Annotated in this window: 55 protein-coding genes and 4 pseudogenes (1 of these 59 running past the window's edge); 50 read left to right on the forward strand and 9 right to left on the reverse strand. The window is 55.6% G+C overall.

Annotated features, from left to right (window positions below):
- From AC2TDA_RS16770 to AC2TDA_RS16795, 6 genes are all read left to right on the forward strand, one after another.
- A partial coding sequence (locus AC2TDA_RS16770; protein WP_480881120.1) for a hypothetical protein occupies positions 1-235 on the forward strand: 235 nt, incomplete at its 5' end.
- A complete protein-coding gene (locus AC2TDA_RS16775; protein ID WP_480881123.1) occupies positions 225-2006 on the forward strand; it encodes an adenylate/guanylate cyclase domain-containing protein in 1782 nt (593 codons plus the stop codon). The genes AC2TDA_RS16770 and AC2TDA_RS16775, both read left to right, overlap by 11 nt.
- Positions 2007-2508: 502 nt before the next feature.
- Entirely contained in the window at positions 2509-3105 is a 597-nt protein-coding gene (locus tag AC2TDA_RS16780; protein ID WP_480850979.1) for a TetR/AcrR family transcriptional regulator, read from the forward strand.
- Positions 3106-3227: 122 nt separating this feature from the next.
- The gene (locus AC2TDA_RS16785) at positions 3228-4334 is read left to right on the forward strand and encodes an alkene reductase (RefSeq protein WP_480881124.1); all 1107 of its coding nucleotides are present in this window, start codon (positions 3228-3230) and stop codon (positions 4332-4334) included.
- Between the two features lie 449 nt (positions 4335-4783).
- On the forward strand, positions 4784-5407 hold the full coding sequence (locus tag AC2TDA_RS16790) for a sulfotransferase family protein (protein ID WP_480881127.1): 624 nt from the start codon (positions 4784-4786) through the stop codon (positions 5405-5407).
- 67 nt (positions 5408-5474) lie between these two features.
- Entirely contained in the window at positions 5475-7247 is a 1773-nt protein-coding gene (locus AC2TDA_RS16795; RefSeq protein WP_480881129.1) for an adenylate/guanylate cyclase domain-containing protein, read from the forward strand.
- A gap of 374 nt (positions 7248-7621) precedes the next feature.
- On the opposite strand, the gene AC2TDA_RS16800 is transcribed toward AC2TDA_RS16795, so the two are convergent.
- Positions 7622-8077 (reverse strand): winged helix-turn-helix transcriptional regulator, encoded by a 456-nt coding sequence (locus AC2TDA_RS16800; protein ID WP_480881132.1) that lies wholly within the window; start codon positions 8075-8077, stop codon positions 7622-7624.
- A 92-nt stretch (positions 8078-8169) separates the two neighbouring features.
- Between AC2TDA_RS16800 and AC2TDA_RS16805 the strand changes: the two genes are divergently transcribed.
- The 4 genes from AC2TDA_RS16805 to AC2TDA_RS16820 all read left to right on the forward strand — a co-directional run bounded on the left by AC2TDA_RS16805 (position 8170) and on the right by AC2TDA_RS16820 (position 12729).
- Positions 8170-8520, forward strand: a complete 351-nt coding sequence (locus tag AC2TDA_RS16805; protein WP_480881134.1) for a VOC family protein — start codon at positions 8170-8172, stop codon at positions 8518-8520.
- Between the two features lie 10 nt (positions 8521-8530).
- The gene (locus AC2TDA_RS16810) at positions 8531-8929 is read left to right on the forward strand and encodes a hypothetical protein (RefSeq protein ID WP_480881137.1); all 399 of its coding nucleotides are present in this window, start codon (positions 8531-8533) and stop codon (positions 8927-8929) included.
- 1342 nt (positions 8930-10271) lie between these two features.
- Positions 10272-10922, forward strand: a complete 651-nt coding sequence (locus tag AC2TDA_RS16815) for an NAD(P)-binding protein (protein WP_480881140.1) — start codon at positions 10272-10274, stop codon at positions 10920-10922.
- Positions 10923-10992: 70 nt separating this feature from the next.
- Positions 10993-12729, forward strand: a complete 1737-nt coding sequence (locus AC2TDA_RS16820) for an adenylate/guanylate cyclase domain-containing protein (RefSeq protein WP_480881142.1) — start codon at positions 10993-10995, stop codon at positions 12727-12729.
- A gap of 261 nt (positions 12730-12990) precedes the next feature.
- On the opposite strand, the gene AC2TDA_RS16825 is transcribed toward AC2TDA_RS16820, so the two are convergent.
- Complete coding sequence (locus AC2TDA_RS16825; protein ID WP_480896869.1) at positions 12991-13650, reverse strand: IS6 family transposase; 660 nt, start codon at positions 13648-13650, stop codon at positions 12991-12993.
- 1043 nt (positions 13651-14693) lie between these two features.
- Between AC2TDA_RS16825 and comD the strand changes: the two genes are divergently transcribed.
- The 4 genes from comD (at position 14694) to AC2TDA_RS16845 (ending at position 17843) form a co-directional block, all read left to right on the forward strand.
- Positions 14694-15200 carry a sulfopyruvate decarboxylase subunit alpha gene (gene comD, locus AC2TDA_RS16830; RefSeq protein WP_480879874.1) on the forward strand — a complete coding sequence of 169 codons (507 nt, stop codon included), beginning with the start codon at positions 14694-14696 and terminating at the stop codon, positions 15198-15200.
- The gene (gene comE, locus AC2TDA_RS16835) at positions 15197-15751 is read left to right on the forward strand and encodes a sulfopyruvate decarboxylase subunit beta (RefSeq protein ID WP_480849921.1); all 555 of its coding nucleotides are present in this window, start codon (positions 15197-15199) and stop codon (positions 15749-15751) included. Before comD ends, comE begins: the two co-directional genes overlap by 4 nt.
- A gap of 63 nt (positions 15752-15814) precedes the next feature.
- Positions 15815-16747 carry a hydroxyacid dehydrogenase gene (locus AC2TDA_RS16840; protein WP_480879876.1) on the forward strand — a complete coding sequence of 311 codons (933 nt, stop codon included), beginning with the start codon at positions 15815-15817 and terminating at the stop codon, positions 16745-16747.
- Positions 16731-17843, forward strand: a complete 1113-nt coding sequence (locus tag AC2TDA_RS16845; protein ID WP_480849929.1) for an alpha-hydroxy acid oxidase — start codon at positions 16731-16733, stop codon at positions 17841-17843. The genes AC2TDA_RS16840 and AC2TDA_RS16845 overlap by 17 nt, the downstream gene beginning before the upstream one ends.
- Here AC2TDA_RS16845 and AC2TDA_RS16850 read toward each other — a convergent pair.
- Positions 17824-18705 carry a LysR substrate-binding domain-containing protein gene (locus tag AC2TDA_RS16850; RefSeq protein ID WP_480879878.1) on the reverse strand — a complete coding sequence of 294 codons (882 nt, stop codon included), beginning with the start codon at positions 18703-18705 and terminating at the stop codon, positions 17824-17826. The genes AC2TDA_RS16845 and AC2TDA_RS16850 overlap by 20 nt on opposite strands.
- Positions 18706-18903: 198 nt before the next feature.
- On the opposite strand from AC2TDA_RS16850, the pseudogene AC2TDA_RS16855 reads away from it, so the two are divergent.
- Both AC2TDA_RS16855 and AC2TDA_RS16860 read left to right on the forward strand, forming a co-directional pair.
- Positions 18904-19596, forward strand: a pseudogene (locus AC2TDA_RS16855) (DDE-type integrase/transposase/recombinase).
- A 319-nt stretch (positions 19597-19915) separates the two neighbouring features.
- Positions 19916-20209 (forward strand): annotated as a pseudogene (locus tag AC2TDA_RS16860) (DDE-type integrase/transposase/recombinase); the annotation flags it as partial.
- Between the two features lie 75 nt (positions 20210-20284).
- Here the strand turns inward: AC2TDA_RS16860 and AC2TDA_RS16865 are convergent.
- The gene (locus AC2TDA_RS16865) at positions 20285-21247 is read right to left on the reverse strand and encodes a LysR family transcriptional regulator (protein WP_480879879.1); all 963 of its coding nucleotides are present in this window, start codon (positions 21245-21247) and stop codon (positions 20285-20287) included.
- Between the two features lie 88 nt (positions 21248-21335).
- On the opposite strand from AC2TDA_RS16865, the gene AC2TDA_RS16870 reads away from it, so the two are divergent.
- From AC2TDA_RS16870 to AC2TDA_RS16895, 6 genes are all read left to right on the forward strand, one after another.
- Complete coding sequence (locus tag AC2TDA_RS16870; protein ID WP_480849913.1) at positions 21336-22709, forward strand: aminotransferase; 1374 nt, start codon at positions 21336-21338, stop codon at positions 22707-22709.
- A 25-nt stretch (positions 22710-22734) separates the two neighbouring features.
- A complete protein-coding gene (locus AC2TDA_RS16875; protein WP_480879880.1) occupies positions 22735-24165 on the forward strand; it encodes an NAD-dependent succinate-semialdehyde dehydrogenase in 1431 nt (476 codons plus the stop codon).
- A gap of 264 nt (positions 24166-24429) precedes the next feature.
- On the forward strand, positions 24430-25425 hold the full coding sequence (locus tag AC2TDA_RS16880) for a taurine ABC transporter substrate-binding protein (RefSeq protein ID WP_480879881.1): 996 nt from the start codon (positions 24430-24432) through the stop codon (positions 25423-25425).
- 77 nt (positions 25426-25502) lie between these two features.
- Positions 25503-26309: a taurine ABC transporter ATP-binding protein gene (locus AC2TDA_RS16885; protein WP_480879882.1), complete on the forward strand. Its 807-nt coding sequence runs from the start codon at positions 25503-25505 to the stop codon at positions 26307-26309.
- Positions 26306-27571 carry an ABC transporter permease gene (locus AC2TDA_RS16890; RefSeq protein WP_480879884.1) on the forward strand — a complete coding sequence of 422 codons (1266 nt, stop codon included), beginning with the start codon at positions 26306-26308 and terminating at the stop codon, positions 27569-27571. The genes AC2TDA_RS16885 and AC2TDA_RS16890 overlap by 4 nt, the downstream gene beginning before the upstream one ends.
- A 397-nt stretch (positions 27572-27968) precedes the next feature.
- The gene (locus AC2TDA_RS16895; RefSeq protein WP_480879886.1) at positions 27969-28355 is read left to right on the forward strand and encodes a hypothetical protein; all 387 of its coding nucleotides are present in this window, start codon (positions 27969-27971) and stop codon (positions 28353-28355) included.
- On the opposite strand, the gene AC2TDA_RS16900 is transcribed toward AC2TDA_RS16895, so the two are convergent.
- Positions 28334-28699, reverse strand: coding sequence for a hypothetical protein (locus AC2TDA_RS16900; protein ID WP_480880111.1), 366 nt, complete (start codon positions 28697-28699; stop codon positions 28334-28336). The two genes, AC2TDA_RS16895 and AC2TDA_RS16900, sit on opposite strands and share 22 nt — an antisense overlap.
- Positions 28700-29350: 651 nt before the next feature.
- Between AC2TDA_RS16900 and AC2TDA_RS16905 the strand changes: the two genes are divergently transcribed.
- Genes AC2TDA_RS16905 through AC2TDA_RS16940 form a run of 8 tightly spaced genes read left to right on the forward strand, consistent with a single transcriptional unit; the run spans position 29351 to position 35515 of the window.
- Positions 29351-30079 carry a succinate dehydrogenase/fumarate reductase iron-sulfur subunit gene (locus tag AC2TDA_RS16905; RefSeq protein ID WP_480879887.1) on the forward strand — a complete coding sequence of 243 codons (729 nt, stop codon included), beginning with the start codon at positions 29351-29353 and terminating at the stop codon, positions 30077-30079.
- 3 nt (positions 30080-30082) lie between these two features.
- Entirely contained in the window at positions 30083-30424 is a 342-nt protein-coding gene (locus AC2TDA_RS16910; protein ID WP_480879888.1) for a succinate dehydrogenase, read from the forward strand.
- The gene (gene sdhC, locus AC2TDA_RS16915; protein WP_480879889.1) at positions 30421-30762 is read left to right on the forward strand and encodes a succinate dehydrogenase, cytochrome b556 subunit; all 342 of its coding nucleotides are present in this window, start codon (positions 30421-30423) and stop codon (positions 30760-30762) included. The genes AC2TDA_RS16910 and sdhC overlap by 4 nt, the downstream gene beginning before the upstream one ends.
- A 3-nt stretch (positions 30763-30765) precedes the next feature.
- Complete coding sequence (locus AC2TDA_RS16920; protein WP_480849894.1) at positions 30766-32565, forward strand: L-aspartate oxidase; 1800 nt, start codon at positions 30766-30768, stop codon at positions 32563-32565.
- Positions 32562-33530 (forward strand): fumarate hydratase, encoded by a 969-nt coding sequence (locus tag AC2TDA_RS16925; protein WP_480879890.1) that lies wholly within the window; start codon positions 32562-32564, stop codon positions 33528-33530. The genes AC2TDA_RS16920 and AC2TDA_RS16925 overlap by 4 nt, the downstream gene beginning before the upstream one ends.
- A complete protein-coding gene (locus tag AC2TDA_RS16930; RefSeq protein WP_480849890.1) occupies positions 33494-34174 on the forward strand; it encodes a fumarate hydratase C-terminal domain-containing protein in 681 nt (226 codons plus the stop codon). The genes AC2TDA_RS16925 and AC2TDA_RS16930 overlap by 37 nt, the downstream gene beginning before the upstream one ends.
- Before the next feature lie 5 nt (positions 34175-34179).
- Positions 34180-35184, forward strand: coding sequence for a YeiH family protein (locus AC2TDA_RS16935; RefSeq protein ID WP_480880113.1), 1005 nt, complete (start codon positions 34180-34182; stop codon positions 35182-35184).
- A gap of 16 nt (positions 35185-35200) precedes the next feature.
- A complete protein-coding gene (locus AC2TDA_RS16940) occupies positions 35201-35515 on the forward strand; it encodes an NIPSNAP family protein (protein ID WP_480879892.1) in 315 nt (104 codons plus the stop codon).
- A 150-nt stretch (positions 35516-35665) separates the two neighbouring features.
- On the opposite strand, the pseudogene AC2TDA_RS16945 reads toward AC2TDA_RS16940, so the two are convergent.
- From AC2TDA_RS16945 to AC2TDA_RS16955, 3 genes and pseudogenes are all read right to left on the reverse strand, one after another.
- Positions 35666-36658 (reverse strand): annotated as a pseudogene (locus AC2TDA_RS16945) (NAD(P)/FAD-dependent oxidoreductase); the annotation flags it as partial.
- 44 nt (positions 36659-36702) lie between these two features.
- On the reverse strand, positions 36703-37440 hold the full coding sequence (locus tag AC2TDA_RS16950; protein ID WP_480879893.1) for a sulfite exporter TauE/SafE family protein: 738 nt from the start codon (positions 37438-37440) through the stop codon (positions 36703-36705).
- 22 nt (positions 37441-37462) lie between these two features.
- The gene (locus AC2TDA_RS16955) at positions 37463-38353 is read right to left on the reverse strand and encodes a LysR family transcriptional regulator (RefSeq protein WP_480849884.1); all 891 of its coding nucleotides are present in this window, start codon (positions 38351-38353) and stop codon (positions 37463-37465) included.
- A gap of 154 nt (positions 38354-38507) precedes the next feature.
- Here AC2TDA_RS16955 and AC2TDA_RS16960 point away from each other — a divergent pair, with 154 nt between their 5' ends.
- The 16 genes and pseudogenes from AC2TDA_RS16960 to AC2TDA_RS17035 all read left to right on the forward strand — a co-directional run.
- Positions 38508-39491 carry a Bug family tripartite tricarboxylate transporter substrate binding protein gene (locus tag AC2TDA_RS16960; protein ID WP_480879894.1) on the forward strand — a complete coding sequence of 328 codons (984 nt, stop codon included), beginning with the start codon at positions 38508-38510 and terminating at the stop codon, positions 39489-39491.
- Positions 39492-39587: 96 nt separating this feature from the next.
- Complete coding sequence (locus AC2TDA_RS16965; RefSeq protein ID WP_480879895.1) at positions 39588-40070, forward strand: tripartite tricarboxylate transporter TctB family protein; 483 nt, start codon at positions 39588-39590, stop codon at positions 40068-40070.
- Complete coding sequence (locus AC2TDA_RS16970; RefSeq protein ID WP_480849878.1) at positions 40067-41581, forward strand: tripartite tricarboxylate transporter permease; 1515 nt, start codon at positions 40067-40069, stop codon at positions 41579-41581. The genes AC2TDA_RS16965 and AC2TDA_RS16970 overlap by 4 nt, the downstream gene beginning before the upstream one ends.
- Before the next feature lie 331 nt (positions 41582-41912).
- Positions 41913-42197 (forward strand): DDE-type integrase/transposase/recombinase, encoded by a 285-nt coding sequence (locus tag AC2TDA_RS16975; protein WP_480879896.1) that lies wholly within the window; start codon positions 41913-41915, stop codon positions 42195-42197.
- Between the two features lie 387 nt (positions 42198-42584).
- Positions 42585-43163, forward strand: coding sequence for a sigma-70 family RNA polymerase sigma factor (locus AC2TDA_RS16980; protein WP_480879898.1), 579 nt, complete (start codon positions 42585-42587; stop codon positions 43161-43163).
- Positions 43160-43462, forward strand: a complete 303-nt coding sequence (locus AC2TDA_RS16985) for an anti-sigma factor family protein (RefSeq protein WP_480849872.1) — start codon at positions 43160-43162, stop codon at positions 43460-43462. The genes AC2TDA_RS16980 and AC2TDA_RS16985 overlap by 4 nt, the downstream gene beginning before the upstream one ends.
- A 162-nt stretch (positions 43463-43624) precedes the next feature.
- Entirely contained in the window at positions 43625-44830 is a 1206-nt protein-coding gene (locus AC2TDA_RS16990; protein WP_480879899.1) for an alpha/beta hydrolase, read from the forward strand.
- A 132-nt stretch (positions 44831-44962) separates the two neighbouring features.
- A complete protein-coding gene (locus AC2TDA_RS16995) occupies positions 44963-46210 on the forward strand; it encodes a cation:proton antiporter domain-containing protein (protein WP_480879901.1) in 1248 nt (415 codons plus the stop codon).
- Between the two features lie 48 nt (positions 46211-46258).
- Positions 46259-47869: a glutamate synthase-related protein gene (locus tag AC2TDA_RS17000; RefSeq protein WP_480879902.1), complete on the forward strand. Its 1611-nt coding sequence runs from the start codon at positions 46259-46261 to the stop codon at positions 47867-47869.
- Positions 47866-48240 carry a hypothetical protein gene (locus AC2TDA_RS17005; RefSeq protein ID WP_480879903.1) on the forward strand — a complete coding sequence of 125 codons (375 nt, stop codon included), beginning with the start codon at positions 47866-47868 and terminating at the stop codon, positions 48238-48240. The genes AC2TDA_RS17000 and AC2TDA_RS17005 overlap by 4 nt, the downstream gene beginning before the upstream one ends.
- Positions 48240-49286 carry a Rieske 2Fe-2S domain-containing protein gene (locus AC2TDA_RS17010; RefSeq protein ID WP_480879904.1) on the forward strand — a complete coding sequence of 349 codons (1047 nt, stop codon included), beginning with the start codon at positions 48240-48242 and terminating at the stop codon, positions 49284-49286. The genes AC2TDA_RS17005 and AC2TDA_RS17010 overlap by 1 nt, the downstream gene beginning before the upstream one ends.
- Positions 49286-50050, forward strand: coding sequence for a hypothetical protein (locus AC2TDA_RS17015; protein ID WP_480879905.1), 765 nt, complete (start codon positions 49286-49288; stop codon positions 50048-50050). The genes AC2TDA_RS17010 and AC2TDA_RS17015 overlap by 1 nt, the downstream gene beginning before the upstream one ends.
- Positions 50047-50313: a hypothetical protein gene (locus AC2TDA_RS17020; protein ID WP_480879907.1), complete on the forward strand. Its 267-nt coding sequence runs from the start codon at positions 50047-50049 to the stop codon at positions 50311-50313. The genes AC2TDA_RS17015 and AC2TDA_RS17020 overlap by 4 nt, the downstream gene beginning before the upstream one ends.
- A gap of 53 nt (positions 50314-50366) precedes the next feature.
- A complete protein-coding gene (locus AC2TDA_RS17025; protein ID WP_480879908.1) occupies positions 50367-52349 on the forward strand; it encodes a thiamine pyrophosphate-binding protein in 1983 nt (660 codons plus the stop codon).
- An 86-nt stretch (positions 52350-52435) separates the two neighbouring features.
- The gene (locus tag AC2TDA_RS17030) at positions 52436-53092 is read left to right on the forward strand and encodes a hypothetical protein (RefSeq protein ID WP_480879909.1); all 657 of its coding nucleotides are present in this window, start codon (positions 52436-52438) and stop codon (positions 53090-53092) included.
- A 169-nt stretch (positions 53093-53261) separates the two neighbouring features.
- Positions 53262-53462 (forward strand): annotated as a pseudogene (locus tag AC2TDA_RS17035) (IS6 family transposase); the annotation flags it as partial.
- A gap of 123 nt (positions 53463-53585) precedes the next feature.
- Here the strand turns inward: AC2TDA_RS17035 and pcaQ are convergent.
- The gene (gene pcaQ, locus AC2TDA_RS17040) at positions 53586-54515 is read right to left on the reverse strand and encodes a pca operon transcription factor PcaQ (protein WP_480849853.1); all 930 of its coding nucleotides are present in this window, start codon (positions 54513-54515) and stop codon (positions 53586-53588) included.
- Positions 54516-54615: 100 nt separating this feature from the next.
- Here pcaQ and pobA point away from each other — a divergent pair, with 100 nt between their 5' ends.
- The 4 genes in view from pobA to pcaH are tightly spaced (at most 45 nt apart) and all read left to right on the forward strand, a layout consistent with a single transcriptional unit that may run on beyond the window.
- Complete coding sequence (pobA, locus tag AC2TDA_RS17045) at positions 54616-55785, forward strand: 4-hydroxybenzoate 3-monooxygenase (RefSeq protein ID WP_480849851.1); 1170 nt, start codon at positions 54616-54618, stop codon at positions 55783-55785.
- Positions 55785-56570: a 3-oxoadipate enol-lactonase gene (gene pcaD / locus AC2TDA_RS17050; RefSeq protein WP_480879911.1), complete on the forward strand. Its 786-nt coding sequence runs from the start codon at positions 55785-55787 to the stop codon at positions 56568-56570. Before pobA ends, pcaD begins: the two co-directional genes overlap by 1 nt.
- Positions 56567-56944, forward strand: coding sequence for a 4-carboxymuconolactone decarboxylase (gene pcaC / locus AC2TDA_RS17055; protein WP_480879912.1), 378 nt, complete (start codon positions 56567-56569; stop codon positions 56942-56944). Before pcaD ends, pcaC begins: the two co-directional genes overlap by 4 nt.
- A 45-nt stretch (positions 56945-56989) precedes the next feature.
- Positions 56990-57035, forward strand: the beginning of a protein-coding gene (pcaH, locus tag AC2TDA_RS17060) for a protocatechuate 3,4-dioxygenase subunit beta (RefSeq protein ID WP_480879914.1). The gene runs 683 nt beyond the window's last position; the window shows 46 of its 729 coding nt (coding positions 1-46); it begins with the start codon at positions 56990-56992; the stop codon falls past the right edge of the window.

Genomic DNA, 57035 nt, shown 5'->3' on the forward strand with positions numbered 1-57035 from the left:
ATTCACCCTTGCGGAAGTACGTCGGCCAGCGCAGGCGCGCCCATTCCGGACATCCACAACTGGAATTTTCACCTTCGTAGATGCGCAAATAAACGGTCATCTTACTTCATTTCTAGAACTACCGGTTGATCAATATTATGGCGCGCTAGCGGAAGCCCTGATCGAAGTTACCCATAAGCGGCGAATTGGTATGCAAAACGCGACGGATTTTGCTAAAGTTCAGCATGGCTATTGAGCGCATGCAGCGCCGCCTTGCGGCGATCCTGACAGCCGACATTGTCGGTTACAGCCGCTTGATGGAGGCTGATGAGGTTGAAGCTCTGGCAACATTAAAGGACTACCGAAACTCAGTAATAGATCCTTTGTTAGGGGCGTATGACGGTCGGATCGTAAAGCACATGGGCGACGGGACGCTGGCCGAGTTCGCTAGCGTTGTGGATGCGGTTCAGTGTGCCGTCGAGATGCAGCGGCTCATGTCTGACAAGAATTTCGCGACCCCTTCTGGCCGGAGTTTAGAACTCCGAATTGGCATCAATCTCGGCGACGTTATCCCCGACGGGGACGACATCTACGGCGAGGGTATCAACGTGGCGGCCAGGCTGGAGGGTCTTGCCGAGCCGGGCGGGATCTGCATTTCGGGAACCGTGCATGACGCCATTGGACGCGATCTCGCGACCCGCTTCGAGTTTACCGGCGAACAGGCGGTCAAGAACATCGAGAAACCGGTGCGGACTTACCGCCATATCGAATGCGCAGAACCTTCCGCCGCCGCCCGCTCCAAACCAGCCCGACAAGTGCCGACAATTCAGCAGGCCATTCCGTCTCTGGCATTGAAACCGTTTGAAAATCTGTCCTACGACCCCGAACAGGAACGATTTGTCGATGCATTGTCGAACGGAATCCTCGTCGCCCTTACCCGCTTGCCCGGTCTCATCCTCGTCCAAGACGAGTCGCCGCAATTGGCACAGTCAAAAGCCATGACAGAGCAAGAGATTGCCGGTCAGTTCAGCGTGAAATACCTTCTCAAGGGTGATCTGCGGACACTTGGCGACAGAGCCCGCGTCAGTATCCAGCTTATGGATTTGTCGACAGGTCAGTATCTCTGGGCAGAGAAATTTGACTGGAGTTTCTTAGGCTCGGAAGATCTCTTTTCCCTTCAGGATGAAATTATCGAACAGGTGGTAACTTCACTGGACGTGAAGCTGCTCAGCAGCGAGGCCGCAAGGTTGGTGCGCGGATCTCTGACCAACCCGGTTGCCCGAGATACCTATGCGCACGGCGAATATGAGTTCTGGAGCGCGCAGTCGAACCTCGAGCTTCACAACGCGCAGGACCTTTTCGAGCAGACGATCCGGCTGGAACCCTCTGCTTCTGTCGGATACGCTACGGTCGCGCTGGCCTACTGGGTCGAGGCGCTCTCAGCAAGTGGTGAACGCCTCGCGACGGTGCAGGCTTTAGCCGAGCGGCGCTCCCGAGAGGCTATCGAACTCAATGACGTGACCGGTTACCCTCGCCTGGTTCTCGCGCATCTGCATTTGATCCGCAGGGAATTCGACGAAGCTTACTGCGAGGCGGAAAAAGCCATTTCCGCTCGGCCGAGTTGCCCCGCTGCCTACGCTCTCAAGGCGAGCGTCCTGAACTACCTTGGCGAGTTCAATGAGGCGCTCGAACACGCGGAATTTGCGATGCGTCTGACACCGGTACATCCTCCAATGTACCCGGCAACACTTGCCAGTGCGCTATTTAGTTCCGGTCGATACCACGAGGCGATAGCTGCTGCGATGGCAGCGCTCAGCGGGGACCAGAGTAGCGTCCACGTTTACGTTATTCTGGTCGCTTCGTATCAGGCGGTCGGTAAGAGTGAAGAAGCGCGGCGCATGGCCGCCAAGCTCCGGCAACTTAAGCCGGAGTTCAATCTATCGAGTTTTGCGGCATCGCAACCCTATAAGGATCGGAGTCACCTCGAAAACCTGCTTGAGCGCTTGCGGCAGGCAGGGTTTGGCTAGGCGCTCGCCACGCGAACCATTGACCGTTGGGGGCGTATTTTGGCAACGCGACGCGTTCTGCAATGGGCTTAGCCAAATACCAGTCGCATCAGCGTCACGCCCGGTTCCTCAACTTCGTGATTGTCCATTCGGCGCGTGTGTTGATCAGGTTTCATGAGATCGCACTCCCCCTGGCATCTCGGACGGCGTAAATCTCCAACTCCTTTTGGCAATTCTGCCGTATTTGCCTATCCAAAAGAAACTGGCGAAAACTGCCCCAAGCCAGAGTTTGCTCGACAGTGCTTCCCTGACACAAACGCCCGCTCTGATTACACTCTTTACAATTTTAAGCGAAGCACAGACTTTCTCCATGGCGGCAAGATCATCGCCCAGCAGATTACAAAGCGGATTTTCCACCTAACCGGCCAAAAAATCCTGTCGCTGGCTGCAATCCGGACTGACCATTCCAAAAAAGCTCTACCAGTGACTTGAATTTCTGGACTGACCATTCCACATCTAGCCCATGAGCACAGAAACTTTTCCAGTTGGTGACATCAAATCATCCGCAGGTCCAGGTCGGCCTCGTGCTTTTGACGAAGCCGAAGCTTTGGAAAAAGCCTTGTGCGTTTTCTGGCACAAAGGCTACGAGACCGCGTCTGTGGATGATCTGACCAAGGCCATGGGGTTGAGCCGGTCCAGCTTCTATGGAGCATTCGGCAACAAACAGGCTTTGTTTCACAAAGCCCTCAGCCACTATTCAAGACGTGCCTTGAAAGCTCTGCGTGACGTCGCAGACGCGGGTGGAGTTGACCCCGTTGGAGCTATAATTGAAGCTTTGGCGAACCCGCAAGGCGGTCGTGACGGCTGCATGTTGATCAATTGCCTTACGGAGCTTGCCCCGCATGATGATGAGGTGGCGGCTCTCGGGCGACACCATTTGGAGAGTATTGACGAAATCATTGCGGGAGCACTTGAGCCCTCTGATCCAGGTAAGGCGCTCGACAAAGCGCGCGCTTATGCCTCCCTTGCAATCGGCACGTTGGCATTGCGCAAGGCGGGCGTTCCCGCTGAGCAGATATCGCAAACCCTGAAACAAGCCCGGTTGGTGATTTCGCCATAAGGCCTCCCGCCACCATAAGGGAATGAAACCTAACACAAAATCCAACAAGAGACAGTGAACCTAATATTGGACTAATTAGTCCAATAATATCTGAACGAAGTTTACAAAAGAAGGAAGCAGCAATGGCTGATGAAAAACTGTTCTCCGGCACCAAGGCTGGCGCAATCGAACTGAAAAACCGCGTTGTCATGGCACCACTGACCCGCAACCGGGCAAGGGCAGAAGATGACAGCGTTCATGAATTGCAGGCAAGGTACTATGCTCAGCGGGCGGGTGCTGGTCTGATCATCACAGAAGCTTCGCAAATTTCGCCTCAAGGGAAAGGCTATGCCTGGACTCCTGGCATATATTCCGAAGCCCAGATCGACGGCTGGAAAAATGTGACTGAGGCTGTCCATGCCGAAGACGGCAAGATCGTAATCCAACTTTGGCATGTGGGCCGGATTTCGCATAACAGCTTGCAGCAGGACGGCCGCGCCCCTGTTGCTCCATCCGCAATTAGCGCCAAGGCCATGACCTTTGATGGCGAGCAGTTTGTCGAAACATCGGAACCGCGGGCTCTGGGTATCGAAGAAATCGCAAGCATTGTCGCCGACTACCGGCGGGCCGCGGAAAACGCCAAGAAAGCAGGGTTCGACGGTGTCGAGGTCCATGCAGCCAATGGATATCTGATAGATCAGTTCCTGCGGGACGAGTCCAACAAGCGTGAAGACGAATACGGCGGTCCTGTCGAGAACAGAGCGCGATTCCTGAAGGAGGTCATGGACGTGGTTGTCGACGTGTGGGGCGCCGACCGCGTTGGTGTCCGCCTCAGCCCGTTCTCGGACGCCAACAACATCTCCGACAGCGACCCGCAGGCGACGTTCTCCCATGCGATCAAATTGCTGAATGGTTATGGGCTGGCCTATCTCCATCTTGTAGAGGGACAGACAGGCGGACCGCGCGATATTCCGGAAGGTGGCGATCTGAAGGCGCTCTATGACCTGTTTGACGGTGCGAAAATGGGCAACAACGCTTACAACCGTGAATTGGCGATTGAAGCGGTCGAAGTTGGAGCCGTCGATCTGGTGGCCTTCGGTCGGCCATTTATTTCCAACCCGGATCTTGTTGACCGGCTGGAGAAAGACGCCTCGCTGAACGAGCTGGATCCAGCTACCCTCTACGGCGGCAATGAAAAAGGGTACACCGACTACCCCGCACTGGATGAGGAAGCGGTTGCCGCGGAGTAAACGTAAAAAGTCTCCGGCAACCTGACATCCCAGACGCCAAGGCGGAGGGAAAGAGCCGGTGCAGGAATTTCCCGCACCGGCTTTTGCTACGTAAAGCCTATTGATCAAAGAAGGCTTGTAGATCCTGTGCCTCACCGGCGCGATATCCGCAACCGTCACCCGTGCCTGTCGCGAGGCATTGCTCAGTACGTTAGGAGCCATCTACATGTACAGCAGATATTGAAAAGGTTTAGGCGCAGTTGAGACGAGGTGGCTCACGCCCAACCGAACGCTAATGGTTCTGATCTGCAAGCTCCTTTCACTCTGGCGTTCCAATGGCTCGATATCTGATAAGATAGAATTCGATGGATACTAAACTGGCGCCGCAACCTATGCCGTTTCAGTTTTCGTGCACTTTTTACGCTATCGTTCATAAACGCTATCTTTAGACAGTCTGAAAGGGGGCTCCCATGACGCTGAAAGTTGTAGGTGCGGGGATTGGACGAACCGGGACGTATTCGCTCAAGATTGCTTTAAACCGATTGGGGGTGGGCCCTTGCTACCACATGGAGGAAGTGCTGCATAACATGTCGTCGCATTTGCCTCTGTGGCAGGCGGCGGTTCGGGGAAACCCCGACTGGCCGAAAATCTACCAAGGCTATCAAAGCGCTGTTGACTGGCCGACAGCGCGCTTCTTTCGGGAATTAAATGCTGAATATCCTGAAGCAAAATTCATTCTCGGCTACCGCAGCCCGCAAAGTTGGGCTGAAAGCTTCTCTCAGACAATTTACCAGCTTTTGTCCGACGTTGAGAAAGCACCCGCTGAGCAGCACGATTGGCTTACAATGGTCACCGAACTGATTTCGCAAAACGGAATACCGCCGGGCTTGGATGTCGCGGGTCTTGAGAACGCCTTTACCGCACATGTCGACGCGGTAACGGCTGAAATACCTGCCACGCACTTGTTGGTTTTCGAAGCCAAAGACGGATGGGAGCCGCTCTGCACGTTTCTGGGAGCTCCGATACCAGACGAACCGTTCCCGCGAACCAATAACCGGAGCGAATTCTGGGAGCTTGTGGAGGGAGCGCCTTGACCGTCAAGAGCAAGGTATAAACGATTTTTCAGCCGAGGATCATGAAGTTGCCGAAGGATATCCTCACGTGACAGAAAAGCGAAAACTAGCTGCTATCCTGGTTGCCGATATAGTGGGTTTCAGCCGCCTGACGGGCGTGGACGAGGAAGGTACGCTGGCACAACTGCGGACGTTGCGCAACGACGTTATTGATCCGTCCATAGATATGCACAACGGGCGGGTGGTAAAACGAACCGGTGATGGTGCTCTGATGGAATTCCGCAGCGTGGTAGAGGCTGTACGCTGCGCCATCAATATTCAGAGCGCCATGGTCGAGCGCAACGCCGGTTTGCGGGAAGATCGCTGGATTGAGTTCCGCATGGGCATTCACCTCGGTGATGTTGTCGAGGAAGGCGATGGTGACTTGATGGGAGATGGTGTCAACATTGCGGCGCGGCTGGAAGGTATCGCCGATCCGGGCGGCATCTGCCTATCTGAAGACGCCTATCGTCAAGTCAGGGCGCGGCTTGATGTATCGGCAACAGATCTGGGCAGTCGGGCGCTAAAGAACATCGCCGAACCTCTGAATGTCTACGCATTGGACGTGGGGATATCCACTAAGCCGATGGCCCGAAAACTGGATGTCCCGGTAGATTTTGCCGTTCCGGAAAAACCCTCAATTGCTGTTTTGCCGTTTACGAATATGTCGGGAGATCCCGAACAGGAATACTTCGTCGATGGCATGGCGGAAGACATTATCACGGCGCTTTCGCGGTTCGAGCAACTGTTTGTCATCGCCCGAAATTCCAGCTTTGTTTACAAAGGGCACGCAGTAAACATAAAGCAAGCCGGTCGTGAACTTGGTGTTCGCTACGTGCTGGAAGGCAGTGTACGCAAGGCTGGTGGGCGCGTCCGTATCACGGGACAACTCATCGACGCTAATACGGGCGCCCATTTATGGGCAGATAAATTCGATGGTCTTCTGGAAGGTGTATTCGAACTTCAGGATCAGATTACTGCGAGTGTGGTAGGCGCGATTGAACCTACTATTCGAAAGGCAGAGATTGAGCGCGCACGACGGAAACCTGTTGAACACATGGGCGCTTATGATCTTTATCTTCAGGCACTTCCTCATGTTTACGCTGTGCGTCCGGGTGAAAATATAAAGGCTCTGGGGCTTCTCAAAAAAGCAATCGAACTGGACCCGGACTATGCACCGGCGCTGGCCCATATGGCTTGGTGTCTGGTTCAGCGAGCGACGCGGTCGTGGGACGCCTACGGCCACAACGATGCAGGCCTCGCCGTTTCCCTGGCTCGCCGTGCTCTGACTCATGGTTGCGACGATGCACATGTCGTTGTGTTGGGTGGCTTCGTCCTTTCCATGTTGCGTGAAGACCATTTGGCTGGACTGGATGCAGTCAGACGTGCGGTAGACCTCAACCCCGGATCAGGTTTTGTTAATGCCATGGCTGGTTGTGCATTGATTTTCGGAGATGACGCTGTGGCCGGTCTCAGGCTACTGGACCAAGCCATGGAATTGTGCCCGAAAGATCCCAATTATTTCAGCTTCTTGACTGTAGCAGCCTATGGCCACCTTTTTTGTGATAGCTCCGACAAGGCAATTGAGTTGGCACGACGTTCACTTGCTCTGAATTCCCGATGGGACTCCACTTACTGGGTGCTGATTACAGCCTATACCTTGCTCAATCGCCCGGACGAAGCAAAGGCGGCTGCCACCCAGTTGTTGAATGTGTGCCCGGAAGTGACTGTTTCGCACTACAGCCGCGTCCTACCAATCCGGAACCGCACGTCACGCGAAACGGTCATTGAAAGCTTGAAAACGGCGGGGATTCCCGATTGATGAAGTATAATTGGAGGACCAAAGTTTCGATCCGAATAGCGCCTCCAATTAATCAATTTTTTCGAACATTGCCCTCCAGATAACAATAGTCGAATTCGGTATTCCTACAGGTAGGGACCTAGCGGTTCTCTGCGCGCATCGCCTTGCCTGCATTGGCATTTTTCTGTGTTGTAAGATTTTCCAAAATGTCTGACGTCGGCCAAAATCGACACGATTGAATGACCGGAAGCGGAAGATACGCTGCGTTGCCGAAAATACACCGCTGCCCGAGCGAACATTGTTTGTGCTTTCTGCACAGCATCCGCCACGCGGACATAAGTCCGGAAAGTTGCGGCTTTGTGGCTAAAAATTGCAATGCGGCCAATATTAATCCATCATAAATTTGGCGCGTTCGGTGCGCCCAAAATCTCTGCATCTACACGGTCAATTTCCGACTCGTACCATGCAATCGCTGCGACCGGATCGTTCTTGTAGGCTTTTGCAAAAGTGTCTGGCGCCTCGGTATTTTCGTCATACTGAGTGGACCACACCATCATGCTAATCAAGGCAGGCAGAATGTCGCGAGCCTTTCGTGTTGGGAAATAGCAAACTTTGCTTGCTTTGCGCGGGTCCACCTCGCGACGCAGCATCGCAGCGGCAACAAGCCGAGTTAGACGGTCAGCAAGAATGTTCGTCGAAATACCTTCAGGTGAGTTCAGAAATTCGCTGTAGGTCCGTTTCCCATGCAGCAAAACATCCCTGAGTATGAGGAAGCACCACTTGTCTCCGAAAATGCCCGCTGCATAGCGGGTCGGGCAACCTTGCCAAACGGGGGTCTGTGATTTGCTCATGCCGATTTCATATCACGAAGGGTAATACTTGCAAAAAGAAAGTGTTCTTGTTATTAGAAATTCCACTTGCAAAATAAAAGAGGATTTCCCTTATGCCTTCTCCATTCGTTTGGTTCGACAACATCGGCGACAACCGCGCCGCGACAACTGACTTTCTGCAAACCGCTTTTGGCTGGGCGCCCAATGACATCGGCCCAACGACGTTCTTGACGGCAGACGGGCAGGAGAAACCGTTTGCTGCAACCGCTGATATTATGGAGGGCGTTTCAGGCTGGGTTCCCTATCTTGAAGTTGATGACTTGTCTGTCGCTGTCGATAATGCGCGAAAGCATGGCGCGAAAATCATCGCTGAAAATTTGAAAGGTCCTGCCGGTGATGCCAGCTTTATCCGCGATCCGGGTGGCGCACCATTGGCCCTGTGGAAGCGCGCACCAGGCGTTTAGGGGCTGAGCGATGACCAAAATTGTCCTGTCTGCTGTGGGATATGTCGCGGTCGTTTTTCCACTCGCGTTTGGCTGGCATCTGGGACTCTTCAAAGAGAAATACCGAACGTTTGGCTATTTCGAGGGGGAGCCAAATGTCCTTCTAGGCTTGGCAACGATAGTCATTCAAGGTCTGGCTTTGGCAGTGATCTATCCGCTGTTTCATACCGGCAGTGCTGGTTTCGTGCGAGCCTTTCAGTTTGCTGGCCTCATGGGGCTGTTTTTCTGGACCTCACATGTTTTGGCTCTGGTTGCGAAACAGAATTCGCCAAACGCGGGTAGCTTCATCGTTATGGAAACCGGGTATCTCATCATGCACTTCAGCCTTTTCGCTCTGGTGCTTGGCCTGATCTATCGAGGCATCGAATAAGAATGCCGTGTTTATGTATCTCATATGGGGTGGCACCGCTTGAGGCCGCCTGGGGCAGTTGAGCTGCCCCAAGTTTTTCCTCGGCATTCAGCAATCGAGCAGTTGATGCGCCACGCGGCAAATAACCGGAAACTAACAATTTGACCCAACAAACAATTCTTCTTCGGTGGGGCATTCAAGTTTGTGCAGCAACGGAAGATCCAAGCGCAACCGTAGTTAGCACACAAAAGCAGCGCAGACGCCAAGCTCTGAAAGTATGGGTTGAAATTCGCAAACGATAATGCACTTAATACTAGTATCGAAACGCTCCTGAGTTGATTGGCAGGCCAGAAATCGACTTGAGAGTGGATGCGCACCGCTAGCTGCGCAAACTTATGGGCAAATCGTGCAAGATTATACGCAAATGCCGCGCAAGATTATGGGCGAGCACACTCGAATTTCCTGAATGAAATCAATGATAGGAACGCAGCGTTATGAGAACACCTACAACAATTGTAGGTATGCGCATAGTATTGAAATTTGCGCATAACATTGCGTGATTTGCCCAAAGTTTTGCGCAAACCTCAACCAAGAGCGGAACTACAACGCCAAATAGATCGCGAAAAGGTAGTCTGATTATGAGCCAGACAGTTTTGCGGAGAAGGCCAATAAAACGCGTAAGCTTAAAGTCTTTCCATGGAACCGGTCATAGCCGGTCTCAATTCGGGTAGTTGGTGAGGAGGCAGTCGTTCCCTGCACATGCCACAGCAACCATTCCGTTAGTGAAGGCGCTCATTCACGAACAAGAGGTCAAGGTTTCTCGTACCGCAGCCCACCCGAGTGTCGGCTATGCGCAGAAAGTGGACTTTGCAAAGTTTGTCGACGTGCATCTTCCTGACACCAATCTCGCTACCAAGTGCTGCTGCGGCTTCCTCCAATAGCTCATTGAATCAGGCTGTAGGAACAACTTTGGTACGAGCGGGCAAGCTAAGATTTTGAACAAGTTCTCAGAGGCATGACGGCAACGGCGACTTCGATGCCGTCTGTGATTTCAAAAGCGCTAATGGCCGCCTTGCTATCTAAAACTGTGATTTCGTGATATCCTGATACCGCCTTGGGGGGCTACTATGGGCGATTTCTTTTGGATTGGAACAGCAATCGGCGCCGCGACTGGGCTGCTTAATATGTTGTTCATTTTGCGTTCTCGCCTCAGTCAGACCGGGTTAAATCAAGCCAAGACAATTTGGCAAGGCCCGTGGGTATGGGCGCTTTGGACTGTGTTCGGTGCTTATGTTCTGGCGCTCTGGCTTCTGGGCGTCGTTCTCTTGGGCTTATCGCGAATTTTGCGACGGGGAAGTGAGGCATGATAGTAGGGGAAGTCAAAACCGCCGCTATCATTGGTGCGGGGGTTTCTGGGCTTGCCACTGCAAAATGCCTGACGAGGGTTGGCATCCACTGCAAGATTTTTGATCGCAACCCGTACCTAGGCGGCGTCTGGGCGGATGGTTACCACGATTTTGGCGTTCAGGTGCAAAAGGATCTGTACGAGTTCCCGGATTTTCCGCTTTCCGAAGAAGCGTCTCATTTCACTCCGGGGCCGGTCTTTCGAGAGTATCTGGAGGATTATTGTGATCATTTCGGTATACGAGAGTGCCTACGGTTAGGCACCCGCGTCACCATGATTGAGCGTAAAGGTGACCGGTGGTCACTAGAGGTTGTTGGTTCCGAAAGTTCTAAAAGTATTGAGGCCGATCTAGTTGTCGTTGCAGGTCGTGTGCTCCTACCGGGTGCTGAGGCCATCCGAAGCGATATCGATGCGCTCAAGTCCTGGAAACAATCCTGGATGCCAGAAGGGCCAGTACGTTCCGCCACACTTCTGCTTCACATGTGCCTCTATCACGATGAACTTCTACTCGACATGAGTGCGGACCCGCTTCGCAAACGCGGTATCCTAGCGCCAATTTCTGAACTGATTGTGCCTTATCGTGCGGCCGACTTTCGAGACGTGGTCTGAGGGATTTGTACACGAGCCCCTAATATCCTTTTGACACTCCTTTACAATGGATACGTGGGAGGATTTTTGTTTGGAACGACATCTGGCGGCCATACTCGCGGCTGACATTGTTGGCTATAGCGCGCTCGTCAGTGCTGACGAGGAAGCCACTTTGCACGCGTACAAGGGCCACTTTAGAGCGCTGGAGCCGCATGTCGGTTTGAATGGCGGGCGCCTGTTCAAGAAGACCGGTGACGGATTTCTTGCAGAGTTTCCCTCGGTTGTAGATGCGTTGGCTTGTGCCGAAACGATGCAGCGTCAGATGGTTGAGCGGAACGCCGCACGCGGACAAGGCCCGGAAATGCAATTCCGTATGGGAGTTCATTCGGGTGATGTTTTTGATGACGACGGTGACGTTCTTGGTGACGGCGTCAACATTGCAGCCCGGCTGGAAGGTCTGGCTCCTCCCGGAGGAATCATCGTTTCTGGGCGGGTTTACGAAGACGTTATAGGCAAAGTGGATGTTTCGTTCACCGAATTGGGGCCGCAATACCTGAAGAATATTGCGCGCCCTGTGACTGCCTACTTAGTACAGGCGGCATTCGCTACTTCGCCCCCGATAATTCAATCTCGCCCTGACAAACCTTCTGTGGCCGTATTGGCATTTGACAATCTATCGTCCGACGCAGAACAGGAATACTTCGCAGAGGGTATCACCGAAGACATTATCACGAGCTTATCCAGAGTGCCCTGGATATTTGTGGTCGCGCGTAACTCTTCTTTTTCTTACAAAGGGCTTTCGGTCGATGTGCGCCGCATCGGTCGCGAACTTGGTGTCCGCTATATACTGGAGGGATCTGTTCGTGGAACGGGAAACCGCCTGCGTGTTACTGGTCAGCTTGTTGATGCGGAAACCGGATCGCATGTCTGGGCGGATCGATACGATGGGAAGCTCGACGATATTTTTGACCTCCAGGACCAAATCACCGAAGCCGTCGTTGCTTCAATTGCGCCAGGCATTAGACAGGCTGAAATAGACCGTTCCGCGCACAAGCGCCCGGATACGCTGGGAGCATACGATCACTTCCTGCGAGCACAGGCCTTAATCTACAGGTTCAGTTTCGCTGAAGCGGACCACCACCTGTCAAAAGCCCTCTCGCTTTCAAGTGAGTATCCGTTGGCCAGCGCACTTCGAGGCTGGATCCGAACTTTGCTTTGGAACCCGGACACGCGCCCAAGCAAGGACCGATTTGATTACGCAGTTCAGTTGGCACATGAGACTCTGGAGGCATCGCACCTTGACCTGGAAGCGCAAGCATATGCCGGTTACGTACTCGCATTTCTGTCGGAAGACACGGACTACGGTTTGTCACTGGTGGACCAGGTCGTCGAGACAAGTCCAAACTGCGTTTCGGCCTGGGGCTCCAGTTGTTTGTTGCACGGCCTGATGGGTGAAGCACAGGTGGCGCATGCACATGCCAGGGAGGCCCTCCGGCTCAATCCGAATGACCCGCTGAATTACCGAGTCTACATGGGAATCAGCCTATCGCAAATTGCAGAAGAGAACTGGCGCGACCTCAAGGAAACCGCACAAAAGATGCGTGCATTTCATAATACAGTGACTGTATTTCGCCTAAACGAACTTGTCGCGGAGATGGCTCTCGGTAATGCGGTTCGAGCTAAAGAACTCGCACGCATTCACATGTCGCGGGAACCCGATTTTAGCGTTTCAATGTTCCGGGATATGCGCGCTCGTATCTCTATCGCAAAGCCGAAGATCTATGACGCCTACTACACGATGCTGGCAGCCGCAGGCATTCCTAATTAACGCCACCAATTGTAGACCAGCCGCCAGTGATCGAAAGTGAGCATCCCGTGGAGGCGCAATTTGCTATTGTTGGTGGGATGTCCGCACCCGCAGCAACCAGATGGTTCGACAATGACCGGTAAGGGCTCACAGCGGTCATCTGACATATTAAGTAGGACATTGATCCGGTTCTAACAGGCCCAAAGGATTCTGTCGCAGGTTTTTAGATGGCAGAGCATCAGTGGAATTGGTGAGCAGTTTATCCTACCAGTTGGGGAATTGCTAAAACGTTCGGAATCCGGGCGTGAATTGACCTTTGCGGATCATGTTGACCAGTTCTATGCCTGCCAGGACAGATGCGGCTGATGCGAAAGATTTGAATCCCAGCATGGGTCTGATCCTTCGTTTGATGAAATGGTGATCCTGTTCAATGATGTTATTGAGGTATTTCCGCCTGACCATGTCGATCGGGATCGGGCAACCAAAGCTCTTGAGCATCTTGTTGATTGCCTTGATGCCAGCTGTGTTGGCACCACTTTTGTCGATGACGATCTTGTGCGGTAGACCGTTCACCTCAAGCGCGCGGGCGAAGATCTTCGTCGCCGCGGCTTTATTCCGGCGCTCAGACAACATGAAATCCAGGGTCTTGCCGTGTTTGTCGATCGCTCGGTAAAGATAAACCCAGTCGCCCTTCACTTTCACATATGTTTCATCCATGCGCCACGAACGGTCTGCGGGACGCTTTCTATACCGCGCTGCTTCACCAATGAGGCCTGCATATCGACTGACCCAGCGGTTTAGCGTTACATGATCCAGATCAACACCACGTTCCGACATGATTTCTTCCAGATCCCGGTATGAAACACCGTAGCGCAGGTAGAAGAAAACCGCGTGCAAGATCACGTCCTTCGGAAAATGCGTGCCCTTAAATGTGATCGTCACGGCCTGCTCCTGTCATGTTCTAGTGCGCGCTACCAGAAATGCACTCGACCTGACAGGTAAGGGCGAAGTTTGCGACAGAACCCGAATCGCCTCTTCGGACCCATCCGGGCCGTACGCCGCGATACGGTCGAAAAACTGATATTGCTCCTTTTATGTTCGATCGGCGCGACCTGGACTTGTCGAGGTTTGCAGGCGATGAATGCGAAGGTGGTAGCACACCACGTTCAGCAATGGATGTTCGATTATTGCACATGTCGATGCTTGCCCGATGGCAATAAGCGGCCCAATCCCTGTTGCCGTCATCAGGCGACGCGCCATTTCATTGTCTCGCGCATGATGTACTATCTCCGTATCAAGTCGCTTATCCGGCTGTTAAACGGGTCAGCATTTCTATTAGCCCCTTCACGCAAGACTGCGCCGCTTCCAGTATCGCGGTCTCATAATCTTCTACTATCTCGACCAGCTTGCGGCTGTTGCCAACCCGCCGCGGAGCTACGTGACCCAGTTCTTTGCGGTGGTCCTGCAGGGCATTGATCAGTTGTGGGCGTTACCGAACCACAAGCTCAGGGGTCCGAAACACGATCGCCGCCGCTTATGCCTCTTCGCTCTTTACAGGGACACACTGCATCGTTTTTTTGTCGCTTCACAAACGGTCTCACATACAGTCGAGGATTAAGCCTGACATCACGACCCAGTCGCCACCCAACACCTCGGTAACCAGGCAAAAACTCAAGGACTTGACCTCTACGTAATCTCCTCTGAAAAACTGCGTGACTCGTCGGATCCATTTCGTGCACCCGGGAAATGTTCTTCTCCAAGTCCGGGCCAATCACGGTATCCGCTTCCTTAGATGCCTCCATTCAGGTCGTCTGCAAACCCGCCATGACACATCAAGGCCAGCTGGGGCGTCTACACCTTCAGTGCCACCGATGGTTCGGCTTGTAAGTAAATGTTTGATTTACATTATGTCAAAAAACTATGGATTGATTTCAAGTTCCGCTTGCGCGACAGAAGGATGAAATCTTCAGAAAGCGAAATCAATCATGTCCATCCATGCCAGGATAGCGGATGATCTGATTGCCAATCAGATCGAGTTCGTGACCACGGTACCCTGTAAGCAACTCGCCGGAGTTATCGAAGAAATCGATGTGCGCGCCGAAATCCACCACGTTCCTTCTAACAAGGAGGACGAGGGTATGGGGCTCTGCGCGGGTGCGTGGATGGGCGGCAAACGCCCGGCTATAATCATGCAGAACACTGCCATCGGTGTGACGATCAACACACTGGCAACGCTAATTCAGTTCTATCGTATGCCTTTGCCGATGCTGATCTCTTATCGTGGCGAGTTACGGGAACCGGTTGCATGTCAGGTTGAGATGGCGGTGCACACCAAGGCCTTGCTAGCCCAGCTCAACATCCCGACCTATCACTTCCACAAACAGTCCGATATCGAAGAACTCGACATGATCCTGAAATACACTTTCATGTGCAACAAGCCGGTTGCGATCCTGACCGATGCCAATTTCTGGGGAGGCTACGGCGACCAATGATCCGTTCTGAAGTTCTAAAGAGAATTGCACCGATCCTCAGCGATCAACTGGTTGTCTGCAACATCGGCATTCCCAGCCAGGAACTGCATGCCATCGACGACCAGCCGACCAACTTTTACATGCTGGGCACGATGGGATTGGCTTCATCCATTGGTCTTGGATTGGCGTTGTCACAGCCGAAAACGGTCATCGTGATTGACGGCGACGGTTCGGTCCTGACCAATCTGGGCACGTTGCCGACCATCGCGAACAATGTGGCGGACAACTACATCCTACTGATCGTGGACAATGGTTCTTACGGCTCCACCGGGGACCAGCCAACCTATGCGGGCCAAAAGACCTCGCTGGCGGCCGTGGCGCAGGCTTGTGGCTGCGAGAATGTGGTCGAGTGCCGGGCCGAAGATACCGGGGCCGCCCTGCAGGCGGCACTGGATAGCTGCAAAATGACAGTCATCGTCTGTAAATGCGAAAGCGGGAATGCCAAGATGCCGGTAATCACCATGGACCCGGTAATCATCCGCGACCGCTTCATGAAGGCGGTTCAGGCTTGATCTCAAACTCTTGCGGGATAGCCAACGGCATTCCCCAACCATCCTCCCACGGAGACACCGGCCATGGCCGAACGCATAGTCATTTCCGAATTTATGGATGAGGCTTCGGTCGCTGATCTCGCCTCGGATCATGACGTTCTCTATGATCCTTTTCTGGTAGATGATCCGCAGCGCCTGCATCGGGAGTTGGGGACTGCTGCAGCTTTGATTGTCCGGAACCGGACCCGCGTGAATCAGGCTTTGCTGGAGGCCGCACCCGGCCTGAAATGCGTCGGTCGGCTTGGAGTCGGTCTCGATAATATCGATCTGGAAGGTTGCAGGGAACGTGGGGTCACCGTGCATCCCGCAAGCGGTGCCAACGATAGCTCGGTTGCCGAATACGTCATCACCAGCGCTCTGGTGTTGTTGCGCGGGGCTTATCTGGGCAATGCCCGGATGGTATCTGGCACCTGGCCCCGGCAGGAGATGGCCGGACGAGAAGCCAATGGAAAGGTTCTAGGGTTGGTTGGCTTCGGATCGATCGCACGAGAGACGGCACGGCTGGCGAGGGCGATAGGATTGAAAGTTGTCGCAATGGATCCGTTCCTCATGGCCAATGACCCGGTCTGGAACGGTGTGATCCGGCAGGATTCATTGAAAGAACTGTTGGCGGTAAGCGATGCGCTCAGCCTGCATGTTCCTTTGACGGACCAGACACGGCATATGATTGACCGCAAAGCAATTGCGGCGATGCGAACCGGTTCAGTTCTGATCAACACCGCGCGGGGTGGGGTCGTTGACGAGGCCGCCGTGATCAGGGCGCTGAAAGCAGGCCATCTTAGCGGGGCGGCGCTGGACGTATTCGAAATTGAACCGTTGACAGAGGCGGCGGCCGGTTTTTTTCAAGATGTGCCCAACTTGATCCTGACGCCTCATATCGGTGGGGTGACTGAGGAATCTAACATACGGGCGAGCGCAGTAACGGCACGAAATGTCCGAAATGCTCTGGCGAGGTGACATTCACACCCATCGGGACGCGCAACGCCTTGCCCGCAAGCGGTTGCCATGGATGGTCTTTGACTACATGGAAGGGGCCGCCGGGACCGAGCTTGGTGTCTCGCGAAACCGTCAATCTCTGGATCGGGTTCTGCTGGCCCCGCGCGTATTGCGGGACGTACAACACCGCAGTCTGGCCGTCCCAGTTTTTGGAACTGAACGCAGCTTGCCCTTTGGTATAAGCCCCATGGGGATGTGCAATCTGGCGGCGCCTGGCGCCGATCTGATGTTGGCGCGGCTATCCGCGCGGCATCAGTTGCCGCATGGCGTGTCAACGCTGGCCTCTACCAGCCTTGAGCGCATACAGGAGGTTGCCGAGGGGTATGCGTGGCTGCAACTCTACTATGGTGAAGACTCCTGGCGACTGGTCCCCCGCGCGCAAGCGGCCGGTTACGATACCATCATTCTGACCGTTGACGTCCCTGAGGTTGGTCGCCGACCGCGAGATCTGAAAAACGGATTCAGGATGCCATTCCGCATCGGCCCGCGTCAGTTCCTCGATTTCGCACTACATCCCCGCTGGTCACTGTCCGTGTTGTTCAAAGGCAAACCGACGCTCGCCAATTTCGGTGGACAGTTCGGGGATTTTGACCGCGAGGCAAGCCGGGCCGCTGCCGATTGGGACTATCTGAAACGACTGCGACAGGAGTGGCCTGGCAAACTGGTAGTCAAAGGGGTAATGGATCCTGGCGATGCCCTTACGCTGCGCGACGAAGGCGTTGATGCTGTGCAGGTTTCCAACCATGGCGGGCGTCAATTGGAATGTGCGCCAGGAGCAATTGATGCATTGTGTCGGGTTCGCGAAGCTGTTGGTCCTGATTATCCGGTGTTCTTCGATAGCGGAGTTCGGTCAGGTGAGGATATCGTCAAAGCATATGCTGTAGGGGCTGATTATGTCTTCCTCGGGCGTCCACTGCTTTATGCCATTGCCGGGGCGGGTGAGGCTGGTTTGGTACAGTATTGCGAGGCTCTGCAAGCTGAGATGCACCAGGTCCTGGCGCAGATTGGCATCTGCTCGTTATCCGAAATCGGTCAACCTAACCTTTCTGTCTTGTGACCGTCGCAGTGACTGCGTCATGAAGCCCATCCACGAGCTTTGTTTTGGCGCAATCAGCGCGGGTCATAATGCCTAACTGCCGCTCCATCCCATTTGCATCGAGTGGAAGGCGGCGCAGCGCCGAGAAAACCGTGTCCGGCACGCAGATATCTGGAACAACGGATACGCCAAGATTATGCGCTACCATGCTGGACAGAGATTCCAGCGAATCCATTTCCATCGAAACCTGAACTGACAACCCCGATTTTGCCAACCACCGGTCCACGAGCTGCCCGACCGCAGCCCGACGGGTGTGGCGGATGAATGGCATGTTCCGCAATATCCGGCGCGGATCCGTCTCGGTAATTTCCTTGGCCGTGATCAGGACTAGCGGTTCGGCCGCAAAGCGGCGCCAGACCAGTTCCGGCCCTAGCGGTCCGGATACGCTAAGAATAGCGGCGTCCAGCGCGTTGCGTTCGACCTGTTCCACAAGGTCTCCGGACAGACCAGGCACCACGCGCACGTGGATTTGCGGATATAGCTCCATCAGGTGCTTGAGCGCTCTGGGTACCAACTCGCGAATGGTCGAAGGAACGGCACCTAGCGTCAGCTCACCGTACAGACGAGCTTCGCCGACCAGGTCGTCGACCAGATCGTCATAGGCCAGCAGGACCGCTCGGGCGCGGGGGATCAATGCCAGCCCGGTTGCATTGAGTTTCGGCGACTTCTGGCTGCGGTCGAACAGTTCGGTTCGCAACAGGTCCTCAAGTCGGCGCATCTGCTGACCAACGGCGGCGTGGGTGACACAAACCTGATCTGCGGCTCCAGAAAAACTGCCGCGCTCGGCCACGGCGACAAGCGTGCGAAGCAAGATCAGCGACATCGTTCAGACCTCTTACTTGGGCTGACCATCAAACATCTCCCGGTGCTGCCGGGGCCGCGTTGGTCGCAAAATAGTCCTGACAATTGTCGATAAAGGCCTGTGTTGATATTGCCAAGTTGCTTTTGCCCGTCGCTCGGGTATCCAGTGTTAACGATTTGGATGCCTCGCCTGAAAGGCTTTCGCTGTCCTTGAGAATTTATCGCTAACACTGTCTGGGCCTATCACCAGTTCAACATGAGCACTGCCGACGTCAAAGACCTGCTTGCAGAACGGGGTGTGATTTCCATCAGGGAAGTGATCGGACTCAGGTGCTACCGCTTTGGCCGGCGTTTTCCCAGACTGCATCAGGCGCGACCGGCCCGTACCGCGCGAGAAAATGGTACTTCAATGAGATGGTTATCTTGATCTGCGATAAGAGATATGGCTATGGCTGGTCATCGAAACGGATAAGAACGTGTCGGATATCCTCGGAAAATCCAGAGAATATGTCCCGGCGACAAAGCGCTTTCTGAACCGGTTGGTCCTGCTTTTTAGCCAACTCCGTGTTGGGATAACGGACAAACTGCGTAGCTTTATCAAACCATTAAAGGCACTGTCACCCACCACGGATCATCGGGTTCAAAAAGAGTTTTAGCAACTCAGTTGAGGTTTCGCACAGGTACCTTGAAAACAAAATGATTCCTGGTCGCTTCAAATTTTCGTGGCAAGACCCAAAGTTCCTCACCGTTCACGATCAGGTCGATCTAATCTTTCACCCTCGTCGCTATAAATTTTCCGCTGTCATATTTCGCTAAACCCGATCAGATGTTTTTTAGCCTGTGGGCAGACTACACCTTGGAAATGGCGGCTAGGTCGCCGTTCAATCGGTTTAATAGCACAAAGCTTAAATAACTTGGCGATACCATCCCACCTCATTTGCCCTTCTCCACCATTTCTACAAAGCCGACTGCTGCAGGGGAAGACGTTGCATGGGGATGCACAGCGAGGCCGACGGTGCGCTTTCTGGCCGGATTTGGTGATTTGTCCGCTTTTAGAGATTTTGTGCCAGTTGGCCACCTGATCTAAGAGAGGATCTGGCTCACACTGTTGGCTTGATTATGCTGCGGAATAGCTGTGAAGCAGGCGCCGGGTTTCGATGGCCCTTCGTTCGATCCTTTCTCTTTGTTTCAGAATGACTTGGCCGCGCCCGAAGAAGACGTCAGCGGGAATTATTGCTATCGACAAGAGTGGTGCGAACACTGTGGGAATCAAAGCAGTCAACAAAATGCTAAAGGGCTTTGGCTGCCCGACCCCGATTCAGATGATCCGGCGGAAACTTTTCAATAACTTGGTTGAGCAAGATCACCGCTTTATCAAACGACGGATACGGCCGGTACATGGCTTTAAGTCCTTTGTTCCCGTATCCGCGACGTTGGATGGATTCGAAGTAACTCAGATGGTCTGTAAAGGCCAGATCGGAGGCCGAGTCTGTCCGTTCGAGCAGTTTGCTCAGTTGGCGGCTTGAGACCTAAAACCTTTCCGCGAAGTTCCTTCTTCAGGTATATTGCGGTGGATCCCCATCACCGACAAACAAGCCGGATCACTTAGTTGAGGCAAATGGGTTCGTTATCACGCGGTGTGATTGGGCGGTTTCAGACCGGAAATAATCCAGACAACCGTCTATAAAGGCCTGCGTCAGCATTCTGAGCTGGCCGGGCAAATAACCGATAACAAGATCGAGCGTCCGATCCGGCGGATCTTTTAATGGAATGCAGCTGATCTCCGAACCATAATAAGTCAAATTGACATTGGGCCGCATGTTCAGAACCGAATACCCCACTCCCGCAGCCACCAGAGAACGGACAGCTTCTACGCTGGAGGCCCCGACAATTACGTTCGGACTTACGCCAAATCGCTTCAACATCGAAGTATAATATTCAAGTGTGGCTGGTAGATTCAGAATAATGAAATTCTCGCCATCCAATTCGGAAAACCGGACGCTTTCGTTTGAGGAGAACCTGCTGATCTTGGGGGCCACCAAATAGGGTGGAATCGACAAAAGCGGTTGCCACGAAATTTCGGGGCGAACTGCATAATCTTGAAAGATGGCCACATCGAATGAACCGTCAAGGAGACCGTTTTGGGCTTGCTCGTTATTGCAGTCTACCAGGTCGATCTGAACGCCATCGCTTTGTTGAAGAAGGGGACGGATGATTGATGGCAAAAAGGCAGGGCCGACAGGTGCAAAATACCCGACCTTCAGATTGCCGCGAAATGGTGCGCCCAACCTATCATTACCACTTGAGAAAAGATCGAATTCCTCAAGTAGGCGCTTGGCCCTGGCCAGAACCTCGCGCCCAGCCGGCGTCATTGTGATCCCCTTGGCGCGCTGACGGAAAATGAGCTGGGTGCCGAACTCTTCTTCGAGGGTCGAGATCGCAACAGAAATGGCAGAGTTGGAAATCCTAAGTTGATGGGCTGCTTTTGTCAGACTGCCCAGCTCACATGCGGTGGTGAAGTAGCGTATGGCCTTAATGGATACATTCATCGGATTTTTCGACATTAATTCGCAGTTTTATACATTTTTCTAAATAGCTTGTCGAGTGCTAGAAGCTTCAAAGAAGATCAGCGGCTACATCCAGGAGGTTGTCGTGGCAACAGAACCTAATAACACTTTGTCCAGGTTGGATGCTAAGCATCATATCCATGGCAATACGGACCCCCATCAGGTGGCCGAGAACGGTGCGATGATCGTGACCGGTGGGCGGGGCATCCGCATCACCGACGATAACGGCGACAGCTATATTGAAGGGCTGGCAGGGCTTTGGTGCGCCTCGCTAGGCTTTAATGAGGAGCGCTTGGTCAAAGCGGCCGAAATGCAGATGCGCGAGTTACCGTATTATCACGGCTTTTTTGGGCGCGCACCGGTGCCGACGGTCAAGTTGGCGCAGCGGCTGGCTGAGATCACACCCAATGGCATTGAGAAGTTTTTTTTCGCCTGCTCAGGATCGGAAGCGATTGATACTGCGATCAAGATGATCTGGTACTACAACAACGCAATCGGGCGGCCGAAGAAAAAGAAGATGATCTCGCGCCTGAACTCCTATCACGGTGTGACCGTTGCGGGGGCCAGCATGACTCGGATTAAGATCAATCAGGACGGATTCGACATTCCCATTGATGGTTTTCTTCAAGTGTCCTGCCCGCATTATTATCGTTTTGGCAAGGACGGCGAGACCGAAGAAGAGTTCTCGGCGCGTCTGGCAGCAGAGCTGGAACAGACCATCCTGGAAGAAGGCCCCGATACGATTGCGGCATTCTTTGCCGAACCAGTGCAGGGTGCGGGCGGTGTAATACCTCCTTCGAAAGGGTATTTCGACCTGATCCAGCCGATTCTTAAGAAATATGACATCCTGCTGGTCGTGGACGAGGTGATCTGTGGTTTTGGTCGCACCGGCAATATGTTCGGTGCGAACACCTACGGGTTGAAGCCCGATCTGATGACCATGGCCAAGAGCCTGTCGGCCGGCTATCAGCCGATCTCGGCCGTGGGTGTGACCAACGAGGTTTTCGAAGGTATCGAAAAGCTTGCGGGCGAGAAGGGCGTCTTTGGCCACGGCTTTACCTATGGCGGCCATCCGGTGGCGGCGGCGGTGGCGCTGGAAACTCTGAAAATCTATCGCGAGCGTGACACCATCGGTCATGTACAGCGCGTCGCGCCCAAATTTCAAACCCGCCTGAAGGCACTGTCGGATCACCCGCTGGTGGGGGAGACGCGCGGCGTCGGCCTGCTGGGCGCCGTCGAAATGGTGGCCAACAAGAAGACCAAGGACAAATTCGACCCCGCCATGGGCATGGGGGCCAGGGTTTTTTCCGAGACCAGGAAGAACGGCCTTTTGTTCCGCAATGCTGGTGACACGCTTTTGTTCTCGCCGCCGCTGATCATCAATGAAAGCGAGATCGACGAGCTGTTCGACATTCTTGAAAATGCGTTGAACACCGTTGCGGCGCAGGCATTGGCTTAATCCAAACCCTGACTGGAGGGACAGAATGAACCAAGACGTCAAACTGTTTATCGACGGAGCTTGGGTGGATGCTTCGGACGGCGGCACTCAGGATTTGGTGAATCCTTCGAACGGAGAGCTGATCGGCCAGGTCGCCGTCGCCACACCCGACGATATCGAGCGCGCGCTGCACGCTGCAAAAAAGGGGTTCGCCATCTGGCGCAAGACCTCGGCCTGGGACCGGGCGGCGGTCCTGCGCAAGGCGGCGCAATTGATCGACGCGCGTCAGGAAGAGATGGCGCGGCTGTTGACGCGCGAGCAGGGCAAGCCCCTGGCCGAAGCACGCGGCGAGTTGAGCCGCTGCGCTGAGACCTTCGAATGGTGCGCCGCCGAGGCAATCCGGTCCTATGGGCGGGTCTATCCGCAGCGCGCCGCCTCGAGCCGTCAGATGACGGTGAAGGAACCGGTTGGTCCGGTTGCCGCCTTTACCCCGTGGAATTTCCCGGTGGTGCTGAGCTGCCGAAAATTGGCAGCGGCCCTGGGGGCGGGATGCTCGATTATTCTCAACCCCGCAGATGAGGCCCCAAGCGGGGTGTCGGGCGTCATTCAGGCTCTCCACGAGGCGGGTGTGCCCGCTGGTGTTATTGGCCAGTTGACAGGCAACCCGGCGCAACTGTCGGAAACGCAGGTCAATTCTCCGGTCATCGCAAAGGTCTCTCTGACCGGTTCAATCCGGGTGGGCAAACTACTAAGTTCGATGGCTGGGGCGCAGTTGAAACCGGTGACGATGGAACTGGGTGGCCACGCGCCGGTCGTGGTGTTCGACGATGCCAATATCCAACGCGCCGCCGCCCTGACCGCCGGATTCAAATACCGCAACGCCGGGCAGGTCTGCCTGGGCGTCAGTCGCATCTACGTGCAGGAAGGCTGCTTCGAGCAATTCTATGAAGCTTTCGCCAAACATGTCGAGGCAATTCGCATGGGTGACGGGATGGACCCGGAAACCACCATGGGACCGATGGCTAATGAACGCCGCGTCGAGGCAATGGAGCAGATCGTGGCGGATGCAATCGCGCAAGGAGCAACGGTCACCCATGGCGGCAAGCGCGGCGCACAGGGCTGCTATTTCGAGCCGACACTGCTGCGCGACGTGCCTGACAACTCGGTCCTGATGACCGAGGAGCCGTTCGGCCCGGTCGCACCTGTCGTGTCCTTCAGCACCTATGACGAGGTTGTCGAGCGCGCCAACGCATTGCCCTATGGGCTAGCCGCTTATGCGTTCACCAGTTCGCTGAAGACTGCAACCGATATCGCCGACGATTTCGAGGCGGGCTGGGTCGGCGTTAACGAATTCACTCCTGCCCTGGCCGAGGCGCCGTTCTGCGGGTTCAAAGACAGCGGGTTGGGTGCTGAAGGTGGCCCGGAAGGGTTTGACGCCTATTTGACAACGAAATTCGTTAGCCAGCTTGGCCTGTAATCTCCCAAACTTGTCCCCGCAGCACCGGTTGCGGGGATTTTTTTGGCCCCTGAGACACCGGCGGCTATCCGAGTTATGCGGATTTCTGTTGAAACGTTGAATTTCACCAACCGGCAGGCAAACTCTACTTCATCGGTTTTTCGAAACAAAATTAGCGATATTTTGTTTTTTTTATTTGTTTTGACGCGGTGCTAAGGTTTTTGCGCATTCAAATGCGCGGGCGGTTCACGTCTGGATCCCGCCTATCCAACAAGGGAGAAGAAAATGAAGAAGATAGTTTGCGGCGTGCTGACCTCGGCGCTGACGATTTGCACAGCGGTAAATACCGCCCTTGCCGCAGATGAGATCACGGTGGCTTACTTCTTGGAATGGCCGATGCCTTTCCAATATGCGAAGGTCAACGGAACCTATGAGGAAGAGCTTGGTGTCAAGATCAACTGGGTTTCCTTCGATACCGGAACTGCAATGTCGGCGGCGATGGCATCAGGTGACGTGCAGATTGCCGTTAGCCAAGGTGTACCGCCCTTCGTGGTGACCACTTCGGCAGGTCAAGACCTGCAGATCGTTGATGTGGCGGTCAGCTATTCCGACAATGACAACTGCGTTGCGGCCGAAGCGCTGGAAATCGACAGGGACAACGTCGAGGAACTTAACGGCAAGAAAGTCGGTGTGCCGATCGGAACCGCGGCCCATTTCGGCTTCTTGTCGCAGATGGCGCACTTCGGAGTTGATGTCAGCACAATGGAAATCGTCGACATGGCACCGGCCGACGGCGCCGCTGCTTTTGCCCAGGGTAATCTCGACATGGTTTGCGGTTGGGGCGGAGCGCTGCGACGGATGATGGAGCACGGGAACATCCTTCTGACCGGCGCAGAAAAGGAAGAGCTGGGTATCCTGGTGTTTGACGTCACCAGCGCCCCAGCAAGCTTTATCGAGGCGGAAGGCGACTTGCTATCCAAATTTCTGAAGGTCACCGCCGATGCTAACGAGCAGTGGAAATCTGGCTCCAAGAACGACGAAATGTTGCCGGTCATCGCCCAGGATGCCGGAATGGACGTCAGCGAAACCGAAGCGACAATGGCCACGTTCACCTTCCCATCCGTTGAAGAACAGCTTTCCGACAAATGGCTTGGCGGTGGCGCACAAAGCTTCATGAAGGGTGTCGCCGACGTCTTCGTGTCTGCGGGCAGCATTGAATCGGCTCTGAGTTCATATGATGCAGCGGTAAACTCTGGTCCGCTTTCTGCGTCGCAGGATTGAACTCGATCAAATCACTATGGCGATCGGCTCGTTTTCCCGGGCCGTTCCCATATTTCTGTTAGCAGGAAGGAAGCAGGATGTCGGGATTGGACATTAAAGACCTGTCCATGCGCTTTGATCTGCCCAATGGCACATCGGTTCAGGCGCTTCAGGATGTGTCGCTCAGCCTGAAGGACGGCGAGTTGTTGTCCGTTTTGGGGCCGTCGGGATGCGGTAAGACGACATTACTAAACATCGTTGCCGGATTCTTGGCGCCGACCTCGGGCACCATCGAAATGAATGGGCATTTGGTGAAAGGTCCGGATGCTGAGCGTGGCATGGTATTCCAAAAAGGCGCGCTGTTTGAATGGATGAGCGTGCGGGAAAACGTCGACTTCGGCCCGCTCATGAAGGGTATGGCAAAGGAAGAACGGGTCAAGATTTCGGACCATCTGTTGGAAATTGTCGGCTTGCAGGATTTCAAGGACAAGGCGGTCTACGAATTGTCCGGGGGGATGCAGCAGCGTGTCGCGCTGGCACGTTGTTTGGCCAATGAGCCGGATGTCATCCTGATGGATGAACCGCTGGGTGCGCTGGATGCGCTTACACGGGAAAAGATGCAGGGCCTGGTCCTGAAGCTTTGGAAAGAAACCAGCAAGACCATCATTTTAATTACCCACTCGGTCGAAGAAGCTTTGTTGCTAGGTGAGCGTCTGATCGTGATGGCGCCGCGACCTGGACGTATTCATCGCGAATACAATTTGCCTTTTGCTGAGAGGGGGGTGAACGCGGACTTGCGAGACGTCAAGAAGTCGGAAGGTTTCGCGGAAACTCGTGACGAAATCTTGTCGATGATCTGGGAGATGGAGGAGGAAATCATGGGGCGCACGGAGCAGGTTACATGATTGTACTACTGTTTTACCTGGGACTATTCGCGGGCGCTTTTTTCATCGTTCACTTCCTGCGAAAGGGGTTGGAGAACCGTCACGACTTCATCAGTCTAAAAACGGTGACCTTTGGTGACGAAAGTGCCGTGCGGGCAGATCGGGCAGCGTCGATCATATCAATCATAGTGATCTTTGTGATCTGGGGGGCATTCACCGGATCGAAGATTAGCCCGATACACGTTCCAGGCCCGTTTGTTGGCGAGACTCAATTCACCTATACGGTAGAAGCCGCCGACGGTTCGACCGATGACGCTACAGTTTTCGTTCGCGTCCCGGAATTCGGTGGGGAGGTCGAAAAATTCGAAGCCGAACCGGGTTCGGGGGTTGCCAAGGATGATGCCATTGTTGCGGCCCCGGGGCGCGCGTCGACCATTCTGTTTGACAAAAATGACGAGGTCACGCGCAAGGAAGGAGCCAAGATCGTTGCTATCAACGGCAATCTTATCGGACCTGACACCACGGTCGATACGGGTGACGGCAAAGTCAGTCTGACCAAAAAGGGGGCGATAAGCTTTACCCCTAACCAGGGTTTGCAGATGAACCCGATCTGGTTGCCTGCGCCGGAAACAGTAGTATCCCGGTTCTTTGAGATCGCAAACGAAGGTTATCAGAACTTTTCTTTGTGGCAGCATCTAGGCTGGTCGCTCTTGCGGGTGGTAGCGGGTTTTGTGGCCGGCGCAGCGGTCGGCATCCCGCTTGGATACGCCATGGGTCTTTCGGGGTGGTTCCGCGGCTGGTTTGACCCGATCGTCGAATTCATGCGGCCGGTGCCACCGCTGGCCTTGATCCCGCTGGTGATTATCTGGTTCGGCATCTGGGAAACCGGCAAGATCGTTTTGCTGTTCTTGGCAGCGCTCTGGATCATGGCCATCGCCGCGCGGGCCGGTGTGTCGGGTGTGAACATCTCGAAAATCCACGCGGCTTATTCGCTCGGTGCTTCAAAATGGCAGATCATGCGATATGTGATCGTCCCGAACTCGCTGCCCGAGATCTTCACTGGAGCAAGGGTTGCAATGGGGGTCTGCTGGGGCACCGTGGTAGCGGCTGAACTGGTTGCCGCCCAAAAAGGCGCGGGCATGATGATCATCGCGGCCTCCAAGTTTCAGCTGACCGATATCGTCATCATGGGGATCATCCTGATCGGCATCATCGGCTATGGCATCGACATTCTTATGCGCAAAGCTGAAGACTATCTGGTGCCCTGGAAAGGAAAAAGCTGAGTTCTGGCCGGTTATTTCAAGAAAGCGCCCGGAGGAACCCCCGGGCTCTTTGCTGGTTTGGTGGTTGGGTCACAAACGTTCTGAAGGACCGAATATATCGAAAACCAAGAAGATCTAGGTGACTGCGCAAGGAATTGATAATCTACGTAGGTTGTCAGACCATTAAATGCCGCGCGTCACAAAAGGATTGATGTATTTTGGTGCGATTAGGCGCACCGAATGCCCCGGTGGTTTAAATTCTCGCCGCCAATAATGGCTCACGGAACAAACCTCCATCGCTACGGTGCACACCGGTAGTTCAGCAACGAACGATAGAAGTTTTTTTGCTGGAGATATCATCCGGCTGCTCGGCGCCCTAGACCGGATCGTGGACGGCGAGGATGAAGATCCGAGCTAAATGTTTAGGGATCTGCTACGTGACGCTAACAATGAGTTGGCCGAGCTGGACAAACGTAGCATTGGCTATGACCGACGGATCAGGAACCTCTTCCGTTCAAACGAGATGTGCCGACGCACCGGCAAGATTGAGCGGAGGGAAGGCCCGCTTGTTCTCGGCATCAGCAAACGTAGCGACCGATACCTGCGTACCTTGCTGACACACACGGCGCGCATGCTGATCTTAGAAAAGCAGAGGAACGGCGGATCCGAATATGAATGGATCAGACGGACGCGTGAACGGCAGTACCCGAACGTGGTTGCCGTGGCGCTGGCGAACAAGAACCCCAGGAAAGCCCGGTCAGCTTTATCCAGCGAGGAACCTTGTCATTCTGCCGTGGCGACCTGAAATTGCGGGGAAAACCGAACGAAGGAGATCGCGAGCAGGAGCATTGCGGCAATCTGCCAGGAGATGGAAAAGGGCCATGCCCGTTGCTTCTTGCGCTTGATGTGTGGACCGGCAGGGTTAGCACCGATGCCTTGGGGCGACGAGGGACAAGCAAGCGGAAATCCGTTGGGGCTCGCGGCAAAGACATATAGGGCTGTCTCAAGAAGCCGGATGTTCGTGGTGATGGAACAGGTCGATAGCGTCTTTGTAGGATTTGCGGCGAACGTTCGAAGAACCGGGCCGAATATCTCCTCCTTCCAGATCGTCATGTCCGAAGTGAAATCGACGATCGACGTCCCGCCGATGAAGTAGTTGGCCTCGAAACCTGATGCTTGTCACTGGAAACCGCGCCCATTGACGAGGGTGATGGCACCTTTCGCCTCTCCCTTTTGATGTGAACCGGTGACTCTCGCAGGATGCTTTGCCGTGATCAAAGGCCCATGTCAGAGGTTCGATCAGTTGTTCAGCGCGTTGATACGAGGTGTTAGTGTTTCGATCAGAGCATCCGCAACTTCGTTAGTAACAGGCACGACTACTGAGATGGCCGTTCAACGTTCACCGGCCTGACCGCGACAAATGCCTCCGCGCTCTTGCTTTCGTTCTCGTTCAGCGGTGCGCTCCAGCGAATTCGACGCCCTCTAACCCCCGTGTGACCTCACCCAAGGCGTTATCATGTTCTGCGGCCAGCTTTTCAGTCAGTCAGGAGATTTCGGTGTCCAAGTCGGAATAATTCGGGGTGAACGATCGCTGGAAAAGTTGCACGTGCCTAGTAACGAACTGGTACGCTCGAGGATTTTGCGCGGCCCCCTCCAAGCAAATAGTAGTGTTCGAAGTATTGCTGAGCGTAAGACAAACTTACAAGAAGTGTTACAATTAATCGCTTTTTGTTACCGTCGTTTACGATTAGCTATAATACACGTCAATAAACAACGCCAGATATCGATGGGGTGCGGAACGTGGCAGAAGCCAAAAAGAGTTTGAACGTCTCGGTCTGGCGCGGCGATTCAGAGGGTGGGGGCTATCAAGATTTCGAGGTGCCCACGCAAGATAGCCAAACGGTTCTGGACGTCGTTGCCTGGATTCAACAAAACAGTGATCCGTCTGTCTCGTATCGGTATGCGTGCAGGGTCGGGATGTGTGGATCCTGCGCCATGATGGTCAATGATGAACCGCGCTGGACCTGCCGAACCCATGTCAAAAAAGTTCTCAACGGGGACAGCATAAGGATTGCACCGCTGCGCAATTTACCTGTGATCAAGGATCTGGCAGCGGACATGGATCCTTTTTTCGACAAATGGGTCAAAGCTGGCGGGGTTTTTCACCCCACCCGAAACCGGCAGGAACCGGTCGAGGAAATCAGCCCGCAGGACGCGTCCCGCCAGAACGCCGATGCGGGTATCGAATGCATCAACTGCGCGGTCTGCTATGCGTCCTGCGATGTTGTGGCAGCAAACCCCGATTATCTGGGACCGGCGGCGCTCAACCGAGCGTGGACGCTGTTTAATGATGCCAAGGATGGCGCAAAGCAGCCCATTCTGGATGCCGTCAGCCAGAATGGCGGCTGCCATAACTGCCATTCGATGGGCAATTGCGCGCATTTCTGCCCGAATGAACTCAGCCCGATGAATTCGATTGCCGGGCTGAAACGCGCTACGACGCGCGCCTTCTTCCGGCGGGAGGACTGAACGATGCTGGGGTTGAAGCTCTATCTTTTGCAAAGGCTGTCGGCGCTAGTCATGGCGCCGCTGGTTCTGGTCCATATCATCGTCATGATCATCGCGATCCAAAACGGGCTGACTGCGGACGAAATTCTGTCGCGCACGCAGGGTAGTTTTGGCTGGGCGCTGTTTTACGGCACATTCGTCGTTGCTGTGGCCATCCATGCCGCCATTGGATTGCGTGTTATCGTGTTCGAGACATTCGGCCTTGGCAGCAGCACTCTGAACACGCTGACCTGGCTGATCTTTCTGGGCCTGTTTTTTATGGGTGCCCAAGCCGTCTGGTCGGTTACTTCGGGAGGCATAGCATGATCCGCCCGCATCGTTCGCACCCGTTGTGGTACGCTTTCTTTCTTCACAGGTTGTCCGGTCTGGTGCTGGCGCTGTTTCTGCCCGCGCATTTCTGGGTTTTGTCCCTTGCGCTGACCAATAAAGAGCGTCTGGATGGACTCTTCTATCTGACCGAAAATACCCTGGTCAAACTGGCCGAGTTCGGACTGGTGTTCCTGTTGGCTGTACATGTCTTTGGCGGATTGCGGTTGCTGGCGCTGGAGTTGCTGCCCTGGACCTCGCAACAGAAGACGCTCGCGGCGGCAGCGGTGGGCGTATCCATTCTGATTTCCGGAACCTTTTTCTTGCAGGCGGTGTAAGATATGCCACTTAAAAGCGATATCGACCGACACGACACGGACATCCTGATCCTTGGTACCGGCGGGGCGGGGTTGTTCGCGGCACTGCATGCCCAGCAATCGGCGCCTCAGGGGACGAAAATCACTATTGCGGTCAAAGGTCTGATCGGCAAATGCGGTTGCACGCGGATGGTTCAGGGCGGCTACAATGTGGCTCTAGGACCCGGTGATTCCGTCGAGCGCCACTTCATGGATACGATCGTGGGCGGGAAGTGGCTGCCCAATCAGGACATGGCGTGGAAGCTGTGCGAACAGGCGGTTGTCCGGGTGCGTGAGCTTGAAAACGAGGTTGGGTGTTTCTTTGACCGCAATACCGACGGATCACTGCATCACAAGGCGTTTGCAGGGCAAACCGCCGACCGCACGGTTCACAAGGGCGATCTGACCGGGATCGAAATCATCAACAGGCTGATGGAACAGGTCCTGTCGCGGCAGTTGGAAAAGCTGCAGGAACACCGTGCTATCGCGCTTATCCCGACGAAAGACGGAACAGCCCTATCCGGTGTTCTCTTCATCGACATGCGCACCGGCAGGTTCCGGTTCGTGCGGGCCAAAACGGTGCTGATGGCGACCGGCGGCGGGCCGACAATGTACAAGTATCACACGCCATCAGGCGACAAGACCATGGATGGTCTGGCCATGGCGCTGCGCGCAGGGTTGAAGCTGCGCGACATGGAGATGGTTCAGTTCCATCCGACCGGACTGTTGGGCGGTGAAGGCACCAAGATGACCGGCACCGTGTTGGAGGAAGGCCTGCGCGGCGCGGGCGGTCAGTTGCTGAACGGATCCGAGCAGCGGTTCATGTTCGACTATGACGAACGCGGCGAGCGGGCAACCCGCGATGTCGTGAGCCGTGGGATCTATGCCGAGATGCGCAAGAACAATTCGTCTCCGAATGGTGGCGTGTTCATTTCGATGTCGCATCTGGGGGTCGAAAACGTCCGAACCAAATTCACCGGCATGGTGAAACGCTGCGCCGACTGCGGGTTCGACCTGGCGGGCGGCAAGGTCGAAGTGGTTCCGACTGCGCATTACTTCATGGGCGGTGTGGTGGTCGATCCGGACACGCGGACAGAGATGGAGGGCCTGTACATTGCCGGTGAAGACGCCGGTGGCGCACATGGGTCGAACCGTCTGGGTGGCAACGGCGTTGCGAATTCGACCGTCTATGGCGGAGTGGCCGGAGACGTTATGGGTGCCGATATCCGCAGGATGGGTCCGCTGCGCGACCCCGACGAAGACCTGCTGACCGCCGAGTTGATCCGGGCGGAACACCCGTTTGCCAAGCCGGCGAGCAACATTCAGGCGCTTCGGACCAAACTTCAGGATGCCATGTGGGAAGACGTCGGTGTGATGCGTACGGAAACCGGGCTGAACCGCGGGCTGCAACGGATCGACGAGATCAGCGCAGAGTTGATGGAAAGTGGCGTCGCCGACGACAACCGCTCCTTCAACCTAACCTGGCATGACTGGCTGAACATGCGCAGCTTGTGCGACATCTCGGAAGTGATTACCGAAGCGGCGCTGGCCCGCGAAAACTCTCGCGGCGCCCATTTCCGCGAGGATTTCCCCGATCAGGGCGATTTGGAAACGTCATACTTTACCGTAGCCCGAAAATCAGGCGACGCGGTGAAGGTGGTACGTGAAGACGTGCAATTCACCATCGTGAAGCCGGGGGAAACCGTTCTATCCGAAGACGAACCCGAAACCCTGGTTGCGGCCCCGCCGGAACCACCTGAAAACCCGCAAGAGGCCGCACAATGATATCGATCGACCTCATCGAGAAAACTGCCGAAACCCTGATGGACAAAGCCGCTGTGGAAATCCCTGAGGATTACCTGTCCGGGCTCAAAACGGCAGCAGACACCGAGAGCGGTGATTTGGCTTCGTTTGTGCTGCAGGCGATGCTGGAAAACTACGAAGTCGCCAAGGAAGACGGGCGTGCCATGTGCGGCGACACTGGTACACCGCGTTGGTACGTCAAGATGAGCAATTCGGTCACGATTGACGGTGGTCCCATTGCCCTCGAGGCCGCCTTGAGGCGGGCGACAGCAAACCGCACCGTGGGCCTGCCTATGCGACCCAATCGCGTGCACCCGTTGTGGCGCACGGATCACGACAACAATGTGGGTATCGGAGCCCCTGAGATCGAATATGGCTTTGAGCCTGAACCCGACGGGGAATGGATCGACTTGATCACGGTGCATAAGGGCGGGCTGTTTGGGACGGACTACAGAATGCTGTTTCCGTCGGATGGCATTCAGGGGATCAAACGTTTCTATCTCGACAGTCTGGTCGCTTTCGGCAAACGCGGTCTGGCCTGTCAACCCGCCATCATCGGCATCGGTCTAGGCGGGTGCAAGGACACTTGCATGGTTCTGGGTAAACGCGCGGCCTGCCTGCGCACGGTTGGATCGCGCAACGCCGACCCGAAAATCGCAGAGCTCGAAGACGAGCTGAAGGAAATGGGCAACAATATCGGCATGGGCGCAATGGGCTTTGTCGGAAAGAACATGGTCATCGAATGCAATATCGAGGTCGGCTACTGCCATACCGGCGGCATGCAGATGAGCGTTCATGCCTTTTGCCTCAGTTCGCGCCGCGCCGTTGCGCGCATCTGGTCCGACGGGCGGGTCGAGTATCGCACGGACCCCGATTGGTTCACCAACTATCAACGCAGGGAGACTGTGGAATGGGAAGGCCTGCAAAGCCACGCGAAATCCGCCTGAGTACGACGCCGTCCCGGGAAGACCTGGCCGCGTTGCGGCTGGGCGATATCGTCTATCTCGACGGGTTGATCTATACGGCGCGCGAAGGCGTTTATATCCGCGCACTGGAAAAGAAGGCGAATATTCCAATGCAGCTGCCACAGGCGAGCGCAGCCAATTTTCATTGCTCGCCAGCGGCATCGATCAACCCCGACGGCACGTTCAACCTGGGCGCGGTAACGGCCACGGCCTCGTTCCGGTTTGCAAAATGGCTGAGCGAGTGGATGGACAAATCCGGCGCCCGGATCATCATCGGCAAGGGCGGCATGACGCGCCAGCACTATCAGGACATCTTTGTCCCGCATGGCGCGATCTACCTCAGCACTGTCGGCTACGGCACCGGCGCCCTGCTGGGCCGCGGCGTAAAGCGTGTTGTCGATATCCACTGGGAAAAGGAAGTGGGCCTTGCTCAGGCGATGTGGGTGCTGGAGGCCGAAAAGATGGGGCCGTTCATCGTTGCATCCGACATGGACGGCAATTGCTTGTTTGAACGCGAAAACGAGAAGATCGCGGAAAACCTTGCGGCGGTTTACGAGGGAACGAAACCAGCCGTGCTGAAGCGTTTCGGCGAAACAGACGATCGTAAAGACGAACTGATCGGATGACCGTCATTTCAGGCCTGAAGGTCACCCGGGAAACACGAACACTATTTCCCGGGCTACTCATCGCGTTGGTTGTCGGCATGGCCGCCAAATTCCTGTCCGAGCATTACGGCGCGCCAGTCATGCTGCTGGCATTGCTATTGGGTATCGCGTTCAGCTTTTTGAGCGAAGATGACACACGCTGCGCGCCGGGGATCGAGTTTGCTGCAAAAAAGGTTCTGCGCTTTGGCGTCGCCCTTCTGGGGCTCGGCATCACGGTGCAACAGGTCATCGCATTGGGCGGCGGTGTTGTCGCTATTACCATCGTGGGTGTACTGGTGACGTTGTTGGCGGGTCTGGTGTTCTCCCGCGCTTTCGGGCGCCGCTCCCGGTTCGGAGTGCTGACCGGAGGCGCGGTGGCAATCTGCGGCGCCTCCGCGGCACTGGCCATATCCTCGGTCCTGCCCAATTACGCCAACAAAGAGCGTGATACGGTTTTTACCGTGATCGCCGTGACCACACTCAGCACCGTTGCAATGATTGCCTATCCGATCCTGACCGACCTGATCGGCCTGACGGATCGCGAGGCGGGGATATTCCTGGGCGCTACAATTCACGATGTCGCGCAGGTAGTCGGGGCCGGTTACAGTATCTCGGAAGAAGCCGGTGACATCGCCACCATCGTCAAACTGCTGCGCGTGGCACTTCTGGTTCCAATTGTGCTAACCATCTCATTCTTTTTTGCAGCAACCGGTGCAGAAACCAGAAAGAGCGGCCTTCCGATGCCGCTATTCGTCATCGGCTTTGCCGCGCTGGTGCTGATTGGCTCTTACGGTCTAGTGCCGCAGGCGCTGTCCGATCTGGTGCTGGAGTTTTCCCGCTGGTGTCTGATCACCGCGATTTCCGCGCTCGGCATGAAAACTTCCCTGAAGAAACTGGCCGATGTCGGCGGATCGGCAATCGGGTTGCTGTGTATCCTGACCGTTCTTCTGGCGGTACTTCTTCTGGTCCTGATCCTGACCATGAACATCTGAATACCGGAGCTATGAAATGTTTGTCGACCAACGCACCTATACGCTGAAAAACGGCAATGTCCCCGCCTTCCTAAAACTTTACGAAGCCGAGGGGATGGAAGTTCAGGTCCGCATTCTCGGAAAAATGGTAGGGTATTACTTCACCGATATCGGCCCGCTGAATCAGATCGTTCACATGTGGGGCTACGACAGCATGGATGACCGTTGGGAGCGGCGCAAAGCCCTGCTGGCCAACGACGAGTGGCAGGCCTACGCCGTGCAGATGCGCCCGCTTGTCGACAATATCGAAAACAAGATCCTGATCCCGGCACCGTTCTTCATGGTCCCTTGAAGTACTTATCCCGGTGCACGATTGGCGTTGTTGATCGTGCCATTGCAAGGAAGCGAAAGGCTCGCAGACGCTTGATTCCGAAACGGTCACTCGGAGCGTTCCGTTGCTGCGCCAAGTGTCGGCTTCGCCGGATCGGTGATTGGATATTGATCGCGTATGTGGGCCGGCGCGCGGGCGAATTCCGCAGGTATCCGGGTGCAGCCCGCCCTCTGGCATACCGGGCCAGAAATTCCGGATGGCGGCTTCGAATGGTTCCGGTGCGGCATCGTGTCGATAGTCGATGGAACCGGTAACCGGAAAGCTGAGGCTCGGCCCGAACCGGGCCTGCCCGGCGGTATCTCTTAGGGCATGCACGCCGGAAGACCCCGGTTGCGAAACCGGATATATCAGCCGCTCGAACGGCGCGCGCCTCGATGCCAGCGAGAAATAACATGCCTTTGCATAAGTTTGATGCGGAACGTACGCTGCCGGATACCCGAGCAGGTTGCGCGCCACATGCAATGGGCCCAGGCCCGCGGCGTTGAACATGTTGCGGCAGCCTAGAGTCATTCCATTCTCGCTGCCGACATGCAGGATGAAACCACCATCTGTCGCCTCGGCGGCATCAAGCGGCGCGTTAAAGGCAAACGTCGCGCCCTGCGCCTGCGCCTCGCTCTGCAAGGCGGTCATGAAGGATGGTGCATCCAGAACAACGGTCGACGGCGACAAAAGAGCACCAGCGCATCGTAGTTAAGGCTCTAGCGCGACAACTTCCTGCTGCGAAAGAAGGTGCAGATCGTCCAGACCGTTTCGCTCCCCCTGCGTTTTCAGCGTTGCAAGGGATGCCAGTTGCCGGTCATCGGACGCGATAACTTGCTTTCCGCATCGCACGTAATCGAGATGCCGCGTGCCGCAGAAATCGAAGACCATGCGCTGCCCGACCGCGCAAAGCGTCGCCTTCAGCGTTCCGGGCGTGTTGAGCCAACCCGCGTGCAAGACCTGGGAATTGCGCGCGCTCGTGTGGTGAAAACCGGAATCCTCTGCCTCAAGCACCGGTATCTCGCGTCCCGAACGGGCAAGCCTTCGTGCGATCGCCAGTCCGACGACGCCGCTGCCGACAACGACTGACTGATCCTGATCCTCGGACATTGGTTTCTGCATCATTGTCTCGCTAGTCAATAAGACCCATTTGAGTCGCCGTCACGGGGCTACACGAATTCCTTCACAACGATTGCCGCGCCCGAAATGAACATCATGATGATCAGCAATCTTCGGAACTGGGCATCGGTCAGCTTTTTGAATGTAAACAGCCCGATCTGAGCGGCAATCATCGCGGCCGGAAGTGAAATTGCCAGGTAGGTCAGGGTTTCGATCGTGTACGCCCCGCCAATTGCCAGCAGTACCGCTGAAATCCCCAGAACGGCTATATTGAACGGCTGGAGAATTGCTCGGCTTTTTTCTTTCGGCCAGTCCCGCATCGACAACCACATCGTTGGCAATGCGCCAGACAATCCCGAGATTGCACCCAATATCCCGCCAAAGAACCCAAGACAGCTATCCATTATGGGCGTCGCACGGGTTATGTTGGGTAGGTCACGCCGAAAGATGAAAAATCCGCCATATAGCAGCATGAACCCTGCAATCACAATCTTGAGCGTTTTTCCATCTATCGCATCCAGTAGTTGCAGGCCGATGGGTATGCCAAAAAACGCAGGAACCAGGAACATCGCCAACGCGCGCGGACTGATGGACTTCCGCACCAATATCGCCCCCTGAATTCCTGTGAAGACAGACGCGACTAGTGACATAGCAACCGCCTGCATCGGGGGCATGACCTGCAGCCACCATCCCAACGCGAAAAGGGATGTGCCAAACCCGGCCAGACCATTGATAAAACCACCGCTCATAGCGCCGGCAACTACAACCGGGAGCACCTCTGGTGTCATAGATGAAAATCTCCTGTAGGGATTAAGCGTTACCGCTTTCGCTGGTTCCGGCCACAAGGCAAGCCTTATCAAAAACTGCATCAAGGACCTTGGGTTTGATATTGTCGTCACGCGACAGCAACCCAAGTGTTCGTGGCGGGGGCGAGGGTTCGAGAGGCAGGACGGTCAATGGGTACTGTACCGCAGGTGGAACGCAAAGACTGGGACAAATCGAGACGCCCAAACCTTCATGGACCATGCTGCCAATGTCATCCAGCGTTTCCAGTTCCATACTTTCCTCAACATCAAAATCCTGTTTTTGCAACCAGTTATCGATCATTCCCCCAACGACTGCTTTTCTGGAGAACCGGATGTACGGGTTGGACTGAAGTAACTCGACCGCATTGTCGCAATCGGTCCCCGGCGCGGCGATCAACACCATTGGTTCGGTCGCGATTTCGCGCCAGACGTGTTTTCTGGGAATGACGGGCGGTTGAGTCAGAATCGCTGCGTCGATGACACCCCGTTCGACCTGCCCAACTAGTTCGATCGTCAGACCCGGAACAATCCTGACATGCAGATCCGGGTACTCATCTTTCAGATGCCGGAGCATCAAGGGAACCAGTCCGGCAATGGTTGTTGGTACTGCGCCAAGAGACAGTTCACCTTTGAAACCGCCATCGCTCAAGACCGAGCTGACAATGCCTTCATAGGCAGCAACAACTTCGCGTGCTCGTGCCACTAAGGCACGCCCGACCGGGGTTAATTCTGGTGTACGTGAAGATCGGTCAAAAAGATTGACGTCCCATTCCTCCTCCAGCGCTTTCATTTGTAGGCTTACTGCCGCGTGGGTCACGTGCACAGCCGCGGCGGCGGCCGTAAAACTGCGGTGTTCGGCCACGGCAATCAGGGTTTTCAGATTTCTAATGGACATCCGGAACTGTAACTTTCACTTACATTTTTTGTTAGTATTCGTCACTTTTATAAAAATATTCTTACTGGTAGATTTTGTCAACGCGATGGGTCGGATCGTTTCACGGTTCACCGTTGAATACTCCAAGCGTCGCTAGCCATTCTGGGAGGAAGACATGATGTTACTGAAATTGACCGCCGCAATGGGCTTTACAGCTGCACTTGTTGCCAATGCAGCCCTTGCTGAAGATTACCCCGCCCGACCCATCAACATGATCATACCTTACGGTCCCGGAGGCGCCACAGACATATCGGCCCGCACCCTGGCGGAACCACTTGGTAACTCGGTAGGTAAACCGCTGGTTATGGTAAATCAGGCAGGGGCAGGCGGCGCAACGGGTTCGGTCGCAGTTCAGAATGCAAAACCGGATGGGTACACGCTCCTCTTTGCGCGTGTCGGATCTCATACTGTAAGCCCCGCGATGAAAGCCACTCTGCCGTATACTCTTGACGATTTTCGGTTCGTCGGTGTCTACGAAATCAACCCGGTGGCCTGCGTTGTAGATGCCAAATCGGACATCACGTCCATTGACGATCTGATAGCCAAGGTGAAAGCAGGGGACAACGTAACCTTCAGTTCGTCCGGTGTCGGATCTCTGCAGCATCTTGCCGGTGCAATGGTTCTGAAAACCTTCGGAGTCGAAGAACCCCTGAAACAGGCAACCCATATTCCTCTGAAAGGTGGTGGGGCGGCTGCGACTGCGATTTTGACCGGCACTGCAACCTTCCTTTGCCAGAACTCTTCGTCCGTGGCGAGTTTTGTAGAAAACGGACAAATGCGCCCGATTTTGGTTACAACCGCAGACCCGGTGGCTGGCTTTGATGCACCGACTTCGACCGATATGGGAAAGCCCGAACTACAGCAGTTGGTTGGCTGGACAGGCATCGCTGGCCCATCTGACCTGCCCGATGACATTGCATCCACGTGGGGTGACTTCCTTGCAGCCGCGATCGAAGATCCGGCGTTCAAGGAAAAAATGGAAGCCCGAGGATCGGTTATCAATCTGATGACGCCTGAGGAAAGCCAGGAGTTCATCGTGAATCAGTACAGCGTTTTTCGCGGCCTGGTCGATGACCTCGGCATGAGGATTGAAGGCTGATCGCGTGTTTACGCAAAACTGAAAACGAACAAATGCCGGCCGTGGTCTTAATGGCCACGGCCGGAAACGTGAACCTGCAATGATTGAGGCGAAGAATTGTCCAGAACGACCCATATGCGCATAGGTTTCGCGGCCATCGCGTTTTCTCTGTTTCTGTTTGTTTTCGCAATTCCATACGGTGTGTCCAGCCCGGGTTCTGTGAGCAACGTCGTACTTTCGCCGAAATTCTGGCCATTGGTTCTGGCTGCCATTCTGGCGGCAGGTGGCGTCGGAATGATCCTGACCTCCCGCAACCTTGACGACGACAAATTCGAAGGATTTCTGGGGGGTGTAAAAGGGTCTGTCCTGCGATTGACCCTCATGGCGGTTCTGATGGCCGGCTATCTGAAGCTGGTCCCGGTTCTTGGAATGGTCTGGACGTCGATGATTGCGTTCGTCCTTCTGGCATTGCTGATCAAAACCGACCACCGCGTACATGCCTTGATCGCCGGTATTGCGGTTCCGTTGCTTCTGTACGCTTTCTTTGCTCACGTGGCGGGCATCGCGATCCCGCAAGGTGAATTTGTGAGGTTGCCATGAGCCTGATCGAAAACATCGAAGCCGGATTTGCCGTTGTCGCGAATTTCGAGGCCATTCTTGCGCTGATTATTGGCGTCGCTGTGGGCACGGTCGCGGGCGCCATTCCAGGGCTGTCAGCGACCATGGCCGTGGCCCTTACGCTGCCGTTCACGTTCGCGATGGAACCGATTACGGGCATTCTGCTGCTTCTGGGCGTTTACAAGGGCGGGATTTTTGGTGGATCTATCCCGGCAATCCTGATCAAGACGCCTGGCACGCCGGCCTCCAGCGCTACGATCCTGGATGGATATCCTATGGCGGAGCGTGGCGAAGCCGGGCGCGCGCTGACAATGGCGCTATATGCGTCCTGTACAGCGGACATGTTTTCCAATCTCGCGCTGATCCTATTCGCCGGTTGGCTGGCATCCTTTGCCCTCAGCTTTGGGCCGCCAGAGTTTTTCACGTTGATATTGTTTTCTCTGACGATCATCGCGGGCGTTTCCGGAGACAGTCTGCTCAAAGGGTTGATATCAGCGATTCTGGGGCTGCTGCTTGCAACTGTGGGTCTGGATTTGGTCTATGGAACCAACCGATTTAACTTCAACGACCCGAACCTGATGGGCGGATTGAATTTCATTGCGGTTCTGATTGGCCTTTTCGCAATACCAGAAATCCTGTCCATGGTTTGGGATCCGCATGGCACGGATAAAAATGTCCGCAGCCTGGGCAGGAACAAGGTGAGCTTTTCGGAGTACCGGAGGTGTTTCAAGACGATCCTCCGGGGCAGCGCTATCGGAGCCTTCCTGGGTTCGATCCCTGGGATCGGCGCGGCACCATCGGCCTTTCTGTCGTATAGCGAAGCGCGCCGGACCTCGCCCAACAAAGAAAATTTCGGCAAAGGCGAAATCGAAGGTGTAGCTGCATCCGAGGCCGGCAACAACGGTGTTGCGGGTGCGACTCTGATCCCCTTGCTGGCGCTGGGAATCCCCGGTGATGTGATCACGGCCATCATAATCGGCGCATTTATGATCCACGGATTGCAACCCGGGCCGACAATGTTCGTGGTGAATTCGGACATTATCTACGGCTTGTTTGTTGGGCTGATCGTAAGTTCGATTGCGTTGTTCTTTATCGGCGGGGCGGCCATTCGCATCTTCCAATACGTCGCCGACATTCCACGTGGAATCCTATTTCCGCTGGTGTTCATTCTGTGCGTCTACGGGTGTTACGCGGTCAACAACAATCTCTTCGATGTTGGTGTGATGTTTGCCATCGGTTGGCTTGGTTTTATCATGTTACGCATAGACCTTCCCGCGGCGCCATTTCTGATTGCTTTCATCCTTGGCCCATTGCTGGAGGACAATTTCCGGCAGGCCATGCTTATGTCCGGAAGTGCGCCCGAGATACTGTTCCGGGGGCCGATTACATGGTTCTTCTGGGGCCTGACCGCCATCACTGCCTTTGCAATCGTGCGAGCTGGTATTCGTTCCACAAAATCGAACCGGACTCTTCACACTGACAATCAGGAGTAGCCTATTGGCAACCACTGCGGGTTCTGTCGCAAACTATCTTGGCTTGATCGCCTAAGTTACATTGATCGACACGAAGTTTTGATAAGTCGATGAAGCAGGTTTCCAAAATGGTATCCTTCAAGGGTTGCCAGTTTCCGCGGCATGCCATTCTCCACGCGGACTGTATTTATCTGAGGTATTCGGTTTCCTTACGAGAATTGGAGGAGATTCTGGGCAGACGCGGTATTGCTGTAAATCACACGGCACTCGGTAGATCGGTAGCGACGTTCTCACCTTAGGTCGCTGTCCCGGGCGCAAGAAAAGAAAGAAGCCCTGCGCTCATCCCTGGCGAATGGATGAGACCCATCTCAAAGTTTGCGGCCATTGGATATATCTCTATCAGGTGGTTGTTCTTGATGAGTCTACTCTTGATTTCATGCTGTCGGGCCGACGCGACTCCTCAGCGGCAATGCAATTCTTTGGGAAAGCAATGGCCAACAATGGCATTCCATTGCGGATTGTGATCGACAAGAGCGGGGCAAATGGCGCCGGTTTCAAGGTCATCATAATACTGCGGAAGCGCTTTGGCTGCCTTGCCAAGATCACTACCGTGAAATCCAAGCGCCTCAACGATTGAATCTAGCGAGAACCTCGGTTTACCAAAACGACGAACGCCCCCAAAGCTTGGGTTCAAGCCCGTAATTTCAGCTTCGGCTACATTTGAAGGTATCGAGGTAGCTCAGATGATCAGAAAGAAACAATTTTGATCTGAAGGGTGATGGCTACGCACAGTTTGCGGTCCTCACAGGATAACAGTGTCTGGTCGATTGGATGCTTTTCGGCTGACTAAAAGCCTGCGACAAAGCCCGGTCTATACCTTCTGAAACCGCGAAATGACGTGTTCTGAACCACAGAGTATCAAACAGTTATGGTTGTTCGAGCTCCTTGGTATCCGTAGATTGACTGGTGTAGGGCTAGCTTTGGAAACTCGAAACGTGTTGGTACTTCTTCTGGCGAATGGCAAATGAATGAACCGCGTCCAGGTCCGGATCAGAATTCAGAGATGGATTTTGAGCAAATCGTTAGGGATAATCTCGCCTGGATGCTTGCTGTCGCCCAGCGGATTCTGAAGGATAGATCCTTGTCAGAAGACGCGGTTCAAGTGGCGTTCTCTAAGATATACCGAAACCTGGACGGGTTCGAAGGCAGATCGAGCCTCAAGACATGGATGCACCGGTTCGTAGTGAATGAGGCCTTAATGGTGCTGCGAAAGCAAAAGCGCATCAACGAACAACCGATTGATCCACTGCTTCCCGAGTTTGATCGCAACGGGTGTCGTGTGGATGATCCGTTCAAGCTTCCAAAGACGTCCGAGGACCACCTGCAATCGCGCCAAGTGCGGGAAATCCTGAAAGAGAAGATTGATGCTTTGCCAGACCAATACCGTATCGTTCTTATACTTCGAGATATCGAAGAAATGTCGACAAGCGAAGTCGCGAAAGCGCTTGAATTAAGCGAGGCGAACGTGAAAGTGCGGCTGCATCGTGCACGGGCCGCCCTGAAGAAACTCCTGGAACCGATGATGCGAAGAGGTGCTCTATGAAGAAAACCGCGCAAACGCTGAAGCGCCGGATGCACGGCGTGATGTTCAGGTTTCCTGGGATGATTACCTGCAACGAGTTTGAGGACTTCATCCTCGCGTATCTCGAAGACGAGTTGCCGCCGACAAAAAAACGCGTGTTCGAGCTGCATCTGCGGGTCTGCCGTTCCTGCCAGCTCTATCTTGCCGCCTACAAACGCACGCTGGCGGCAACAAAGGCTTCCCGGGAGGACTTTGACGAACTCGAAGCATCCGTACCCGAAGATTTGATTGCCGCGATACTGGCCGCAAAGGGAAGCTGACCCGCAAAGGTTTGTAACCTTTTGGTCGCCACCGGCATCCATATCCCTGCAATTGTGCTGTATAACGGGGGAAAGATGTGGAAGCGCAGGTTGAGAGGTGGGAAGGCTTGTGTCGCTGCATTTGCCTTTGGGCTGAATGCTTCATGTGTCGGGCCCAATACCTTGGTAGAGACTCCAAATATCTACACCACACCGGCGTCTTACCCAGCGGAAAAGGTGCCACCCGTCAACCGCGAGCCTGCAGCCGAATTGCTTTACGTTACCGACCGGTTTCGCGCCAACGATGAGAGTTACGGTTCCGAACGGTCTCAGTCCATGGTCGCCGGAATAGTTCGTGTGGGTTTCGGCGAGCGCACAAGTTGGGAGAACCTTGCAGCTGCCAGTAGCACGCAAGATCGCGCAAAACCCATCCACCTAAACGTCGCCGATATTCAGGAACAAGTGCGGTTTCCTGCGACGCCGCTTCCTTTTCGGCTGAACGGTCATAAGCCGGTTGTCATTGCTGAAGCGCGGCGTGCCTACGACCGCACCATACAGTCATTTCAGGCGCTTGTTCGTAAACGCCTGAAACAATCGGGCAGCAATGAGCTTCTGCTCTTGATACATGGGGTGAACACGGATTTCGAAGCTGGTGCGGTATCCCTTGCCGATGTCTGGCATTTCACCGGCCGGCGCAGCGTTCCCATCCTGTATTCGTGGCCATCGGGCCGCGGAGGTCTGTTCGGCTATTTCACTGACCGGGAATCCGGAGAGTTCACGATATTCCACCTGAAGGAGACATTACGGATGCTGCGCGCGATGCCAGAAGTGAAGCGGCTGCACATCATCGCGCACAGCCGCGGAACGGATGTCACAACCACGGCCCTTCGCGAACTGGTGATCGAGGCGCGCGCGTCCGGACGCGATCCACGCAAGACCATCAAGGTCGAAAATCTGATACTCGCAGCCCCGGATCTCGACTTTGGAGTGGTCAGCCAACGGCTGATTGCTGAGCAGTTCGGCCCCGCCATCGGGCAGATAACCATCTATACAAACCGACGCGACCGTGCACTTGGCTTGTCGCAGAGCCTGATGGCAGGTGTCCGGTTCGGCCGTTTGGAGGGCGAAGAGGTCGGACAGACGGAAAGCGAGATATTCGCTAACGTACGCAATGTGCATTTCATTGATGTCAAAGGTGCCTCGGATCTGCTTGGACACACTTATTATCGCGACAATCCCGCAGTTTTGTCAGACGTCGCCCTTTTGATCGGAACCGGCGCTGAACCGGGCAGCGAGACGCGCCCGCTGATTTTCAGGCAAAAGAACTTCTGGGAAATCCCCAAAGCGTATCCTGCCGTTCGGGCGGAACAGGTCCCGGCTGCCCGTTGATTGAAACCTCAGGGCATGTGTCCGGGGCAAAAAATGTCCCAACCGCTGTAACGCAGTGACGCGCGGCAGCATCCAAGACGGCAACCGGGTCCGTTTTTCATCCCCGGTACAGGAAGCTGTGGAGGACAGAGCTTGTCAGGATTGATCATCGTCTGTTTCGTCACGGCGACTTATTGCCTACTGGCTGTCCGCCTGTCGCGCACGATTCTGACTGCGCCGATGCTGTTTCTGGCGATGGGTGTGGGTCTGTCGGAAACCGGGCTATTGCCGGCGGAGGGGATCGAGGAGCTTCTGCATCCGGTTGCCGAAGTCGCCCTGATCATTCTGCTGTTTCTCGATGCTGCCCAAACTAATCTCGGTTCGCTTAAGAAAAGGCACATCTGGCCGCAGCGGATGTTGCTGTTGGGGCTACCGCTGGCAATCCTGATCGGGGCTTTGGCGGCTTGGGCAATTGTCCCGGGATGGTCGTTTTTGATGGCGGCGCTTGCTGCAGCGATTTTGTCACCGACCGACGCTGCACTGGGACAGCCTGTGGTCACCAACCCGGATGTCCCCCTGCGTCCGCGTCGGGCACTGATCGTTGAGAGCGGGTTGAACGACGGGCTTGCCCTTCCGGCGATCCTGTTATTGGCTGCGGTGGTCGCGCATGACATGACCCACAGCTCGACGGATTGGTTACTGTTCGTCACGAAACAAGTCGTGTTGGGTCCGCTCGCCGGTGCGGCTATAGGTCTTGCCGGAGGTTGGGCGCTTTTGCAGGCTAAAAGCCTGTCCTCGACCTCGGATGCTTATGAAGGGGTCGCTGCGATTGCGATGGCTGGCGCGGCATACCTTCTGGCCGGGCTTGTCGGCGGAAACGGATTTATTTCGGCCTTTGCCGCCGGGCTGTGCTTTGGCAACATCGTCAAAGGTCGGTGCAAATTCGTCTACGAATTCACAGAAGGCGACGGGCAAATCTTGGCCTGGGCCGCTTTTTTGCTGATTGGCGCAGGGCTTGTGCCCGAGGCGGTGGCGCATCTGACCTGGCCCATGATGGGCCTGATCCTTGCCAGCCTTTTTGTTGTGCGGCCACTGGCCATCTGGTTGTCATTGATTGGAACCGACGCTTCCTCAGTCACGCGGCTATTTTTTGGATGGTTCGGGCCGCGGGGTCTGGCGACCGCGCTGTTTGCGCTGCTGGTGCTGGAAACGCTGCCGCCTGAATTTGAAGACCACATTCTGCATCTGGCGATCAATACAGTCTGGATCAGCGCCGTGTTGCATGGGGTCACTGCAGCCACTGCCGCGCGCTGGTACGGCCGGATGATTGCAGCACGCGGTGATTGTCCGGAAACACGGCCCGAGGCCGATACCGGAAAACCGATAAAAACCGGAACCTGAACACCACTCACCCAACGCCAGCCCAACAGCAAGTACAGGGAGAAACTCATGAACAAAGTATCAGTCGCCAATCTGGACGACCTGCCGGACCGAAAGCCCAAATACGCCCTGGTGGGCGAGGTCGATCTGGTCGTCGTGCGATTTGATGAGGAGGTGTCGGTATTCTACGGGCGCTGCCTGCATCGCGGGGCGTTGATGGCGGACGGGTTCGTGCGCGGCAACAACTTGATCTGCGGTGTGCACTATTGGGATTATCGGGTCGACAGCGGCGTGTCGGAATATGCCAATGACGAAGCATTGCCGAAATTTCAGTCCTGGGTCGAAAACGGCGAGGTCTGGGTTGATGAGGATGAAATCAATACCTGGGCGCAGGAAAACCCGCAGCCCTTCAAGCGGGACCAGTATCTGGGGCTCTATACCGATACCAGCCACGGCACCGAGGAAGAGCCCTATAACGGGCTGATCCAGCAATATGCCAAACAGGGGCTGACGAAGACCGGTCATCACGGTGCGGTGGAATCCATGGGGGTGCCGCGCACGCAACTGCCCGACTGGGACGATATCCAGATCCTGACCGCGCAGTTGCACAAAGCCCCGTTGCTGGATGACGACCCGGTTGGAACCGAAGTCGTTATCGGGCCTAACGCCAAGAAACCGCTAAAGTTGAAAATCCCGCTTTTCGTCTCTGACATGAGCTTTGGTGCGCTGTCGGAAACCGCCAAGGTCGCGCTGGCCATGGGGGCGGAAATGGCCGGAACCGGGATCTGTTCGGGTGAAGGCGGCATGCTGCCTGATGAACAGGCCGCCAACAGCCGGTATTTCTACGAGTTGGCCTCGGCCCGGTTCGGGTTTTCCTGGGATAAGCTGCAAAATGTTCAGGCGTTCCATTTCAAAGGCGGGCAGGGGGCCAAGACCGGAACAGGTGGCCATCTTCCCGGCAACAAGGTCAAAGGAAAAATCGCCGAAGTGCGTGGCCTTGAACCCGGCCAGAGCGCAATTTCGCCGCCTCGGTTTCCAGAGTGGACTGAACCGGCCCAGATCCGGGAATTTGCCGATGAGGTGCGCGAGCGCACCGGAGGCATTCCGATCGGTTACAAGCTGTCGGCCCAGCATATCGAAAAGGATATCGAGGTCGCGCTGGAGGTGGGCGTCGACTATATCATCCTCGATGGCCGGGGAGGCGGCACTGGGGCGGCACCGATCATCTTCCGCGACAATATCTCGGTTCCCACCATCCCGGCGCTGGCACGGGCACGGGCGCATCTTGATTGGCTGGACCGCCGCGATGTGACGCTTGTCATCACCGGGGGCCTGCGGAAACCGGCGGATTTCATCAAGGCCCTGGCGCTGGGTGCAGATGCGATTGCGGTGTCCAACGCGGCCATGCAATCGATCGGCTGCATTGCCATGCGCGCCTGCCACACCAACAATTGTCCCGTCGGCATCGCGACGCAGAAACCGCACCTTGTCAGCCGGTTGGTGGCGGAAAAGTCGGCCAGACAACTGGCAAACTTTTTTGAGGCCTCGGTCGAGTTGATGCAGGTGATGGCCCGCGCCTGCGGTCACGATCACCTGTCGGGTTTCAACATCGACGATCTGACCGCCTGGAAGCGCGACCTAGCTGATCTGTCAGGCGTATCATACGGAGGCATGAAATGAGCGCCCCGGATGTCATAATCGCAGCTGTGCGATGGTGGTTCATCGCCGGGGGCGTGGTCGCCGCATTCTTTCTGACGATCGGAATCGACCGAATAGACGACGATGCACGAGGGGCCTGCGTGTTTCGCCCGTTGCTGGTGCCCGGTGTTCTTTTGATTTGGCCTTTGGTTCTGTGGCGTTATTGGGTTTTGGCATCCGGTCGCGCGCAAGAAACGAGACGTTTTCGCGTCGTCCGCGCGGCTCATGGCAAGGTTGCTGTCCTCCTTGCCGTGGTGATCCTGCTGATCGTCGGGTTGGGTCTGAGCATGCGTCAAAGCTGGCCGGCCGATTACATACCCGTACGTATTTCTGAGGCAGGGGGGGAAGGGTAGTGAGCGTCAAATACATCCCCGTTCAGTGGAATCGGAACAAGTGGATCTATGACGGTATCCTGCTGACTGGTGTTGCCACTTTCTTGTGGCTGTTTCTGAATGTCAGCCCCGCTTTGCTGGATCATGAACGCCAGATCAACCCGCAGATTCAAAACGCCCGTGCATTTGGAGCCTGCGCCTTTCTGATGCTCAGCGTGATCATGTGCCTAGGGCCTTTGGCGCGGCTGGACCGACGGTTTTTGCCACTTCTCTACAACCGGCGCCATTTCGGGGTGATGACAGCCGCCGTTGCCCTGACCCATGCGGGATACGTACTCAACTGGTATTTTGCGTTTTCGAATACCGGCAAATACCAAGCCCTGCTGTCTGCCAATACCAGCTATGGGCAGATCGTCGGTTTCCCGTTCGAGATTTTTGGCGTCTTCGCATTGATCTGCCTTTTGATTCTGGCCGCGACCAGTCATGATTTCTGGCTCAAGTTTCTAACTGCGCCGGTGTGGAAGCGTCTGCACTACTTGATCTATCCGGCATATGTGGCCGTAGTGGCGCATGTCAGCCTTGGTGTCTTGCAGGATCAGCAGAATCCCCTGTTCCCGGGTATCTTCCTAGTCTCTGCCCTGACCGTCGCCGTTTTGCATCTGTTGGCCTATCAGCACGAACGCCGAAACGGCGATGCCGTGGCTGCACTGGTTTCGGACGGCTGGGTTAAGATCTGTAATGCGTCCGAAATCCCGGAAGGCCGGGCAAGGATCGGAGTGCTGCCAAACGGGGATCGCGTTGCGATATTCCGGCATGAGGGTAAATTGTCTGCCATTTCAAATGCCTGCGCACATCAAAACGGCCCGTTGGGAGAGGGCCGGATCATCAACTGCCTCGTGACCTGCCCGTGGCACGGGTTCCAGTACCGCGTTACCGATGGGCAATCTCCCGCGCCCTTTACCGAGAAAGTGCCGACCTATCGGATCACCGTAAAGGACGGTGCGGTCTTGGTTGACCCCGAGGCCAATCCCCCCGGCACATTTGTCGAACCTGCGGAGGTCGCGTAATGTCGGACAAGAAACAAGCTCCCTTCTTTGTTGGCTACCTGAAGGCCCCTAAGCAGCTGCGCCCGTTCCTGTTGGCAGCAGGTGCCGTACTCGTGGCTTTTCTGGCAGCGGCCGGGCTGAGCATCGGGGCCACGCAGGATGACCCCGGCCAGGGCGCGTTCCGGTTCGATTATGGACGGCAAACGGTGACTGGCGTGATCGAATTGCTGCCCTATCCGATCCTGCGGGTGACCGAAGGCAACGACAGGATCAAGGCGGGACATACGCTCATGCTGTCGGCACAGGGCAAATTCAGTCTTTTGAACAGAGTGTCCGGTCTGGATGGCAAGCTGGTGACGGTGTCCGGTATCATCCTGCAACGCGGAACGCTGGACATGATGCAACTCGCGGGTGGCGAACGGGGGTTGAAGCCCGCAAACGGATTTACGCCACCGCAAACGTCTGAATCTTTGGGGCGTTGGCGTCTGGCTGGCGAAATCTGCGATGGCAAGTGCCTTGCCGGGGCAATGCGACCGGGGCGGGGCATCGCGCACAAGGCCTGTGCCAACCTTTGCTTGCTGGGGGATATCCCGCCGGTCTTTGTTTCGACAAACCCCGTGGAAGGATCTGAGTTCCTGATGGTTGTCGAACAGAATGGCGGGACGTTGCCGGACACGATCTATGATTATGTAGCCAAGTACATTTCGGTTGAAGGCGAAGTCACTCGTCATGGCGATTTGTTGGTTCTCAAGATGGATTCCGGCACGGTTGAGGTGGTGAAATGAGGTGGCGTGTCATCTGGATGGTGGTCACAGTGCTTGTCGCTGTCACGCTGCTCTATCTCTCGCGGTTCTGGGTATTCGAGCTTTGGTCGCGCGATGGCCTGCTTGGAATAAAGGAGCTTCGCCCGCAAGGAGGCCTTCTGGCGCGCTGGTTGCAAGGAACGGCCTTCGCTCCGTTTGAGCTGCTGATCTGGATTGTGGCTGGCTTTCTCATCCTCACCGGGTTGCAGAAAATCTACGACCGGGCGGGCGACAAAGATGACTGACACGACACGCGCGGCAACCGCCTCGCGCCAAGCAAACTGACAAGGAGAATACGATGCCCGATCAGGAACTGGACTGGATTTCAGTGGGCCATGTTGACGACCTGCCGGAAGGACGGGTCAAGACCGTTACCGCACGCACAACGTCGCTCTGCCTTGTTCATTTCGATGGCCAGTGGACGGCCATGGACAACCGCTGTCCGCATCAGAACGGGCCGCTGGGTGAAGGCTCGATCGAAAAGGGCGTGGAAGGCAAGTGCTGGTTGCGCTGCCCCTGGCATGGTTGGGATTTCGATCCGCTGACCGGTGCCCCACCCGGCGGCCACGAAGATACCGGACAAAAGACGTTTCGGGTCGAGCTGCGGAACGGCGAGATATTTGTCGGCCTGGAGCCCGAGCCACCGCGTGAGCGGACTGTAACTGATGTCATGGTCGAGACGTTGACGAACTGGGGGCTGCAGTCGGTTTTCGGTATGGTGGGCCATTCCAATCTTGGCCTCTCGGATGCGATCCGGCTGGCCGTGGCGGCTGGCAGGCTGCACTATTACGGCATTCGCCACGAGGGGGCCGCCGCCTTTGCCGCATCGGCCTATGGTAAGCTGACCGGCAAACCCGCCGCCTGCCTGACGATCGCGGGGCCCGGGGCCACCAACCTGATCACCGGTATGTGGGACGCCAAGGTGGATCGCGCTCCGGTCTTGGCCCTGACGGGGCAGGTTCAGACTCAGGTCATGGGCCCCGGCGCGTTTCAGGATATCGACCTGCGGTCGGCCTTTCAGGCAGTTGCCCGTTTCTCGCAACCGGTTCTGGGCAGTTCGAACCACGCTGAGCTGGCTGCGCTGGCCTGCAAGAACGCGATTGTAGAACAGGATGTCGCGCATCTGATCTTCCCCGACGACGTGCAAACCAAGCCGTCGGACCAGCCTGCAGCCCAGCCTGCGGGCCGGTTGACCCACGCTGCCATTTCTCCTGACCCCCAGGATCTGAAAATGGCCGCTCAGATGATCGCAGAGGCCCGCCGCCCGATCATCATCGTGGGTCACGGGGCCTTCGGCGTGCGCGACCGGGTGGCGGAACTGGCGGAACGGCTGGGCGCGCCGGTTCTGACCACCTTCAAGGCCAAGGGTCTGGTACCTGACGACCACCCCAACGCCGCAGGTGTTCTGGGGCGTTCCGGTACACCGATCGCAAGCTGGTTCATGAACGAGGCGGATCTGATCATCGCACTTGGAACCAGCTTTTCCAACCACACCGGTATTGCGCCTTCGAAACGGATCATTCAGGTGGATTACGACCGGATGCAACTGGGCAAGTTCCACCCGGTGTCTCTACCTGTCTGGGGTGACGTGGGTGCGTTTTGTGCGGCAATCGAGGATCGCGCAACGCGCAATCCCGAGGCGCCGGACCAGATTGCCGAACTGGCGGACCGCTGGCGCATCTGGCGGGCCGAAAAGCAAAGCAGACTGGCCGAGATGCGAGAGGGTGGTGGCCTGCACTCCTTCGCCATTTTCGACGCTCTGTCGACCCTTGCGCCAAAGGATGCGATCTTTGCCGTCGATGTGGGCAACAACACCTACTCTTTCGGACGCTACCTTGAGACCAAGGGCACGCAACGGGTGTTGATGTCGGGGTATCTGGGTTCGATCGGTTTCGGCTTTCCAGCCGCGATGGGGGCCTGGGCCGCCACTCAGGACATCGAGGCACTCAATGGGCGCAAGGTGATTTCGGTATCGGGCGATGGTGGCTTTGGCCAGTACCCGATGGATTTCACCACAGCGGTCAAATACGGCATGGATATCACCCATATCCTTCTGCACAACGGTGAGCTGGGAAAAATCTCGAAAGAACAGCGGGCCGGCGAGTGGCCGGTCTGGGAGACCAATCTGGTAGACCCCTCCTTCGCAGCCTTTGCCCGCCTGTGCGGCGGTCACGGTAACAAGATAACCGGCGCCGAAGATATCGAAGTCGCAATTGGCGCGGCTCTCGATGTCAAAGGACCGTCTCTGGTTGAATTCATGACCGACGCCGACTTGGTCTGACAACAGGTCTCTTTGTCGGATAGGCATCTGGCAAAAAGCTCTGAAATACACTCAATCAAGGGTGGATCCAAACCCGGAGGCCTAAAATGATCGCTGCACTGACCTTGCTACTTCTGCTGGCCCTGTCAATGTCCGTTGTACGGGTCGGCAGCACGGCCCTGAGGCTAACAGGAATGGAACAGAACGCGGCCCGATTCCAAGCCCTTTCAGCCTTTTCGGGCACCGGCTTCACAACCTCGGAATCCGAAGAACTGATGCGTCATCCCATGCGTCGCAAGGTCTTGGTATTGCTTATAATCATCGGCAACCTCGGTGTTGTGACAGTTCTGTCCACCGTTGTTCTCGGACTGCTACGTGCGGATGACGGATCAGAAACTCTGACAATATTCTATATGGCGTTGGCTGTTATGGTGATCTGCTTTCTTGCTGTTAGCAAACGGCTCGATCAATCCATGTGTGCTCTCGTCGAAAAAGGACTTGTGCTGCTTGGATTGGACCACGGTGCCGGCTCTGTACTCATCGTAGAAATGCCCAGCGGCGACCAACTGATCGAACACCGCTTTCCCGGCACCGAGACTGTCTCGCTGAAGACAGTCAGTATTGCCTTTCCAGAATTAACAATCCTGCGGATTAACGGGGCTGAGCCGTCTGGAAAAGCAAGAATAAGTCCCGGTGACGTCTTACTGTGCTTTGCGCATCGTTCGATCCTCGCAGGTCTCTCAGGCAAGATGGTCGATTTGTAGCACGCCGGTAGCGAGCGGCATCCAAAAGCGATGATTGCGGAAATGCGGTACCGCCAAGTTGTTGGCGTGGCGGTATGATGTTGCGGTGAGTTGATAGCGGCCAGGGCGGAAGACCAGGTTGATCAGGTCATGTGCGGATAGAAACCACTGAGCCTGCCGGTGAGATTTGAACCGGCCGACCCGAAAGCGAGAAAAGATGATGGGTCGGTTCAAGTCACCACGCCAGGCGCAACGATTTCGCGTCGCCCACGACCAAATCAGTACGATCTTTCGTCCCCGCCGCTATCGCCTTTCCGCTCTCTCCTACCGCCATGCCAGAGCCGACGCGTTCAAGCTGTGGGAAGGTTATGCTGCGGAACTATCGGCCTGATTGTGCGGTCTCACGCATATTCCATTCCATGTCAGATAACGTGGCAATGCCCTAAATACTATTAGTTGGGCTGCTTAAATGCCTAGACCCTAACCTGTGTGCTTTTGCAGGCGAATCAATGGTTCAGGGATCGTTTACAGCCGAATTGAGTTTCTCCATGGCTTGCCGGATTGCGATCTGGAATATTTGGGCCTGTGGTGTGGGCGCGGACTCCGCGCGCTGCATCAATCCGACAGCGCCTTTTGTCACGCTGGTATCAAACGGAAGCACCACCAGCCGCCCGTCCGCGATCTCGTTTGCGACGACACCTGCTGAAATGATCCAGATCGCATCGGATTGACGGGTGTAAATCCGCCCGAACGCGCCAGAAACCGTTTCCAGCTTGTTCGGGATATCTCCGATCCCGTTGCTGATCAGATATCGATCCACAAGTGGCCGGATGGCCGAGCCTTCTGGCGGAAAGATGACTTTCCATTGCGAAATCCGTTGCAGTTCCGGTTTCTTGAGCAGCGGGTGTCCCGCGCGCACCACAAACTCGACCTTCTCCTCATAAAGTTGAGTAAACGAAATCCCCTGCATGGTATCCGGACGTCCCAATCGACCGATCACAAGATCCAGTCCGCCGACCCGAAGCCGCTCCATCAAATGACCGTGCGAGCCGTCCAAAATTCGCAGCTCGGTATTTGGTGCAAGTTCTTCGAATTCCCTGGCCACCGTCGGCATCAAACGTGCAGCCACCGAAGGCAATGCGCCAACCGTCAACCGGACTTTTCCCGTTGAGCCGATTTGTTCTATCCCCGTCAACGCCTGCTGCAAAGAAGCCAGGGACATTTCCGCAAAATGCAGGAATACTTCTCCCTGCTTAGTCAGGAATACGCCGGAACGGTTGCGGATCAGTAGTTCTGCGCTCAAAATATCCTCCAATTCCTTGAGAGTTTTTGAAATCGCAGGCTGGGTCAGAAACAGCTTCTCGGCTGCCTTTTTCAGGCTTTTCTGGCGACATATTTCGACAAAACACTGAATGTGGCGGAACTTGATACGGCGGTCGATCATTTAGTTTCCTAATTAGGTATCTAAGTTGCACGATATGTCATTTTACTTAGCGGATATTGGCAATCAATATAAGACTGAACATCAGTTAGAGGACGGAATCATGCGCACTCAGGTTGCAATCATCGGCGGAGGTCCTTCGGGTCTGTTGCTCAGCCAGCTTCTGCACCGCAAAGGCATCGACACTGTCGTTCTGGAGCGCAAAACGCGGGAGTATGTGCTGGGTCGCATCCGTGCGGGCATACTTGAGGTTGGATTTGTCGAGTTGATGCGCGAGGCCGGAGTATCGGAGCGGATGGACAAGGAGTGCTTTGTTCATGATGGCACTGTCGTTTCTTTCGGCAACGAACAGTTTGACATCAATTTCAAGGACCTGACCGGATCGCATGTGGTAGTCTATGGTCAAACCGAGGTAACCCGCGACCTGTATGACGCACGCGAAGCGATGGGCGGCAACATCGTATTTAACACGGAAAATGTGGTTATACACGATGCCGACAGCGACGCACCTTACGTGACTTACACCGTGGATGGCACCGAACACCGGATCGACTGTGATTACGTTGCGGGTTGCGACGGGTTCCACGGGGTCAGCCGTCAGACAATCCCACTGACTGTGCGCAGGGAATATGAAAAACTGTATCCGTTCGGCTGGCTCGGCATCCTGTCGGAAACACCGCCGGTGCATGACGAACTGATCTATTCCAGCTCCGAGCGAGGTTTTGCTCTGTGCTCGATGCGCAACGACAATCTGAGCCGCTATTACATCCAGTGCTCGCTGTCGGACAGCCCAGAAGACTGGACCGACCACGCCTTCTGGACCGAACTAAAGCGGCGTATCCCCGAAGAGGCCGCCGAGCGTCTGGTTACCGGCCCGTCGATCGAGAAATCCATTGCGCCGCTGCGCTCTTTCGTGACCGAACCGATGCGCTGGGGTCGGTTGTTCCTGTGTGGCGATGCCGCCCATATCGTGCCACCGACCGGTGCCAAAGGGTTGAACACCGCCGCAAGCGACATTCACTATCTCTATAACGGGCTGGTACAATTCTATCAGGATGGCAACAGCGACGGCATCGACCAGTACTCGGAAAAGGCGTTGGCGCGCATCTGGAAGGCCGAGCGGTTCAGCTGGTGGATGACTAACCTGCTGCATCGCTTTCCTGATCAAAGCGCCTTCGATCTGAAGATGCAGCGCGCTGATATTGAATTCCTGCGCTCCAACCGCGACGCACAGAGCGTCATGGCGCAGAACTATGTAGGTCTGCCCTACTGATGCAGGTGGCCACGCTCGATAATGTGCAGTTGCACTGGCGTGAGGATGGCGACGCGGATGGCTTCCCAGTTGTGTTCGCCAATTCGCTGGGCACCGATCTTCGGCTGTGGGACAAGGTTGTTCCGCTGCTGCCGCGCGGCTTGCGGCTGATCCGGTTTGACATGCGGGGGCATGGCCTCTCGTCCTGCCCGCCTGATCCATACACGCTGGAAGACCTTGCCGACGACACCGAACAATTGCTGAATCTATTGGAAATCGAGACATGCGCCTTTGTGGGCCTTTCTATCGGTGGCATGATCGGTCAGATTCTGGCAGCGCGGCGACCCGGCCTGATCCGTGCGATGGTACTGTCGAATACCGGCGCGCAAATGGGAACAGCGCAGATGTGGACCGACCGGATCGCCGCCATCGAGGCAGGTGGTATCACCGCTCTGGCCGATCCGATTATGGAGCGATGGTTCGCTCCGGCGTTTCGACAGTCGGAAGAGGCCGCGGTTTGGCGAAACATGCTGATCCGGACCCCGCATCACGGCTATCTGGGCTGCTGCCACGCCATTGCGGGAGCCGATCTGACCAAGGCGACCGCCACTCTGCGCTTGCCGGTGCTGGGTATTGGCGGAAGCGAGGACGGGGCCAGCCCGACACAGCTTGTCCAAGACACGGCGGCATTGATTCCGGGCAGCCGTTTTACCGAAATCGACGGGGTGGGCCACCTGCCTTGCGTGGAAAAACCAGAAGAATACGCCGCAATTCTAACGGCCTTCCTGAGGGATACAGTGAGATGACAGAGCGTTACGAGACCGGTATGGAAGTTCGCCGCAAGGTGCTGGGTGATACTCATGTGGACCAGGCCGAAGCCACTAGGACCGAGCTGGACACCCCGTTTCAGCAACTGATCACCGAAAGCGCATGGGGCACCGTCTGGGCCTCGGACGGGATCAGCGACCGCGAACGCTCGATGCTGACGCTTGCGCTGCTGGCCGCACTTGGCAATTTTGAGGAAATCCCGATGCATATCCGCGCAACGGCCAACACCGGCGCCAGCAAGCAGGATGTGCTGGAAGCGTTTCAGCATGTCGCCGTCTATGCCGGTGTTCCACGCGCCAACTACGCGCTGAAACTGGCCAAGCAGACATACGCCGAAATGGAACAGGACTAACACCGGAAAACGCGCACGATCCCGGACCGAAAAGGAGACCCGCCCATGCTCGCACAAGGCGAATTCTACCAAAGAGACCGCGACAGGCATC

It is taken from the genome of Ruegeria sp. HKCCD6426, from assembly GCF_057221115.1.

What these genes read in the sequence shown, in the direction of transcription:
- pcaC (WP_480879912.1), top strand. Translation starts at nt 56,567, where the DNA reads ATGACAGAGCGTTACGAGACCGGTATGGAAGTTCGCCGCAAGGTGCTG.
- AC2TDA_RS16925 (WP_480879890.1), top strand. Translation starts at nt 32,562, where the DNA reads ATGATATCGATCGACCTCATCGAGAAAACTGCCGAAACCCTGATGGAC.
- pcaD (WP_480879911.1), top strand. Translation starts at nt 55,785, where the DNA reads ATGCAGGTGGCCACGCTCGATAATGTGCAGTTGCACTGGCGTGAGGAT.
- comE (WP_480849921.1), top strand. Translation starts at nt 15,197, where the DNA reads ATGATCCGTTCTGAAGTTCTAAAGAGAATTGCACCGATCCTCAGCGAT.
- AC2TDA_RS17030 (WP_480879909.1), top strand. Translation starts at nt 52,436, where the DNA reads ATGATCGCTGCACTGACCTTGCTACTTCTGCTGGCCCTGTCAATGTCC.
- AC2TDA_RS16805 (WP_480881134.1), top strand. Translation starts at nt 8,170, where the DNA reads ATGCCTTCTCCATTCGTTTGGTTCGACAACATCGGCGACAACCGCGCC.
- AC2TDA_RS16930 (WP_480849890.1), top strand. Translation starts at nt 33,494, where the DNA reads ATGGGAAGGCCTGCAAAGCCACGCGAAATCCGCCTGAGTACGACGCCG.
- AC2TDA_RS16810 (WP_480881137.1), top strand. Translation starts at nt 8,531, where the DNA reads ATGACCAAAATTGTCCTGTCTGCTGTGGGATATGTCGCGGTCGTTTTT.
- AC2TDA_RS16785 (WP_480881124.1), top strand. Translation starts at nt 3,228, where the DNA reads ATGGCTGATGAAAAACTGTTCTCCGGCACCAAGGCTGGCGCAATCGAA.
- AC2TDA_RS16780 (WP_480850979.1), top strand. Translation starts at nt 2,509, where the DNA reads ATGAGCACAGAAACTTTTCCAGTTGGTGACATCAAATCATCCGCAGGT.
- AC2TDA_RS16975 (WP_480879896.1), top strand. Translation starts at nt 41,913, where the DNA reads ATGGATGAGACCCATCTCAAAGTTTGCGGCCATTGGATATATCTCTAT.
- AC2TDA_RS16890 (WP_480879884.1), top strand. Translation starts at nt 26,306, where the DNA reads ATGATTGTACTACTGTTTTACCTGGGACTATTCGCGGGCGCTTTTTTC.
- AC2TDA_RS16950 (WP_480879893.1), bottom strand. Translation starts at nt 37,440, where the DNA reads ATGACACCAGAGGTGCTCCCGGTTGTAGTTGCCGGCGCTATGAGCGGT.
- AC2TDA_RS16815 (WP_480881140.1), top strand. Translation starts at nt 10,272, where the DNA reads ATGATAGTAGGGGAAGTCAAAACCGCCGCTATCATTGGTGCGGGGGTT.
- AC2TDA_RS16840 (WP_480879876.1), top strand. Translation starts at nt 15,815, where the DNA reads ATGGCCGAACGCATAGTCATTTCCGAATTTATGGATGAGGCTTCGGTC.
- AC2TDA_RS16985 (WP_480849872.1), top strand. Translation starts at nt 43,160, where the DNA reads ATGAAGAAAACCGCGCAAACGCTGAAGCGCCGGATGCACGGCGTGATG.
- AC2TDA_RS16970 (WP_480849878.1), top strand. Translation starts at nt 40,067, where the DNA reads ATGAGCCTGATCGAAAACATCGAAGCCGGATTTGCCGTTGTCGCGAAT.
- AC2TDA_RS16910 (WP_480879888.1), top strand. Translation starts at nt 30,083, where the DNA reads ATGCTGGGGTTGAAGCTCTATCTTTTGCAAAGGCTGTCGGCGCTAGTC.
- comD (WP_480879874.1), top strand. Translation starts at nt 14,694, where the DNA reads ATGTCCATCCATGCCAGGATAGCGGATGATCTGATTGCCAATCAGATC.
- AC2TDA_RS16895 (WP_480879886.1), top strand. Translation starts at nt 27,969, where the DNA reads ATGTTTAGGGATCTGCTACGTGACGCTAACAATGAGTTGGCCGAGCTG.
- AC2TDA_RS16940 (WP_480879892.1), top strand. Translation starts at nt 35,201, where the DNA reads ATGTTTGTCGACCAACGCACCTATACGCTGAAAAACGGCAATGTCCCC.
- pcaQ (WP_480849853.1), bottom strand. Translation starts at nt 54,515, where the DNA reads ATGATCGACCGCCGTATCAAGTTCCGCCACATTCAGTGTTTTGTCGAA.
- sdhC (WP_480879889.1), top strand. Translation starts at nt 30,421, where the DNA reads ATGATCCGCCCGCATCGTTCGCACCCGTTGTGGTACGCTTTCTTTCTT.
- AC2TDA_RS16920 (WP_480849894.1), top strand. Translation starts at nt 30,766, where the DNA reads ATGCCACTTAAAAGCGATATCGACCGACACGACACGGACATCCTGATC.
- AC2TDA_RS17000 (WP_480879902.1), top strand. Translation starts at nt 46,259, where the DNA reads ATGAACAAAGTATCAGTCGCCAATCTGGACGACCTGCCGGACCGAAAG.
- AC2TDA_RS17005 (WP_480879903.1), top strand. Translation starts at nt 47,866, where the DNA reads ATGAGCGCCCCGGATGTCATAATCGCAGCTGTGCGATGGTGGTTCATC.
- AC2TDA_RS17015 (WP_480879905.1), top strand. Translation starts at nt 49,286, where the DNA reads ATGTCGGACAAGAAACAAGCTCCCTTCTTTGTTGGCTACCTGAAGGCC.
- AC2TDA_RS16885 (WP_480879882.1), top strand. Translation starts at nt 25,503, where the DNA reads ATGTCGGGATTGGACATTAAAGACCTGTCCATGCGCTTTGATCTGCCC.
- AC2TDA_RS16800 (WP_480881132.1), bottom strand. Translation starts at nt 8,077, where the DNA reads ATGAGCAAATCACAGACCCCCGTTTGGCAAGGTTGCCCGACCCGCTAT.
- AC2TDA_RS16955 (WP_480849884.1), bottom strand. Translation starts at nt 38,353, where the DNA reads ATGTCCATTAGAAATCTGAAAACCCTGATTGCCGTGGCCGAACACCGC.
- AC2TDA_RS16880 (WP_480879881.1), top strand. Translation starts at nt 24,430, where the DNA reads ATGAAGAAGATAGTTTGCGGCGTGCTGACCTCGGCGCTGACGATTTGC.
- AC2TDA_RS16980 (WP_480879898.1), top strand. Translation starts at nt 42,585, where the DNA reads ATGAATGAACCGCGTCCAGGTCCGGATCAGAATTCAGAGATGGATTTT.
- AC2TDA_RS16775 (WP_480881123.1), top strand. Translation starts at nt 225, where the DNA reads ATGGCTATTGAGCGCATGCAGCGCCGCCTTGCGGCGATCCTGACAGCC.
- AC2TDA_RS16845 (WP_480849929.1), top strand. Translation starts at nt 16,731, where the DNA reads ATGCTCTGGCGAGGTGACATTCACACCCATCGGGACGCGCAACGCCTT.
- AC2TDA_RS16875 (WP_480879880.1), top strand. Translation starts at nt 22,735, where the DNA reads ATGAACCAAGACGTCAAACTGTTTATCGACGGAGCTTGGGTGGATGCT.
- AC2TDA_RS16850 (WP_480879878.1), bottom strand. Translation starts at nt 18,705, where the DNA reads ATGTCGCTGATCTTGCTTCGCACGCTTGTCGCCGTGGCCGAGCGCGGC.
- AC2TDA_RS17020 (WP_480879907.1), top strand. Translation starts at nt 50,047, where the DNA reads ATGAGGTGGCGTGTCATCTGGATGGTGGTCACAGTGCTTGTCGCTGTC.
- AC2TDA_RS16790 (WP_480881127.1), top strand. Translation starts at nt 4,784, where the DNA reads ATGACGCTGAAAGTTGTAGGTGCGGGGATTGGACGAACCGGGACGTAT.
- AC2TDA_RS16865 (WP_480879879.1), bottom strand. Translation starts at nt 21,247, where the DNA reads ATGTCGAAAAATCCGATGAATGTATCCATTAAGGCCATACGCTACTTC.
- AC2TDA_RS17025 (WP_480879908.1), top strand. Translation starts at nt 50,367, where the DNA reads ATGCCCGATCAGGAACTGGACTGGATTTCAGTGGGCCATGTTGACGAC.
- pobA (WP_480849851.1), top strand. Translation starts at nt 54,616, where the DNA reads ATGCGCACTCAGGTTGCAATCATCGGCGGAGGTCCTTCGGGTCTGTTG.
- AC2TDA_RS16960 (WP_480879894.1), top strand. Translation starts at nt 38,508, where the DNA reads ATGATGTTACTGAAATTGACCGCCGCAATGGGCTTTACAGCTGCACTT.